The 46,999-nt window shown below is 47.9% G+C and carries 43 protein-coding genes; 16 read left to right on the top strand and 27 right to left on the bottom strand.

What is annotated here, in order from left to right; all coding sequences use genetic code 11:
• From ACWIP2_RS07035 to ACWIP2_RS07015, 5 genes are all read right to left on the bottom strand, one after another.
• The coding region (locus tag ACWIP2_RS07035) for a succinate dehydrogenase/fumarate reductase iron-sulfur subunit (protein ID WP_448519206.1) at positions 1–593 on the bottom strand (593 nt) is incomplete at its 3' end.
• A 40-nt stretch (positions 594–633) separates the two neighbouring features.
• The gene (locus ACWIP2_RS07030) at positions 634–2,550 is read right to left on the bottom strand and encodes a fumarate reductase/succinate dehydrogenase flavoprotein subunit (RefSeq protein ID WP_448519205.1); all 1,917 of its coding nucleotides are present in this window, start codon (positions 2,548–2,550) and stop codon (positions 634–636) included.
• 101 nt (positions 2,551–2,651) lie between these two features.
• On the bottom strand, positions 2,652–3,332 hold the full coding sequence (locus ACWIP2_RS07025; protein WP_448519204.1) for a succinate dehydrogenase cytochrome b subunit: 681 nt from the start codon (positions 3,330–3,332) through the stop codon (positions 2,652–2,654).
• A 121-nt stretch (positions 3,333–3,453) separates the two neighbouring features.
• Positions 3,454–4,821, bottom strand: a complete 1,368-nt coding sequence (locus tag ACWIP2_RS07020; RefSeq protein ID WP_448519203.1) for a lipopolysaccharide biosynthesis protein — start codon at positions 4,819–4,821, stop codon at positions 3,454–3,456.
• A 44-nt stretch (positions 4,822–4,865) separates the two neighbouring features.
• Positions 4,866–5,120, bottom strand: coding sequence for a hypothetical protein (locus tag ACWIP2_RS07015; RefSeq protein WP_448519202.1), 255 nt, complete (start codon positions 5,118–5,120; stop codon positions 4,866–4,868).
• Positions 5,121–5,241: 121 nt separating this feature from the next.
• Between ACWIP2_RS07015 and ACWIP2_RS07010 the strand changes: the two genes are divergently transcribed.
• On the top strand, positions 5,242–6,924 hold the full coding sequence (locus ACWIP2_RS07010) for an amidase (protein ID WP_448519201.1): 1,683 nt from the start codon (positions 5,242–5,244) through the stop codon (positions 6,922–6,924).
• A 12-nt stretch (positions 6,925–6,936) separates the two neighbouring features.
• Here ACWIP2_RS07010 and ACWIP2_RS07005 read toward each other — a convergent pair whose 3' ends face one another.
• Genes ACWIP2_RS07005 through ACWIP2_RS06995 form a run of 3 tightly spaced genes read right to left on the bottom strand, consistent with a single transcriptional unit; the run spans position 6,937 to position 9,395 of the window.
• A complete protein-coding gene (locus ACWIP2_RS07005) occupies positions 6,937–7,710 on the bottom strand; it encodes an enoyl-CoA hydratase/isomerase family protein (protein WP_448519200.1) in 774 nt (257 codons plus the stop codon).
• Positions 7,711–7,743: 33 nt separating this feature from the next.
• Positions 7,744–8,124: a nuclease A inhibitor family protein gene (locus ACWIP2_RS07000; RefSeq protein ID WP_448519199.1), complete on the bottom strand. Its 381-nt coding sequence runs from the start codon at positions 8,122–8,124 to the stop codon at positions 7,744–7,746.
• A gap of 2 nt (positions 8,125–8,126) precedes the next feature.
• Positions 8,127–9,395: a serine hydrolase gene (locus tag ACWIP2_RS06995; protein ID WP_448519198.1), complete on the bottom strand. Its 1,269-nt coding sequence runs from the start codon at positions 9,393–9,395 to the stop codon at positions 8,127–8,129.
• Between the two features lie 60 nt (positions 9,396–9,455).
• Between ACWIP2_RS06995 and nagB the strand changes: the two genes are divergently transcribed.
• From nagB to ACWIP2_RS06965, 6 genes are all read left to right on the top strand, one after another.
• Entirely contained in the window at positions 9,456–11,387 is a 1,932-nt protein-coding gene (gene nagB, locus ACWIP2_RS06990) for a glucosamine-6-phosphate deaminase (RefSeq protein ID WP_448519197.1), read from the top strand.
• Positions 11,388–11,481: 94 nt separating this feature from the next.
• Positions 11,482–11,793, top strand: coding sequence for a 50S ribosomal protein L21 (gene rplU, locus ACWIP2_RS06985; protein ID WP_448519196.1), 312 nt, complete (start codon positions 11,482–11,484; stop codon positions 11,791–11,793).
• Between the two features lie 20 nt (positions 11,794–11,813).
• On the top strand, positions 11,814–12,074 hold the full coding sequence (rpmA, locus tag ACWIP2_RS06980) for a 50S ribosomal protein L27 (RefSeq protein WP_448519195.1): 261 nt from the start codon (positions 11,814–11,816) through the stop codon (positions 12,072–12,074).
• Between the two features lie 245 nt (positions 12,075–12,319).
• The gene (locus ACWIP2_RS06975) at positions 12,320–13,981 is read left to right on the top strand and encodes a choice-of-anchor Q domain-containing protein (protein WP_448519194.1); all 1,662 of its coding nucleotides are present in this window, start codon (positions 12,320–12,322) and stop codon (positions 13,979–13,981) included.
• A gap of 255 nt (positions 13,982–14,236) precedes the next feature.
• Positions 14,237–15,775, top strand: coding sequence for an OmpA family protein (locus ACWIP2_RS06970; RefSeq protein ID WP_448519193.1), 1,539 nt, complete (start codon positions 14,237–14,239; stop codon positions 15,773–15,775).
• Between the two features lie 59 nt (positions 15,776–15,834).
• A complete protein-coding gene (locus tag ACWIP2_RS06965) occupies positions 15,835–16,773 on the top strand; it encodes a DnaJ C-terminal domain-containing protein (protein WP_448519192.1) in 939 nt (312 codons plus the stop codon).
• Between the two features lie 5 nt (positions 16,774–16,778).
• On the opposite strand, the gene ACWIP2_RS06960 is transcribed toward ACWIP2_RS06965, so the two are convergent.
• The 3 genes from ACWIP2_RS06960 to ACWIP2_RS06950 all read right to left on the bottom strand — a co-directional run bounded on the left by ACWIP2_RS06960 (position 16,779) and on the right by ACWIP2_RS06950 (position 20,130).
• The gene (locus ACWIP2_RS06960) at positions 16,779–18,320 is read right to left on the bottom strand and encodes an ABC transporter substrate-binding protein (RefSeq protein WP_448519191.1); all 1,542 of its coding nucleotides are present in this window, start codon (positions 18,318–18,320) and stop codon (positions 16,779–16,781) included.
• A gap of 74 nt (positions 18,321–18,394) precedes the next feature.
• On the bottom strand, positions 18,395–18,802 hold the full coding sequence (locus ACWIP2_RS06955; protein WP_448519190.1) for a hypothetical protein: 408 nt from the start codon (positions 18,800–18,802) through the stop codon (positions 18,395–18,397).
• A gap of 74 nt (positions 18,803–18,876) precedes the next feature.
• Complete coding sequence (locus tag ACWIP2_RS06950; protein WP_448519189.1) at positions 18,877–20,130, bottom strand: ABC transporter permease; 1,254 nt, start codon at positions 20,128–20,130, stop codon at positions 18,877–18,879.
• Positions 20,131–20,653: 523 nt separating this feature from the next.
• Between ACWIP2_RS06950 and ACWIP2_RS06945 the strand changes: the two genes are divergently transcribed.
• Entirely contained in the window at positions 20,654–22,090 is a 1,437-nt protein-coding gene (locus ACWIP2_RS06945; protein ID WP_448519188.1) for a PorP/SprF family type IX secretion system membrane protein, read from the top strand.
• 7 nt (positions 22,091–22,097) lie between these two features.
• Here ACWIP2_RS06945 and ACWIP2_RS06940 read toward each other — a convergent pair whose 3' ends face one another.
• The 3 genes from ACWIP2_RS06940 to ACWIP2_RS06930 are packed head-to-tail and all read right to left on the bottom strand — an operon-like array spanning position 22,098 to position 24,783.
• Complete coding sequence (locus ACWIP2_RS06940) at positions 22,098–22,550, bottom strand: YybH family protein (protein WP_448519187.1); 453 nt, start codon at positions 22,548–22,550, stop codon at positions 22,098–22,100.
• Positions 22,551–22,561: 11 nt separating this feature from the next.
• Positions 22,562–23,428 (bottom strand): nucleoside phosphorylase, encoded by an 867-nt coding sequence (locus ACWIP2_RS06935; protein WP_448519186.1) that lies wholly within the window; start codon positions 23,426–23,428, stop codon positions 22,562–22,564.
• 20 nt (positions 23,429–23,448) lie between these two features.
• Entirely contained in the window at positions 23,449–24,783 is a 1,335-nt protein-coding gene (locus tag ACWIP2_RS06930) for a tetratricopeptide repeat protein (protein ID WP_448519185.1), read from the bottom strand.
• A 155-nt stretch (positions 24,784–24,938) separates the two neighbouring features.
• On the opposite strand from ACWIP2_RS06930, the gene ACWIP2_RS06925 reads away from it, so the two are divergent.
• From ACWIP2_RS06925 to acs, 3 genes are all read left to right on the top strand, one after another.
• On the top strand, positions 24,939–25,073 hold the full coding sequence (locus tag ACWIP2_RS06925) for a hypothetical protein (RefSeq protein WP_448519184.1): 135 nt from the start codon (positions 24,939–24,941) through the stop codon (positions 25,071–25,073).
• 12 nt (positions 25,074–25,085) lie between these two features.
• Entirely contained in the window at positions 25,086–25,697 is a 612-nt protein-coding gene (locus tag ACWIP2_RS06920; RefSeq protein WP_448519183.1) for a SprT-like domain-containing protein, read from the top strand.
• Positions 25,698–25,817: 120 nt separating this feature from the next.
• The gene (gene acs, locus ACWIP2_RS06915) at positions 25,818–27,728 is read left to right on the top strand and encodes an acetate--CoA ligase (protein ID WP_448519182.1); all 1,911 of its coding nucleotides are present in this window, start codon (positions 25,818–25,820) and stop codon (positions 27,726–27,728) included.
• Positions 27,729–27,806: 78 nt separating this feature from the next.
• Here acs and ACWIP2_RS06910 read toward each other — a convergent pair whose 3' ends face one another.
• From ACWIP2_RS06910 to ACWIP2_RS06855, 12 genes are all read right to left on the bottom strand, one after another.
• Positions 27,807–28,946 (bottom strand): PQQ-dependent sugar dehydrogenase, encoded by a 1,140-nt coding sequence (locus ACWIP2_RS06910; RefSeq protein WP_448519181.1) that lies wholly within the window; start codon positions 28,944–28,946, stop codon positions 27,807–27,809.
• A gap of 45 nt (positions 28,947–28,991) precedes the next feature.
• Complete coding sequence (locus ACWIP2_RS06905; RefSeq protein ID WP_448519180.1) at positions 28,992–29,537, bottom strand: cyclic nucleotide-binding domain-containing protein; 546 nt, start codon at positions 29,535–29,537, stop codon at positions 28,992–28,994.
• Positions 29,538–29,561: 24 nt separating this feature from the next.
• Entirely contained in the window at positions 29,562–32,582 is a 3,021-nt protein-coding gene (locus ACWIP2_RS06900; RefSeq protein WP_448519179.1) for an AAA family ATPase, read from the bottom strand.
• Positions 32,579–33,730 (bottom strand): exonuclease SbcCD subunit D, encoded by a 1,152-nt coding sequence (locus ACWIP2_RS06895; RefSeq protein WP_448519178.1) that lies wholly within the window; start codon positions 33,728–33,730, stop codon positions 32,579–32,581. The genes ACWIP2_RS06900 and ACWIP2_RS06895 overlap by 4 nt, the downstream gene beginning before the upstream one ends.
• 59 nt (positions 33,731–33,789) lie before the next feature.
• Positions 33,790–34,461, bottom strand: a complete 672-nt coding sequence (gene ccsA / locus ACWIP2_RS06890; RefSeq protein WP_448519177.1) for a cytochrome c biogenesis protein CcsA — start codon at positions 34,459–34,461, stop codon at positions 33,790–33,792.
• 72 nt (positions 34,462–34,533) lie between these two features.
• Entirely contained in the window at positions 34,534–34,983 is a 450-nt protein-coding gene (tnpA, locus tag ACWIP2_RS06885; RefSeq protein ID WP_448519176.1) for an IS200/IS605 family transposase, read from the bottom strand.
• Between the two features lie 111 nt (positions 34,984–35,094).
• Positions 35,095–35,496, bottom strand: a complete 402-nt coding sequence (locus ACWIP2_RS06880) for a hypothetical protein (RefSeq protein WP_448519175.1) — start codon at positions 35,494–35,496, stop codon at positions 35,095–35,097.
• 55 nt (positions 35,497–35,551) lie between these two features.
• On the bottom strand, positions 35,552–37,750 hold the full coding sequence (locus tag ACWIP2_RS06875; protein ID WP_448519174.1) for a T9SS type A sorting domain-containing protein: 2,199 nt from the start codon (positions 37,748–37,750) through the stop codon (positions 35,552–35,554).
• A gap of 87 nt (positions 37,751–37,837) precedes the next feature.
• Positions 37,838–38,329 carry a hypothetical protein gene (locus ACWIP2_RS06870; RefSeq protein ID WP_448519173.1) on the bottom strand — a complete coding sequence of 164 codons (492 nt, stop codon included), beginning with the start codon at positions 38,327–38,329 and terminating at the stop codon, positions 37,838–37,840.
• Between the two features lie 43 nt (positions 38,330–38,372).
• Positions 38,373–38,858, bottom strand: coding sequence for a hypothetical protein (locus ACWIP2_RS06865; RefSeq protein WP_448519172.1), 486 nt, complete (start codon positions 38,856–38,858; stop codon positions 38,373–38,375).
• Positions 38,859–38,974: 116 nt separating this feature from the next.
• Entirely contained in the window at positions 38,975–40,018 is a 1,044-nt protein-coding gene (locus ACWIP2_RS06860) for an RluA family pseudouridine synthase (RefSeq protein WP_448519171.1), read from the bottom strand.
• Complete coding sequence (locus tag ACWIP2_RS06855) at positions 40,015–41,184, bottom strand: 5-(carboxyamino)imidazole ribonucleotide synthase (RefSeq protein ID WP_448519170.1); 1,170 nt, start codon at positions 41,182–41,184, stop codon at positions 40,015–40,017. The genes ACWIP2_RS06860 and ACWIP2_RS06855 overlap by 4 nt, the downstream gene beginning before the upstream one ends.
• A gap of 67 nt (positions 41,185–41,251) precedes the next feature.
• On the opposite strand from ACWIP2_RS06855, the gene ACWIP2_RS06850 reads away from it, so the two are divergent.
• Together ACWIP2_RS06850 and ACWIP2_RS06845 are read left to right on the top strand one after the other, a co-directional pair.
• Positions 41,252–41,869 carry a thymidine kinase gene (locus ACWIP2_RS06850; RefSeq protein WP_448519169.1) on the top strand — a complete coding sequence of 206 codons (618 nt, stop codon included), beginning with the start codon at positions 41,252–41,254 and terminating at the stop codon, positions 41,867–41,869.
• Positions 41,870–42,020: 151 nt separating this feature from the next.
• Entirely contained in the window at positions 42,021–43,391 is a 1,371-nt protein-coding gene (locus ACWIP2_RS06845) for an ammonium transporter (RefSeq protein WP_448519168.1), read from the top strand.
• A 4-nt stretch (positions 43,392–43,395) separates the two neighbouring features.
• On the opposite strand, the gene ACWIP2_RS06840 is transcribed toward ACWIP2_RS06845, so the two are convergent.
• Positions 43,396–43,596: a hypothetical protein gene (locus ACWIP2_RS06840; RefSeq protein ID WP_448519167.1), complete on the bottom strand. Its 201-nt coding sequence runs from the start codon at positions 43,594–43,596 to the stop codon at positions 43,396–43,398.
• 114 nt (positions 43,597–43,710) lie between these two features.
• Between ACWIP2_RS06840 and ACWIP2_RS06835 the strand changes: the two genes are divergently transcribed.
• The 3 genes from ACWIP2_RS06835 to ACWIP2_RS06825 all read left to right on the top strand — a co-directional run.
• Positions 43,711–43,920 carry a Sec-independent protein translocase subunit TatA/TatB gene (locus ACWIP2_RS06835; protein WP_448519166.1) on the top strand — a complete coding sequence of 70 codons (210 nt, stop codon included), beginning with the start codon at positions 43,711–43,713 and terminating at the stop codon, positions 43,918–43,920.
• Positions 43,921–44,003: 83 nt separating this feature from the next.
• Entirely contained in the window at positions 44,004–45,434 is a 1,431-nt protein-coding gene (gene gatA, locus ACWIP2_RS06830; RefSeq protein WP_448519165.1) for an Asp-tRNA(Asn)/Glu-tRNA(Gln) amidotransferase subunit GatA, read from the top strand.
• Between the two features lie 23 nt (positions 45,435–45,457).
• Positions 45,458–46,999: transglycosylase SLT domain-containing protein (locus tag ACWIP2_RS06825; protein ID WP_448519164.1), on the top strand; the 1,542-nt coding region annotated here is incomplete at its 3' end.

Raw genomic sequence — 46,999 nt, 5'->3', positions numbered from 1 at the left:
CGGTCGAAGCGCTCAGCCTGACCTTGAGGCAGCGAGTTGAGATGCGCCAGTTTTGCCGAGGTGAAGAGCATCGCCGAGCCGTTGGGACACGCCGCCACACACGCGCCGCAGCCGATACAGGCTGCCGCATCCATGGAGCGGTCCGCCTGTTCTTTGGGCACCGGAATGACATTCGCGTCGGGAGCCTGTCCCGTGTTGACTGAAATATAGCCGCCCGCCTGCACGATGCGGTCAAAGGCAGAACGATCGACAATCAAGTCTTTCATCACCGGGAAGGCTTTGGCGCGCCATGGCTCGACGGTGATGCTGTCACCGTCCTTGAATTCGCGCATGTGGAGCTGGCAGGTCGTGATCGCTGCTTTGGGGCCGTGTGCGATGCCGTTGATAACCAGACCGCACATGCCGCAGATGCCTTCGCGACAGTCGTGGTCAAAGGCGATCGGGTCTTCTCCCTTGAGCAATAGCTCCTCGTTCAACACATCAATCATTTCCAGAAAAGACATTTCGGGTGAAATATCTTTGACTGCATAAGTTTTGAGTTCGCCCTTACTGTTGGCGTTTTTTTGTCGCCAGATTTTGAGTGTCAGGTTCATATCTTGAGCGTCTTTGGTTCATGAATAAAAACAAGGATTTTTACTTGTAGCTACGTTGCGTCAGTTTTACATTCTCGAAGATCAGTTCTTCTTTGTGTAAGACAGGCTGCTCTTTGGGGCCTTTGTATTCCCATGCAGCTACATAGGCAAATTTTTCATCGTTGCGCAGTGCTTCGCCGTCCGGAGTCTGGTACTCCTCGCGGAAATGTCCGCCGCAACTCTCTTCGCGATTCAGCGCATCGTCCACCATCAGCTCGCCAAGTTCCATGAAGTCGGCAACACGGTTTGCTTTTTCAAGCGTAATGTTCAACTCTTCGTTGCTGCCGCCTACGCGTACGTTTTGCCAGTATTCCTCGCGCAACTCTCGGATCTTCTGCTTTGCGCCTTTTAGACCTTCGGCGTTGCGCGACATACCGCAATAGTCCCACATAATTTTACCAAGTTCTTTGTGGTACTGATCAACGGTTTTCTTACCGTTGATGTTGAGCAGTGTATCTATCTGATGCTTAACACTCTGCTCGGCTTCAGTAAATGCGGGATGATCAGTATCAATTTTATCATTCCAGCCAATGTTTGCCAGATAGTCGCCAAGTGTGTACGGGATGATAAAGTAGCCGTCTGCCAGCCCCTGCATCAAGGCAGATGCACCGAGACGGTTTGCACCGTGATCAGAAAAGTTTGCCTCGCCCAGTGCATACAAACCCGGAATGGTTGTCATCAGGTTGTAATCTACCCAGAGGCCACCCATTGTGTAGTGCACGGCAGGGTAGATGCGCATGGGGGTTTTATACGGATTTTCACCTGTAATTTTTTCGTACATATCGAACAGGTTGCCGTATTTGGCGCGGATTGTCGCCTCCCCGTCGCGCTTGATTGCATCTGCAAAATCCAGATAAACTGCTAGCTTAGACGCGCCTACGCCGCGACCTTCATCGCAAACATACTTGGCATTGCGGCTTGCTACGTCGCGCGGTACGAGGTTGCCAAATGAAGGATATTTACGTTCTAAGAAATAGTCGCGCTCATCTTCCGGAATGTCTGATGCCGGTCTTGTATCACCTGCCTGTTTAGGAACCCAAACGCGTCCATCATTGCGCAGTGATTCAGACATCAGCGTTAGTTTAGACTGGTGATCACCTGTAACAGGGATGCAGGTAGGGTGAATTTGTGTAAAGCAAGGATTGCCGAACAGCGCACCTTTTTTGTGCGCACGCCATACTGCGGTTGCATTGCTTCCCATAGCGTTGGTAGAAAGGAAGAATACGTTGCCGTAACCACCTGTACAGAGCAAAACAGCATGAGCCGAGTGGCGCTCAATTTTGCCTGTGATCAAGTTGCGGGTGATGATGCCGCGTGCTTTGCCTTCGTGTACTACCAGATCCAGCATTTCGGTACGCGGATACATTTTTATCTTCCCGGCAGCTATCTGGCGGCTCATAGCGCTGTAAGCGCCGAGCAGGAGTTGCTGTCCGGTTTGACCGCGGGCATAGAAAGTACGCGACACCTGCGCGCCACCAAACGAGCGGTTAGCCAGCAAGCCGCCATACTCACGGGCAAAAGGCACGCCTTGCGCTACGCATTGGTCAATAATATTTACACTCACTTCAGCCAAGCGATAAACGTTTGCCTCGCGTGCGCGATAGTCGCCACCTTTGATCGTGTCATAAAACAAGCGATAAACACTATCGCCGTCGTTCTGATAGTTTTTGGCAGCGTTGATACCGCCCTGTGCAGCGATACTGTGCGCACGACGCGGACTGTCCTGAAAGCAAAAAGCTTTTATGTTGTAGCCCAATTCTGCCAACGAAGCCGCCGCAGAAGCACCTGCTAAACCTGTACCGACAACGATAATGTCGTACTTGCGCTTATTGGCAGGATTGACCAATTTCAAGTTGAACTTGTGCTTGTTCCACTTTTCGGCTAAAGGGCCTTCCGGTATTTTGGCATCTAATTTCATAATCGGCTGTGGATTTGTATTGTATGAATAATTTGTGAATCAAATTTGTTTGAAAGCAGGCTAAAAAGCCACGATAAAAATGCTGCGTCTGAGGCAAGGAATTACATTGCGCGTAGGTACATCAGTACCGGAATAGCTGCGTAGCCGAGCGGAATCAGAATAGAGAAAGCCAGACCGATTGTCTGAATGAGAGGCGTATATTTCACATGATTCAAACCTAAGGTCTGAAATGCGCTTTGGAAACCGTGCGACAAATGAAAGGCGATAAAGCCCATGCTAAACACGTATAATGCAACAATTATCGGGTTTTTGAAAGATTTGCTTACAACCAGATATAAATCTTTCATCTGCATCCCATCAATGCCTATCATAGGCATATCGCCGAATTTAGCCTGCCACCAAAACTGGCTCAGGTGTCCGACGATGAAAAGCAGAATGAAAGTACCCAAAAAGCCCATGTTGCGCGAAGCCCATGAAGCGTTGTTGCCGGCAACGATAGCATACTGCACCGGGCGCGCTTTTTTATTTTTCATCGTCAGTACTACAGACTGGATGATGTGTAATAAAATAAAGGCAAAGTTGCCAATAGAGATCACCCTGATTAGCGGATTTTCGGACATGAATTTGGCGTAAATGTTGAAAGATTTGCCGCCGTCGTTAGCAAGCAGCTGCAGGTTGCCCAACAGGTGAACTACTAAAAATAGACATAAAAACAAGCCGGTAAGTGCTACAATAACTTTGCGGCCAATGGTGCTGGTAAGAGTCTTGGTAAACCAGTTCATAGGAAAAGCGGGTTTATGCTTGAAAGATGATCTGAATAACGATTGAATTTCCTCAAAGCTAATCGCAAATGCTTTTTAAAGCAATTTACCACACAGATAAGATAACAAAAAACACATAAAATCAGGCATAAAAAGCGATGTAGAGTGTGTAGGCGATGCCGATTACCAGCGGCGGTATAAATAATTTTTGCTCAAAATGCCAGAATTGTAAGCCCCAGAAGCGATAGCTATGATAGGCGCAGTAGGCGTTGTAGAATAGGATACAACTAATGATTGTGGCGAGTGGCTGGGCCAAAATGCCTGTGTAGGGTGCCAGCAAAAAGGCAACTGTAACGAAAATTGCACCTGTAACGCTGCTGACAATGTGCCAGACGATGCGGTTGCTGATCGTAAAAAAATGCAGGTGCATCGCCCCATGCCTTTGCAAGAGTCCACCCATACCCAGCAACGCCCACAGCAGCGGATCGGGAAACTGTACGTTGCTACCGATGAACTCCAGCACCTGCCTGCCGACCAGTCCCGCAGCGATCCACGGGAGCAGATAGGCCCAATAGGCCCGCTGCATTCCTTGCCGGGCTACTCCCATCAATACGCCAATTTCTTTAGCAGCAAACAGCGAAGCCAGCCGCGGCAGTTTACTGTAGAACGGGGCAAGCGAAAAGTCGGTAATCATTTGCAGGATACGCACAGCTGTTGTAAAGGATGCGCTTTGTGCGGCAGGTACAGTGCGGGCAAACAGCAGTACCGAGATTTGTGCCGTTCCGAAAGCAAAGAGTATACCCAGCCCCGAACGCCAAGCAACCTGCCATACTTCTGTGAATAATTCTTTTGCAAAAGGCATTTTCTGTTGTGTGTACGCTCGGCCCAGATGGTGTGCTAACCAGCGGTTGCGCCATACGCCAACCAGTACCCAGAGTTGATTGGTGGCAATAAGTCCCAGTACGCCGCCCTCTGCAAGCAGCACTGCGAGGTTGGTCAATGCTGCGCCAATACCTGTCAGAATCTCCCAGCGCCGCAGCGCGGGGATATGGTTCAGCCCTTCCAGAAATGCCTTGTAGCGGTTGCCTTGCAAGTAGATCAGCGATGCGAACAGTACCACAGCCCAAGCCTGCCAGCCTGCCTGCGGGCGGTTCAGTGCTTCGATGAAAGGGCGAAGGTAGTATGTACCTGCCGGCAGCAACAAAGCGAAAGCAGCGATGCCCAGCCATGCGTAAATACCGCGCATGGTGTTGTACAGTCGCACGATCCGCTCCTCGTCGTTGTAGCCCCGTGCAATGGCAATCAGTCGGGAAAAGGTAGGTGTAAAACCTAAGTCAATAGCCGTTTGCAGGCTGACAATAAAAAGCAGAATATTCCAAAGGCTTACTTCAGCAGCATCTAAGCGACGCAGTGCAAGCGGAAGCACCAGCACGGAAAGCGCCCGTGCAGCAAAACTACCCCATGTGGTCAGGGTGGGCGAGTTCCAAAGAAATAGCAGGAAACGTTTCACTAATAGTTATTCAGCCTGCAAATAAAAATCAAGGCAGGCGAATTTCAGCGAACGCGCTCTTTTGTTTGCGAAGGATCAGGCGCTCCCGGAGGCAGAATATACACGCCGGGAGGCAGGTCTAACTTGGGAAAGTCCTTGGGCCACGAGCCTTCTCCATCGTCGCCGTTATTAGTATCGCGATCGGATTTGCGGAAGCGATTTGGATAGGCGGCCGAGCGTGCACCTCTGTGCAGCATAGCAAACAAAACTGCATAGGTGCTTAAAAACAGCAAAATTTTAATAGCGATCAACATTGTCATGGCACAAAAAAATCAGGCAGTAACAGAATATTGCAGGTTACCCAAAATTAACAAATGATTGTCAGAATCAGTTGTTTCGCAAAAAGTTTTTGTTATCTTTTAACATTTTGATTCGCAATACATGAAAGTAAAATCTTACGCAATTCTGCGCAGTAAAATAGCGCTGCTGCTGACTGCTATTTTTTGTCTTTCGCTGGGTGCTTTTATAGGCAGACAGTGGCGGGCAGATGTAGCCCTAATCACCCCTGCAGTTGTAGCAGAAGCCGCAAAAATTATCGGTCTGGATTTTACCCAAGTCGAGCGCGACTCTATGATTGATGAACTGGTGCGGGCCAGAGAAAACTATGCGCGCATGAGAACCGTCCCGCTGCCCAATCAGGTAGTTTCGGCGCTGGATTTTAACCCACTGCCGGTTGGTTTTAGCATGGAAACCAAGCAGTTGCCTTTTAAAACGTCGCCGCAGGGCAAAGTAACGCTGCCTGCCAATCGCGAGGAGTTGGCGTTCTATTCAGTAACCCAACTGGCAGAACTTATCCGCACGCGCCAAATTACATCGGAAGAATTGACCCAATTTTTTATTGAAAGACTGAAAAAGTACGATGAAAAATTGTTCTGTGTCGTAACGCTTACCGAAGAGCGGGCATTGGCAGAGGCGCGTCAGGCCGATGCAGAGATCAGGGCGGGGCGCTACAAAGGTATCCTGCACGGCATTCCTTACGGCGCAAAGGACTTACTGGCTGCCAAAGGGTATCCGACTACTTGGGGATCGCCTATTTACCGAAATCGGGTGATTGATACAGACGCTGCTGTTGTGCGCCGCTTGCGCGAGGCAGGCGCTGTATTGGCTGCTAAACTTTCCGTTGGCGAATTTGCATGGGGCGATGTATGGTTTGGAGGCATGACGCGCAACCCTTGGAATATGAATCAAGGTTCAAGCGGCTCTTCGGCAGGTTCGGCCGCGGCAGTGGCGGCGGGGTTGCTGCCTTTCGCTATCGGTACGGAAACACTTGGGTCTATTGTTTCGCCTTCAACGGTCTGCGGCACAACTGGCTTGCGCCCGACCTACGGCAGGGTAAGCCGCGAGGGTTGCATGGCGCTTTCATGGTCAATGGATAAAATCGGCCCAATTGCTCGCACGGTGGAAGACTGCGCTGTCGTATTCAATGCCATCTATGGGCCCGACGGTAAAGATCAACACGTGCGCAATTTCCCTTTCAACTACGACGGCACGCAGAGTATCAAAGGCTTGCGCATCGGTTATGTAAAGGCAGATTTTGAACGCAATTATCCCTTCAAACAAAACGATTCGCTTGCGCTGGCAAAATTGCGCGAAATGGGGGTAGAACTGATTCCGATAGAGTTGCCGTTGCTGCCCATCCGCGAGTTGGGGCTGATCATCAGTTGCGAAGGCGGAGCGGCATTCGATGAACTGACCCGCACCAACATGGACGACCAGATGGTGCGTCAGGTAAAAAACGCTTGGCCAAACGTATTCCGTGCCGGCAGGTTCATTCCGGCGGTGGAGTACATCCAAGCCAACCGCATCCGCACGCTGCTTATTGAAGAAATGGCGGAAAAACTGAAAAATATTGATGTGTATGTAGCGCCTTCATGGGCAGGCAGCAACCTAACACTGACCAACCTGACGGGGCATCCGGCGGTGGTTGTTCCCAATGGTTTCCACAACGGTACGCCAACAAGCATTACCTTTACAGGCAAACTTTATGGCGAAGGCGCTTTGCTGCGATTTGCCAAAGCCTATCAAGACGCTACAGATTTTCACAAAAAGCATCCTTCGCTGTAAAAACGCGAGCGCTTACCACGAAAGCGGCTCTTTGTTGAGAAACGAAGCAATGCCTCGTTTGCAATCAGGGGTTGCGCGGGCAGTTGCATTTTGCGCTGCGGCATAGGCAAGCGCATCTTCTAAGGTCATGGCAGGCACATCGGCAATCATTTGTTTGGTGGCTGTCATGGCTTCTGCCGAGTTGCTGGTGCAGAGATGCAGCGCCAATTCCTCTACGCGCTGTTGCAGATTTTCAGGCGCAACAATTTCGTTGACAAATCCAAACTGCATGGCTTTTTCGGCGCTGATGAGGTCGCCGGAGAGGAGCAGTTCCTTAGCGCGCCCTTCACCGATTTTGCGCAGCAGAAATACCATGACAATAGCAGGAATGAAGCCGATTTTTACCTCTGTATAGCCAAATTTTGCATTGGGGACGCTGACTACCCAGTCGCAGACAGTAACCAGCCCGCAGCCGCCTGCAATGGCATGGCCCTGTACCTGTGCAATCACTACTTTGGGCAGGCGATAGATTTGCAGGTACAAGTCTTTCAGGTAGGTAGAATCTTCGAGGTTTTCTTCATAAGAAAGTCCCTGCAATCTTTGCAGATAGTCCAAATCCGCACCGGCGCAAAATACCTTGCCTGTTGCACGAAGCACAACCACTTTGACAGTATCATCAGCAGCGGCAGATGCAAAAGCCTCTTTCAGTTCACTGACTAACTGACGGCTGAATGCATTGCGCTTTTCAGGGCGGTTGAGCGTGATATAGGCAATGCGCCCTTCGGTATGATAAATCAGAGATTCCATAGCAAATTGTTTAAGGTCGGGCAAAAGTACAGCCTATGTCTCTACCACTGAGGTACTGATGGCGACAATTCCTTCGGGGCTGTTGCCGATGATCCAAACTTGCTTTCGGCCGCCTTCGATGCTTTTATAGACGCGCAAACCGTCTAAATGCCGCAAAATACCATCTTGAAAGGCTGCAAACCGTGCCACAATGGCTTTGTCTTCGGCGCTGTGCCATTCCTGAACGGTGGCGGCGTAGCCCAGAACGTCGGCGAGGCTGACTTCTTCCATACCCTCCGGACATTCGGGGAAGGCAGTAAGCGCTGCAATCTCAAAGGGCGCTTCCGACTCGCTCAGCAGCAGCAGCCCATTAGACAGGCGACGCAGTTCCCTGATAGTTGCACTTTCAGGGGCTTGATTGTCAATTGGTAACATACTTAGTAAGTGAATTTAAATTTGCTCAGATCGGGTTTATGCTGGCGTTTGCGTTTTAGTTCATATTCGTAAATCACGCGCCCCAGATTTGCCATGAAAGGGAAACCAATGCTTTCGTATTCGTACTTGTCGTCATTGAAAATGCCATTTTCATTGACATGGATGACAGCGCTCAGCATAAACTCCACGCCATTGTCAAAGTCCACGATATAGGCATTGTCCAATAGGTAGCCGTAAGCATCGCCTACTTTGTTAAAAATGCGGATGTTTTTTGGGATGGGCTGTTTAGTGTCGCCGTACATGAAGAATTTGCAGTAGCCGTCGTAGTTGCAGCAAGTATCCGTGTAGGCAGGGTAGCCGCCACTCTCTTTAGGATACATGCTCATGTGTTTGTAGATGAAACGGTAGTCGTCTTTGGTGAGATTGAAGCGCTGCACAGGCGGTACGCTTTCGGGCAGCATGAGGCTTCGCAGGATGCCGTGCATGGCAGAAAGCGGATAGTAGTTTTTATCGCCAAAGTCCATCGGCTTTTCGATCAGTTCTCCTGCGGGATTATTGCGGAAGCTCATATAGCCTTTGCCTTTGAGCGTAGTGGTTAGCGTATTAGGATAGATTTTTTCGTTTTTCACTAAGGGCTGTTGGTAGATGATTTGATCGCCCTGATAAAAAGTGATTGGGTTCGTGTAGCGGGCGGTTTCTTCTGTATCGCCAACAGAAAGGCGATGGATAATGCGCACATTGAAGCCCTTGCTACGCAGCGATTCGTTCAGTTCTTCCTGTCCAATAAACTCATAGAGGCGATTGTAGGCATCATTATCGCTGACGAGCAATATTTTTTTGATATAATGGCCAATCGAAGGCAGCCCGTTAGGCGAGGTTTCATCCTTAGCAACCGCTGTTTGCCGTGTAAAGGCGCTGTCTATGCGCAAAGGTGTGTCGCGGTTGAGTCCTTTAATATTCAAACGATTGATTTTTTCTAAAGCAACAAGCGCGGCAGGCAGTTTAACGGTGCTTGCCGGGTAAAAATATTGGCTATCGTCCAATCGGTAGGTATAGTCTGTTAGGATCGGGCGATTTTTTTTATCGCGATCTATTTGTGTGTAGATGATCTGCACCTCATACTTGGCAGGGTCGTTTAGGACAGTACTAAAAAGATCGCGGCGACTTTCCAGCAATTCTGCTATAAATTTGTCCTGTTGCGCATACACAGATAAGGCGCTGCTCATCACAAATATCACAGGGAAAACAAAGTTGATGCTTATGCTTTTCATAGGCGCTTTAATTAGCTTTACAAACATAAATTTTTTTGAGCGACAAATCATCACAAACTCATGGGACAGTATCGGACAACAGCCGAATTAGATCAACTCAGGAAATTTGAAAAAATACCTGTAGAGATCTATCCGGATGCGGTAGAAGCATCGAAAGCAGTGGCACAGGAGATTGCTGCACTAATCAAAATCAAGCAAAAAAAAGGTGAAATAGCAGTGTTGGGGCTTGCAACAGGCTCTACACCTACCAAAGTTTATGGCGAGTTGGTGCGGATGCACCGCGAAGAAGGCTTGAGTTTTTCCAATGTAATTACTTTCAATCTGGACGAGTATTATCCGATGCAGCCTGATTCGCTCCAGAGCTACGTCCGCTTTATGAACGAATACTTGTTCGATCATGTAGATATTCCGCGCCAGAACATTCACATTCCCGATGGTACGATTCCTATTGAGCAGGTAGATGCTTTTTGCCATGAATACGATCGGAAAATTGCAGCTGCGGGTGGCATTGATATTCAACTGCTGGGTATCGGTCGGACGGGGCATATCGGCTTCAACGAGCCCGGTTCGTCAAAAGAGTCTGTAACCCGTCTGATTACTTTGGATCGCCTGACGCGCATTGATGCTGCCAGCGACTTTTTTGGGGAGGAAAATGTGCCGCGACGTGCCATTACGATGGGGGTGGGTACTATCCTAAAAGCTCGTAAGATCATCCTCATGGCATGGGGCGAAGGCAAAGCCAAAATGATCCGCAGCACGGTAGAAGGCAATATGACCGAGATGATCCCTGCAACGTTTCTGCAATCTCATCCCAACAGCGTAGTTGTGCTGGACGATGCCTCCTCGGCGGAACTGACGCGCATCAAAACGCCGTGGCTGATCGGGCCTTGCCGCTGGAACAATCCACAACTGACCCGCCGCGCTGTGGTGTGGCTCTGCCAGCAGGTAAACAAGCCAATTTTGAAGCTGACCGACAACGATTACACCGAGCACGGCATGAGCGAACTTGTAACCGAATACGGGCCGGCCTATAATATCAACATTCAGGTATTCAATCAGTTGCAGCACACCATTACAGGCTGGCCCGGCGGCAAACCCAATGCAGACGACAGCAACCGCCCCGAGCGCGCCAAGCCTTTCCCCAAGCGAGTGGTAATTTTTAGCCCTCACCCCGACGACGACGTGATTTCGATGGGAGGAACACTGCTCCGCCTCGTAGATCAGGGACACGACGTACACGTGGCTTACCAGACTTCAGGCAATATTGCCGTTTTTGATGACGATGCGATCCGCTTCGCCGATTTTGTGAACGACATTAGCAAGTCTATAAACTTGCAGGGCGATGCCGTCAAGAATTGGTTCAATACCATCGTCGAGTTTATTCGCAACAAACAGCCCGGTCAGGTGGATATTCCTGAGGTTCAGATGATTAAAGGCATGATTCGCCGCGGCGAAGCCAAAGCAGCCTGCCGCTACTGCGGAGTGCCGGACAGCAACATGCACTTTTTGGACTTGCCGTTCTACGAAACAGGGCGCGTGAAGAAAAATCCGATTGGAGAGGTAGATATTCAGATTACGATGGATTTGCTCCAATCTATCAAGCCACATCAAATTTATGCTGCAGGCGATCTTTCCGATCCGCATGGTACGCATCGCGTATGTTTGCAAGCTGTACTTGAAGCCTGCGAGCGCCTCAAAAACGAGAAGTGGATGAAGGATTGTTACATATGGCTGTATCGCGGTGCATGGCAGGAATGGGACATTGACCAGATCGAAATGGCAGTGCCCATCAGTCCGCAGGAGCTACTGCGCAAGCGTCGCGCAATTTTCAAGCATCAATCACAGAAAGACCGCCCGTTGTTTCCCGGTTCAGATGCCCGCGAGTTCTGGCAACGCGCCGAAGACCGCAACCGCGCAACCGCCGAAATGTATGACAAACTTGGGCTAGCAGAGTATGAGGCAATCGAAGCCTTTGTCCGCCATCAACTGTAACAACGAAGGCTCAAAACTTTTGCAGGGCATTTTGGCAGTTCGGAATAATTAAGCTAATTTTGCCCCACTTTTTCCATTTATCAAAACGAATAAGATGTACGCAATTGTAGAAATCGCCGGACAACAGTTCAAGGTAGAAAAAGACCGTTTCATCTACACGCATCGTTTGGAAGCAGCTGAGGGCGATACCCTCACTTTCGACCGCGTATTGTTAGTAGATAATGACGGCACCGTAAACGTTGGAACTCCGACAGTATCGGGTGCGAAAGTAACAGGTAAAGTGCTTGCCCATGTCAAAGGCGAGAAAGTAGTGGTTTTCAAGAAGAAGCGCCGCAAAACTTACGTGAAGCGCAACGGACACCGTCAGCAGTTTACCAAAGTACTCATCGAAGAAATCAACGCATAAGTTTAAACTCTTATACGACTATGGCACACAAGAAAGGGGTAGGTAGCTCCAAAAACGGTCGCGAATCGGAAAGCAAGCGTCTCGGCGTTAAAATTTTCGGAGGCCAGCAGGCAATCGCAGGCAACATCATCGTTCGCCAGCGCGGCACTAAGCATCATCCGGGTAAGAACGTGGGTATTGGAAGAGACCACACCCTGTTTGCCCTTGTAGATGGCCTTGTAAGATTTAAGCGCAGCAAAGACCGTTCTTTTGTATCGGTTGAGCCTGTAACACAGGGCTAATTTTCTCGCTGAAAAATTGAGTAGTCAGGCTGTCCATTGCGGACAGCCTTTTTTGCGCAAGCGCTTGTCATGTGAAAATTATTTTAACCAATCGGTAGTCTTAAACTGTGTGTGGCAGTCTGGCTATTGACTGACCTAAGTGCTGCATGGCTTGTCGCACCCTGTCATTTTTTACCCGTAACTGAGCGGCAAAAATAAATCAAGTTTCTTTTCGTTGTAGTTGAGCATTAATCCTGTAAGTCAGTATGAGTCGCAACAAAACGGCAGTTATCAGCTTCTTATTTATCAGTTGGATGTGTGTTTCCTGTAACTTTTTGGTTAAAGATGAAGAAAAAGTTGCTCCAAGCACAGCGCAAAACCCATTACAAGCTTGGCAAAGCAAATACGCTTTTGAAAAAGCGAGCGATTTTGCGGTCGTTTTTCCCGAAGCGATTGGCCCGACAACCATCGTAGGCAACGGTACGCCCCAAAGCGTAACCCGTCAAGCCTTGCAAGAAGCGCTTGACAAAGGCGGGCGCATAGAAATTAACAGCGGCGGCGCGCCGGTTACGGTTTATGTAGATAGAACGCTTCGCGTAAGCAAGCACGGAACAGTCATTGACGGCAAAGGATTGCTTACCTTAGACGCGCGAGGCGAAAGACGGATTATGTACTCGGTTGGCGCTCATACGCCCGGCACAGGAGGCCCCAACAACCGCACTTTCCGTTGGGGGATTCAAGGCATCGTATTCAGAAACGGGCGCACCACTGGCGGCCCGCTGAGTCAGGCGGCGCCCAGCAGCAATAACGATGGCAGCGGCAACGGCGGACAAGCGGGCAGCGGCGCGGCTATCTGGATTGGCTTATGGAATCAATGTACTATCCGCGCCTGTCAATTTATTGATAATCAAACCCGATTAAGCCCTGCCAACGAAGAAACCGGCGGCGCGGTTTACGCGCGCGGCGGCTCAAGTTCTGAACTGACGATTGCAGACTCTTATTTTGAAAACAACCGAGCTACAATAGGCGGCGCTATTAACAGTTTGCTAACGAATTTGAGAGTGGTGCGCTGCGGCTTTTTCGGCAATCGTTCCAGCAATCATGGCGGGGCGATATACACCGACGGCGGCGCATCGGACGGCAACCCGCCCGTTAATACAAGCGGATTTGTAACTCTCGAGGCATGCGTATTTGAAAATAATTTTAGCCCTACGCAAGGTGGCGGAGCTTTCCTTTATGTTTATGGTGGAAAAATTAACGTTATGGAATGCATTTTTGAAAAAAATACTTGTGGAACAGCTAACGGAGGATTAGGCGGCGGCCTGCGCGTGGGTAACGGCGATAGCCAAATACGACGCTGCGCTTTTATTGACAACAGAGCGCTTGGACAAGGGGCAGGTTTGTGGAGCGGCAGCGGCGCCAATTTTACAACCCTTGTGGAAAACTGCACTTTCTTTGGTAACGTGGCTGAAAATCAGGGATTAGGAGGAGCGATGGCAATTAATTCCCAAAAATGCTCTCTGATGAATTGCACACTATTCAATAATCGGGCGCATCAGGGCGCGGGAGTTTTTGGAGGCGCAGAGTTTGTTTTCCAAAACTCTCTTTTTGTTGATAATATCGCCACTAATCCTTGGGGAACACACTACAACATCCAAAGCAATCTTAATCATATTTCCAGAGGCGGCAACTTACAGTGGCTCACGCAGAACGTAGGCAACCAACGCACAAGTATTCGCAACACTGATGCGGAAAATCCCCTCTTAGAGCCTACGCTCGACCGCCAAAGCGGATTTACGCCTATCATTAAATTACAGTCTGCAAGTCCGGCGCGCGGCAAAGGCATTACGGGCAATAACGCGCCGGATGTAGATCAGCATCTCAAACGGCGCGTTGGTCGCAACGATGCAGGCGCGTTTCAACTTTAAAATTAGGCGGCGGTTTGGCGCGAAAGCGGCAAAGATGTATTGTATTCTAAGCAATTGATAGTCAGGTAAAAAAGCCTTGTAGGTTGCGCAAATCTGCAAGGTTTTTTCATGATCCATTTCATCAGTTTGGCGCGCTGCTCTACATTAGGCAGGAAATTTGTTAAAATTTGCGTAAAATGCGTTTCGCGCCCCTGAATAATTTAACCTTCAACACAAAAGCGCGTTTTTATCTATCATAAACTCAATTGCACTGCGATGAGCAAAAAACATTTTATTCCACTGCTTCTATTGGCAACTTTGTTTACATTTTGGGTATGCAATAGCCGAGCGCAGGAATTTCAGTTGGAACGCACCCTGCAAGGTCATGAAGGGCAGGTGCAAAACATCCGTTTCAGCCCTAATGGAAAAATGCTTGCCAGCGGCGGATCTGACGGACAAATCATCATTTGGGACGTTGCCACAGGTAGAATCCTGCGCAAAATGAAAGGACATGCCAAAACAGTTTACGAAGTAACTTTTAATAAAGACGGCAAGCTATTGGCAAGCGCCGGCGAAGAAGGAACGGCTTGTGTATGGGAGGTAGCCACCGGAAAAAACATTGGCTGCTTTCAAAACAAACCTTTTCCTACCTTTTCGGGTATTTTTAAGCAGGACTTGGTATCGGTTTCTTTTGTAGTGTTTTCACCCAACAGCCGCTATATCTATTTCAGCGGTGACAACGGCTACATCATGAAAGCCGATCTCAAAATGGCGATTTCGGGTCAAGTACAGCCCGCCGAAGTGATTCATTCCACCAACGAACCCAGCGGCAGGTGGTATAGCACCGTGACAGGCGGCACCGTTTCGCAAGATGAGAAGTACCTTGTAGTAACGGTGGGCAATTTGGTCAAATTTATAGACCTTAATAATGGCATTATGGCGCGTTATTTTCGCTATGATGGTAATTATCTTAACGATGTAGTAAATGGCCCCTTCCCTAATAGCATCGCCACTTGGAGTTACGATGGCAAAGTTACTTTATGGAATGCTACCAATGGGCGTATTCTAAACAGTTATCAGGTAACTGACCCTGAAAATTACAGCGGTGCATCTTTCAGTCGCGATGGTAAGCTAATGGCTACGTCTGCTTACGGTTCTTCTGTGCGCATATGGGATTTGAGCAACGGCAAACTCATCGCTACTTTGGGCGGGCATCGGCAGATAGTGCGTATGTCGCGTTTCAGCCCTACCGACGAACTGATTGCATCGGGCAGTTACGACGGGACTATCAAACTCTGGCGACTCAAAAAGCCCGAACCCGAAGAGCCTGTCGTAGCCCACATCCCCGAGCAGCCAAAACCTGAACCTACACGCCCGGTACCTCAGCCCAACCGTTCGCCGGAAAACAGCAACAACAACAATACGGGTAAAGAGAGCAGCATTGTATTCAAAGACGAGAAGGTGGAGGTGGGTAAAACGATCCAGTTGTCTAATGTTTTGTTTGAGCAAAGCAGTTTCATGTTGCGCCGAGAGTCTTATTCCGAATTGGACAAGTTAGTTGAATTTCTGAAAGAAAATCCAAATATTTCAATTGAGTTGCGCGGACATACAGACAACGTAGGCGATCCGCAAAAAAACCAAACACTTTCCGAACGACGCGTAGCAGCAGTAAAAAATTACATCACACAGCGCGGGATTAAGGAAGACCGCATAGCAACGGCAGCTTTTGGCGGCTCTATGCCAATTGCCGACAATGGTACTGAAGCCGGACGACAGAAAAATCGCCGCGTAGAAATGAAAATCCTCAAATTGTAGCGAACCCAAAGCACAAAGGCTTCGTTAATACAAGGAAGCCTATTTTTTTAACCAACAACATGGAATACAAAGACTACTACAAGATACTGGGCGTATCTAAAAACGCTACAGCAGACGAGATAAAGAAGGCATATCGCAAATTGGCCAAGCAATATCACCCCGATAAAAACCCGGGCGATAAGGTTGCAGAAGCTAAATTCAAAGAGATAACCGAAGCCAACGAGGTACTGAGCGACCCTGAAAAGCGCAAATACTACGATCAATTAGGAGCAGACTGGGCGAAATACAGCCAGTACGGCGGAAACCCTGAAGACTTCATGGGCAGACAAACATATAGGGGCGGACGTTCGTGGCGGCAGGAGGAAGGCGGTGGATTTAATTTCGGCGATATTTTCGGCGAAAGTGGCTTTTCTGATTTCTTTCGGCAGTTTTTTGGCGGGGCAGAAGAAGCACAAACCTCATCCCGCAGGGCTACAGGTATGCGCGGTCAAGACTATGAAACAGAAATAGAAATCTCTTTGGAAGATGCGGTCAATGGTGTAACCCGCATCTTATCGGTAATGGATAAAAAGTTGCGCCTCAAGATCAAGCCCGGGGTAGCCGACGGGCAAACGCTCAAACTGACCGGACACGGCGGCGAAAGTACCGTTCCTGGTGGTACTAAAGGCGATTTGTTTGTGAAGATCAAGATAAAGCCACACAAACTCTTCGAGCGCAAGGGAAACGATCTATACTACACCCTGCCTGTTAATAGCTTTGCAGCCATTATTGGTGAAAAGGTGAATATCAATGTGTTGGGAACAGAAGTGGCATTTCCTATCCCAAAAAACAGCGACAGCGGTAAGGTTTTCCGTCTGAAAGGCAAAGGAATGCCTGTTTACGACAACCCCGAGCAACGCGGCGACCTGTATGTAACCCTACAGATACACTCGCCGAAGAATATCAGCGAAGAAGACAGGGCTATTATCAGCCGCCTTGCGGAAAAATACAAATCCTAAAGTACTTAGCGCGGCGGCGGAAATACCTGCTCGAAAATGCCATTATTGAATGTACAAATGGCAACACGGGCATTTTCCCTGCCGTTGCGGAAGTCGAAGCCGGGCATCATTAGCCCTTCATAGACAGGCTCGTTGCTGAGGTGCTGCTGGAAGTTGCTGCCGTATTTATGCAGCATTTTTCCGAAGAAATACAAACTTTCGTAGCCAATATAGGCAAACTTGGAAGGCACCATATTGGTGCGCTCTACAATTAGCTTATCAAATCGGGCTTTGGCAGCTGTTTCGCGTATGAAATCAGGTACGATAAAATACACCTGTGCAAGTTGCAGTTGATCATAGCTAAGCAGATCGTAGTTGAGCCAGTCGTGCGTGGTGATCGTTGGCAGCGAGCGTTTGGACGATAGCACGGCACTTACAACACTGACAGCAACTGCGGGCTGGCGGGCGCATACAAAGATATGTGTTGAGTCGGTGCGGGAGGCGTTTTGTAGGTCTCCGACAATGCGCTGAAAGTTGGTTTTGGGATTGATGGAGCGAATGACCTGCACGCGCCCGTTGTTTTTTTCGTGTGCTTGCTTGTAGGTATAAGCCATTAGGGAGTCCTCTGCATTATTGCCGTAATAGATGATAGCTGTTCTGCCGGGCAGTTGTTGAGCGGTAAATAAGGCGGCTTGTTGGGCAAGCATCGCAGCGCCCGGCTCGGCGAGCAGTATTCTTGGGTCTTTTTGCAACTCTACACCTGTCCCAAACGGATTGACAATACTTATCTGATGCCGTGCTGCATAGTCAGACATTGGTTCTGCATTATTGGCATACAGCGGGCCTATGAGCAAATCCAGACCTTTTTGCTCGTTCAATTTGCGCCTGATGGTAACGTTGCTGCGCTCGGTATCAAAAGGATGTAGCTCAATATCAATACCTTCACCGGCCAGATCTTCCTGTGCCAGTTTCATGCCTTCGTACATATCGTACACAAACTGAAAGCGCCTGCCGGGCTTGGTAGCATCTGTTTCGCTGAGCATGAAAGGAAGCATCACTGCCGCATGGTAGCGTTTTTTAGTTCCGGCAACAGGCGTAGAAGTATTGGGTGCGGTTTTATCTGCTATTTTTTGTGTGTATATTGCTTTAGCTTGTTCAAAGGTTTTACGCATCTGATTGTCTTTCAGTGCGTTGCCTATGGAGTTGGCAGTATTTAAATCATTGGCAGCAAGACTTGCCAGCGCTGCGAGCAAGCGCGCCTCTTCGGCTTGTTCCCAGTAGGGATAGCGGTTCAGCAGATTAGTGAGTGCTTCGCGGCAGCGCAGAAAATCACCTGTGTGATAGTTTGCCAGTGCGTACAGATACGTACCGTGCTTATAGTAAGGATTTTGAGATACATCTTTCAGCACGTTGGTTAATGCGTCTTTTGCACCTTCGTAGTTTTTATCCTCGATCAGCTTTTTACCCAGTTGGAAGCTGTTGGTAAATTCCTGTAAGGACTGTGTGAGTGCGACATAGGGCAGGCACATTAGGTATCCTATGATACAGTAGCGGAATAGTTTTGCCATTCGTAACAGATTTCCCGGTAAAAATATGTGGCAAATATAGGTAGCTTCTGTCAATATGCTGATATACAGTCTGCTTAGCGGAGTAGCCAAGCTCGAGCTTTATCTAAGTCATCGAAAAAGCGTTGCTGCAACAAATCGGGTGTAATTGCTTCTTCAGCATCGGATACCATCAACTCTAAACTGATTTGGGTGAAAAAATCTTGTGCAACCAGAAAAGCTAACTTGTGAACGCCTGCTGCTACACATTGCGGGTAAATATTCTCATTAAGCCACTCCTGTGTTGCTACAGGAATGGTATAATTAGCATTTCTGCTGTCTATCAGCGAGAGTAAAGGCTTGTATCTTTCGCAGGCGTGGCGGTATGCCATCGCAACTTGCCGATATTCCTCATCAGACATGTATGCTGTTGTGTTCCATACACTGGTAAGCATTCGATTGGCTTCGTCGTACTGGAAACTGATGTACTTTTCGTGCGTATCCATAATATGCAGTAGTTTATAGGTTGATGTGTGATGCAAATGCTATTTGTAAAAAAATATTGACCAGATCCGGGTTATTATTTAGATCGAATGGCTTCAACAGGGCTCATGCGCGCCGCAACAATTGCAGGAGCTATGCCTGCGATAATGCCGATGACAGATGCCAGTATCAAGCCAAGCACAATGCGACCTATGCTGAGGCTGATTTCAAAACTTTCGGTAGAGAAGAAACTCAGCATCGAAACCAGTAATAGCCCTGCAATACCTCCGATGATACACAGCAGCATCGCTTCATAGAGGAATTGGAAGAGGATAAAAAAGTTTTTTGCCCCCAGCGATTTTTGAATACCGATCAGGTTTGTACGCTCTTTGACAGATACAAACATGATATTGGCAATGCCAAATCCGCCAACCAGCATGGAGAAAATACTAATGAACCAGCCCGCAGAGGTCATTACGGCGATGATACCATCCAAGAGCGCGGCAAAGGCTTCGGGGCGATTAAGCGCAAAGTTATCATCTTCGCGGGGCTTCAGCCCGCGATAGGCGCGGAGCAGCCCGCGAGCTTCGTTTTCCAAAAGTACCAAACCTACGTCGTCATCATAGCCCTTCAGCATGATTTGCGGGCGTATGCCCTTACGTCCTAAGTTGAACATTTTCGTCATAGCTGTGTATGGTATCATACATACATTGTCCGTGCTGGGCGTGTTAAGCAAGGTACTACCTTGTCGTTTCAGGATGCCGATAACGCTAAACTTATTACCTCTGATGATGATCTGTTGCCCGATCGGGTCGGCTTCGCCAAACAATTCTTTGGCAATAGTGTACCCCAATATAACGACATTGCGCCCTCGTTCATTTTCCTGTGGATTAAAGTAGCGCCCTTGATCAATATCTACTTTGCTTGCTAGATTATACTGCTGCGAAACGCCAAGTATATTTACGCCGCTTAGACTGCTGTTCTTGAATTTGACAATATTATTGCTGCGCACAGCAAAAACGGCTACGGCAGATGCCTCGGAGAGATTGCGTTCCAAAAATTTAAACTCGTTGTAAGTCGGATTCGGGCGTTGGAAATATTTCCACCAAGGGTAGTCTCTGTCAGTAAAATTCCATGGAAATACATCTACATAAATTACCTTATCGCCCATGAAAGCCAGACTTTGGCGGATACCTTTTTCTAATGCATCTACCATCGTCAGTACGCCGATGATGGCAAAAATACCTATAGTTATGCCCAGCAGCGAGAGTATCGTGCGGAGCAGGTTCTCGCGCAGTGCGCCCAAGGCAAAAAGGAAACTTTCGAAAACGAGTTTGATGGTCAGCCACATAAGACAAAGCTACGAATCCTTAGCCATTTCTTCACGGATAAAATCACTTTTTCCGCTGCGTTTTTCCATGAGTTTGATCTGTTTAACGACAATATGGTGGGAAATCAACCTTGCCCCTTTTTTCTGCTTCGTAGGAGATACTGAACCTGTTTTACATAAAACACACCCTAAGAAGCGTGTTACAGGGTGATGATGATTGACCCATCATGCAATTCTTTATACGAAAAAAAGCCGTTAATACTGACTAATTTGCAGTAAAATTGTATATTTTGTTAATTGAATGCGTTAAGAATGACAGTTGTAAGTTTTTGTGTCTCACCACATAACGTTGCATCTTGAACAAGCTACCTTAAAGTGCCGCCTACTTTATCAGTAGGCAGTAAAGGTATGATAATCAGTGTATTGCAAGATAAGCTACAAAGTAAAATTAAATTTATCTAATAAAATATTGCATCTAAGCAATATTATTTTAGTAGCTTCGTTGTAAATAAAATAGTTAAGTGCAAACAAATGTTTTTTTGAAATGCAAAAGTCAGGATTTTTATTCCGATGCTTGTTAGCGATACTGATTCCCTTGCAGCTTTACGCACAAGAGACAGCGCTGTTTTCTCTCTATCAGCAAAACAGGTATTTTTATAATCCATCGTTTGTTGGTTTCGACGGCAACATTATGCACTTTATGTATAGAAATCAGTGGTCGGGGGTGCAGGGTGCTCCTGAAAACATAATGTTCACTTACCAAAACGCCTTTAGCCCTAGTATGGGTATTGGAGGAAGAGTGTACCGCGATAATGCAGGCGTACTCAGCCGTACAGGTGCGCAAATGAGCTATGCTTATGGGGTGGACTTTAGCAGATACAGCCGACTGACCTTTGGCATGTCCATCGGCGCTATGCTGAACAACGTTCGCTGGGACAACCTCGAGGGCAGCGATGCGATAGATCCTGCCTTGTACCGAATCAATAATACGGCAGTAGTAGATGGCGCTTTCGGTTTCAATTTTGCGCTGCACAATCTTAATATCGGTTTTGCCTTTCCGCAACTTTTTAATCGCAATATTCGCGAAGGCACCGGCAGCGACTTTGTCCGCTATGCCAATCATTCGGTAGCAACTGTCTCTTATCGCATTCCTGTGGCGGCGGGAAAATTTGTTCTTACACCGCTTGTGCTCTACCGAATCGGGGGCGCTTACCTCAACAATGCGGGGCAATTTGACCTGAATCTCAAAGCCGAATGGAATAACCAACTTTGGGCAGGTATTTTACACCGCACTAACTATGGCAGTGCGCTTAGCGCCGGTGTTAATATAGGCGGCTTATCCTTTGGTTATGCCTATGAGTTTTCCAACCAATTTGCCGGAGCTGTAACCAACGGTTCGCATGAACTGATCGTCGGGTATCGCTTTGGGTCTAACCCCATCCATCGCACAACAGCATGGAATCGCATAGCACCTGCGGACACCCGCGTATTTGAGGTTCAAAAACGACAGGAAAACGCAGTACAGGAAGATGCCCCGTTGGCCATAGCAGAACCAACACAAGAAACTGAGGAAGCGGTTATGCCTGCCCAAGAAGCAATAGCAACGCATGCACTGCCCGCAGGCTGGCAAAAAAATCAAAAATTTATTTTACGCGGGCTTAAATTTAAAAAAGGATCGGATGTGATTCAGTCCGGATCGTTTAAAGAATTAGATGCGCTCGCCGATATTCTGCGCCAATATACTTCGGTCAAAATAGAAGTAGCAGGGCATACCGATAATACCGGTGATCCACGAATGAACCTCGAACTTTCTCAAGCAAGAGCTAATGCAGTAAAAGCATATCTGGAAAAATCGGGGATTGCTGCCGAGCGAGTTCGCGCTGTGGGCTACGGCGATCAGCGCCCAATTGCGAGCAACGATCAGGAGCTGGAAGGCCGCGAACTCAACCGCCGTGTAGAAATTGAGGTATTGGAAAACTAACAACTGCCTAACTGGTATGGTCGGCTACGATCAGCCACCTGCCTTTAACTTTGCGCCAAGTGAGGGTAAAGTAGCCACCCAGAGTTTCCTCGCTGCCGTCCTTTGCGGTGCGCTTTAGTTCCCACCTGCCGATCATTTGGTACACTCCTGCTGCAAGCCGTTCATTTTCAATGACTTCAAATTGAAGCCTGCCCATTCCCTCTTTGCCCGGATAATTTTTCCTGTAACGCTCGTAGAGCGGTTGCCAGCCATATTGCACACCGCTTTTGCTGACAAATTTCAGTTGTTCCGAACGAAGGTAGTAAGACATGAAACCGTCTAAGTCTGCATTGTTCCATGCCCTAGCTTGTGCCTGCAAAGACGCGCGTATCACTGCATCGTCTTTATCTGACTGCGCGCCTGCCCTACTTATGAATAGCGAGGTCAGCAGGAGAGCGCCAATGATTGTGTAGAAATTCATCTTACCTGAGCTTATAGGTTCGAGGCAGCAATTTTTTCCAGTGTAAAGCGGATCAGATTATCTACAGTCGTTTCGGGATTTTCGTCGAAGCGCTGTAGCGCACGGTTTGCCAAGATGCCGTTCAGCGATACGGCCCGATGCCCAAGCAGCCTTGCAAAGGCATAGTAAGCAGCCGTTTCCATTTCAAAATTGGTGAGCCGCTCGTGCTCCATTCGGAAACTGACACAGGCATCGAGGAATCCTGTGAGCTTTTGCGGTGCTCTTAGTTGCCTGCCTTGCGGTGCATAGAACCCCGGTGCGGTGAGTGTAATACCCTGCTCGCTACCTGCTGTAAAAAGTCCGACCAAGCCCGCATCGGCACTTACACAGTACGGTACAAACGGCAATCGGGTTGCCCGCTGCAAAGCGCTACAGAATTCAAGTTCTTTTGCCGACTGCGGCAGTGCATAAAAACTCATCAGATTATCTAAACCCACCGCAGCTGTTGATACCAAACGACTGCCCGTCGGGATATCCGCCTGTAGCGATCCCGAAGTACCGATGCGGATAATATTCAGTACAGTATTCGTAGGTTTTAACTCGCGGGTGTCCAGATTGATATTGACAAGCGCATCTAACTCTGTCAGCAGGATCTCGACATTGTCTGTTCCGATGCCCGAAGAGATGACCGTCAGGCGCTTGTTGGCTATGTAGCCCGTATGCGTTACAAACTCGCGCTTTTTGGTCTGAAAATCAATGCGATCAAAATATCGGCTTATTTTAGGCACGCGTTCAGGGTCACCTACGACAATGATCGTTTGGGCGATGTGTTCGGGGCGCAGATGCAAGTGATAAATGCTTCTATCAGCATTTAAGATGAGTTCAGAAGCTGTAAACATGGCTGCAAAGTAAGCAAAGTTTACTCATCCTCCTCTTCATCGTCTGCCGATGCATCGTTGCCTCGCCGCAATGCTTTGAGCTCAATCTTAGCAGCTTCGGCGAAAGCAGACCCATTGAGCCGCCTGAAAAAGCCTACAGCAACCTGCGGCTGCTTATCCTCTTTGTACATTAGTCCCAGAGCAAAAAACATCATGGCTTTAGTATCGGCAGGCAGGTTAGGTGCTTTAGAAATTTTATCCATTTCAAAAATTGCCATGCTTTGGTTGCCGCTTTTATATTGGGCAATAGATTTGTAAAAAATAAACGGAATATTGCGCGGATTGGTACGGAGGCACTCTTCGGCAGCGGCAGCAGCGGCAGCATATTCTCCTGCCTTAAATTGGTTACGGCACAGATTGCAGTGCATCTTGGATTTCTTTTCAGGATTCTTTTCTTTATTAATAGAGTCCATCTCTGCTCTGATGCGCTTCACTACTTCCGTTCTTGGTTCGTTGATTTCCCGCAGCAGGTCGTTAGCTTCCTTGTAGTTCGGGCGGATCTTGATTGCCTGACTTAGCAACTCGTTGGCTTTCTGGTATTCATAAACCTTAGCATAGGCATCGGCTGCTTTGAAAAAATACTCTGCCGAAAGTTCGTACACGCGTGGCTTGAAGTTGCCGAAATCTGCCTTCTTCAGAGCCTCCATAGCGTTGGGATAGTCCTCCAGCCTGTGATAGGCCAGTCCTAATTCGTAGTAAAACTTGGCAGCATCTTTTTGCGACATCTTTGCCACTACAGGCATGAATGCCGTTAATACATCAATAGTTTTTTGGTATTGCTTCTGCTGATTGAAAGTTTTGGCTTCAAAATAGTTGATCTCTTGATGATCGGGTTGCAGTTGCTTAGCTTTACTTAAGAGCATCAGACTTTTATCGTATTGCTTAACTCTGTTGTAGGCAATTGATCCGGCAATAGCAGCAGCTATTTTCTTAGCAGGATCTTGATAGTACTCGAAAGCAAGTGCATACTGATCGCCGGCTTTCTCGAACTGTTTCATCGCATTCAGGATGCGCCCCGAAAGGTCGTAGGATTTTACAAAATCTTTCTTGACCTCGTTAGCTTTTTTGAGTGCTTCCAATGCTTTGACGGGATTTTTCATTGCCCACCAGCATTCACCCATTCCATACCAGTAATCCGGCACATCCGGCTCTAATTGAACCGCTTTGTTATACTGCTGCAAAGCAGCATCGTATCGCTTGTTTGTGCGTAACCTTTCAGCATCTCCAAAGTTTTGCAGACCGGCACCCCGCTGCGCAAAACAGATGCTGACGAGCGTACCGGTCAAAAAAAATACCATAAAAATAAATTGCTTCATATGATAAGGGTTGTTCAAGGGAGGTACAAAATAATCAATGAAAGTTAAGTCAATTACTTGTTTTTGCTGCATTTCTTTTATTTTTCCCAAAATCGTGCCTGTTGGTAGTCGTACAAAATTTTGTAACTTTATCTCAACTATTTACTCGACTAAAAATGCACAACTTACTTATCATTGGTTTTATCCTGATCGGTCTGAGTGCCGCTTCTTGTACCCAATCTTCCTGTTCGATCAACCGAAAAGGATATAAAAAGAAGTGGAACAGCTATAACCGCATCCAGTATCAATAACAAGACTTGTGCATGACACGCTCTGAACTGGCACAACGCATAAGCAGGCATATTCCTAGCGGTGCAGTTGAACAGGTAGTGAGTTGGATTGCAGCCCATCAGATCCTGTTGATTATCTCTCGCAAGCGTAAATCTTTGCTGGGAAGCTATCATGCACCTACAGCCAAGCGCCCACAGCATTGTATCCGCATCAATGGAGATTTGAACTGCTATGCTTTCCTACTGACGTTTACCCACGAACTGGCGCATTTGGTTACCTATGTACGCTACGGATGCAGCGTTGCTCCGCACGGCGAGGAATGGAAAGCGGCTTTTCGCGAACTCATGGCAGGTTTTCTGCAAAAGGAGATTTTCCCGCCGCAGTTGGCAGAGATAATTACCAACTACCTCAAAGATCCACAGGCCTCCAGTACGCGCAATCATGCGCTATACAAAGCACTCAATAGCTATAATAAACAAAGAGGAGAATATCTGGAAAATGTCCCTATGGGCGGGGTTTTTAACTTGGCAGACGGCAGGCGCTTTCGCAAATTAGCCATGCTCCGTACCTACTGTCGCTGCGAAGAGATCAATACAGGCGTTCAATACCGCATCCATAGGTTGATGGAAGTAGAACTGTCCTAAATTTGACCGATCAGGCAAGTAAATTTTGTGAAAAACTTGCAAAACTTTTGCTAACTTACCGCACAGGCGAATCAGCAGCTACCTTATATTTTTTTCAGTTCCTTAATATATCAAACGAAAATGAAACGCATTTCAAACTTCGAAGAGTATCTAAAGCAGTACCGCGCAAGCGTAGATTCTCCTGAACAGTTCTGGGCAGAAGTTGCCCAAAGTTTCCATTGGCGCAAACCTTGGGACAAAGTATTGGAATGGAGCTTCGACGACTACCACGTCCAATGGTTCATCGGCGGCAAATTGAACATCTGCGAAAATGCCTTAGACCGTCACCTGCCCGAACGCGCTAACCAAACAGCTATCATTTGGGAAGCCAACGATCCGACACAGCCCCCCGTTTGCCTGAGCTATCAGGAACTTTACGAACAAGTCTGCCGCTTTGCTAATGTATTGAAAGCCAATGGAGTACAAAAAGGCGATCGGGTGTGTATCTACATGCCAATGATCCCCGAAGTAGCAATAGCGATGCTTGCATGTGCAAGGGTGGGTGCTGTCCACTCGGTAGTATTTGCAGGCTTTTCGGCGCAGTCGCTCGCCGACCGTATTTTAGATGCAGATTGTAAAGTCGTTATCACCTCAGACATAGGTGAGCGCGGCGCTAAACAAATCAGCATCAAGGAAATTGTGGACGAAGCGATGGCCAAGTGTCCAAATGTGAAGCGTTGTATTGTATTTAAAAAAGGTACACAAGACATTCCTATGACCCCAGACCGCGACGTGTGGTGGCAGGATGAAATAAGCAAAGTAGATGCGCACTGTCCTGCCGAGGAAATGGATGCGGAAGACATGTTGTTTATTCTTTATACTTCGGGCAGCACAGGCAAACCCAAAGGTATTGTACACACCTGCGGAGGCTACATGGTCTATACCGCTTACACCTTCCAAAACGTGTTCCAATACCGCGAGGGAGAAGTTTACTGGTGTACTGCTGACGTGGGCTGGATTACGGGGCACTCTTACATTGTTTACGGGCCGCTGCTTTCGGGTGCTACTACGCTGATGTTTGAAGGTATCCCTACCTATCCGGATGCGGGGCGTTTCTGGCAAGTGTGTGAAAAACACAATGTTAATATTTTCTACACTGCGCCAACAGCTATTCGTTCACTGATGAGTTTCGGCGAAGCTATTCCAAGCCAATACAATCTGGATTCGCTACGCGTCATCGGCTCGGTAGGCGAACCTATCAACGAAGAGGCATGGCACTGGTACCACGACTACGTAGGTAAAAGCCGCTGCCCGATTGTAGATACCTGGTGGCAAACCGAAACAGGCGGCATGATGATTTCGCCGCTGGCAGGAATAACCGTTCAAAAACCTACTTTTGCCACGTTACCGCTGCCGGGTGTTCAACCCTTGTTGGTGGACGACAAAGGCAACGAAATTCACGGCAACCCTGCCGAAGGCAACCTGTGCATCCGTTTTCCATGGCCGAGCATGTTGCGCACCACCTACGGCGACCATGAACGCTGCAAACAAACCTATTTCAACACCTACAAAGGCCTATATTTTACGGGAGACGGTTGCCGACGCGATGAAGACGGCTATTACCGCATTACCGGACGCGTGGATGATGTGATCAATGTTTCGGGACACCGCATTGGTACTGCCGAAGTAGAGAATGCAATCAATGAGCATCCGTTTGTGGTGGAAAGCGCAGTGGTCGGTTATCCGCACGACATCAAAGGGCAGGGCATTTATGCTTTTATCATATGTTCAGATACGCCACCTGATATGGAACTGTTCCGCATGGCGGTAAACCGCGAAGTTACGCGCGTCATCGGACCGATTGCCAAACCCGATATTATCCAGGTAGTGGACGGGCTGCCCAAAACACGCTCAGGCAAGATTATGCGCCGCATTCTGCGCAAAATCGCCGAAGGGGACACCTCTAATCTGGGCGATACTTCTACGTTGTTAGATCCCAGCGTGGTTGAAAGAATTAAACACGGAGCAGTACAGCTTCGGGAAAATGCGTAGTCATTGACAAAATAAGGCTGTCCAAAAATCGGAATAGCACACGGATTTTAGACAGCCTTACATCATTGCAAAACAAAATTAGTTGCTGTCGTAGCGCAGGCGGAACAGCATACCCGGCCCTTCAGAAAGGACATAGATATAGCCATCGGGGCCTTGTCCTATCCAACGGATACGCGCCATGCCTTCAACCAGTTTTTCTTCATTTACAACTTTTTGCTCTTTCATTTCTAAACGAGCGATATGCCGCATCGCTAATGCACCTATAAGGATATTATTTTGCCAACTCTCGGGGTACTTATCTGAATTAACCATCGCCATACCGCAGGGAGCGATGGATGGCACCCAGTATTTAACAGGCTGCTCCATTCCCTCTTTGGCAGTGAGATTACTGATAGGCGTACCGTTGTAGTTTACGCCATAGGTAATGACAGGCCAGCCGTAGTTTTTACCTTTTTCTACGATATTCAGCTCGTCGCCGCCCTTTGCTCCGTGTTCATGCGCCCAAAGTGTCCGGGTGGCTTTATCGTAAATCATGCCTTGTACGTTGCGATGCCCGTAAGACCATATTTCGGGCAGCGCATTGGCAGTACCTACAAACGGATTATCAGCAGGAACGCGCCCATCGTCGTGCAGGCGGATAATCGTACCGTTGTGCGAACTTAGCTTTTGGGCTTCGTCTTGTCTGCCACGGTCGCCCATGCTCATAAAGACAAAATTATTTTCGTCAAAAGCAATGCGCGAGCCAAAGTGAAAGCCTTCTCTACCGGCAGGTTGCGCCTGAAAAAGCAGTTGCACATCAGACAGTTTGTTGCCCGACAGTTTGGCGCGATAGAGTGCCGTATGTCCGCCGTCATCAACTTTGCGCGACATAGAAAAATAAATCAGTTGGTTGTTTGCAAAATCCGGGTGCAGTTGTACATCCAGCAGCCCGCCCTGACCGTTTGCAAAAACTTCGGTTTGGGGAAAGCCCTCCAGCGGCGTAAGGGCTTTGGTTTGCGGATTCCAGCGGTACAGAATGCCGGAGCGCTCGGTAAATAGCATATCGCCATCGGGTAGAAAAGCACCGCCCCAAGGGTTTTTGAGTTTGGTAATCAGGGTATCTACTTTTATTTGCGTTTGCGGGTTGCTTACACCAACTATTGACTGCCCTTGACGGCAAGAAGCAAGTAAATTGAGCAGACACGTAAACAGCGTCAGTGAAAAACGAATTGTCATCATAGATTTATTATTAGCATGTGATTGATAGCAAACAAACCCATTTTATCAACGTTTGTTTCCTTCTCGTTTGGCACTAATGTACGCCTCGCCCAAATTGAAAAAACCGAAGTTGTTCCGATAGGCTTTGATGATTTGACGTACATAGCGGTCATAGTAGGCAGCAAAAGCAAGAGACATTTTAGCCTTGATTGCGGCTTCTTCCTCAAAAATTTCCAGAATATTGACCTGTGCCAATACCCACAGCTCGCATACTTCCGAAGCAGCAATGGCGTTAAAATTGCGCCGTGCGCCTTCTAAAATGGCATTATCGCCAAAAGTGTCGCCTTTGGCGAGCGTAATCAATTCTTCAAAATTATCTTCTACATCCAGATTGAGTTTCACTTCACCTGATTTGATAATGTACAGCGCCTGACTGGGGTCGCCGCGAAAAAATATTGCCTCATTTTGCAAATAGTGTCGTGGATGTAAGTGTGGAACGAAGAGCGCCAACTCGTCATCGGTCAAGTCGCGGAACAAATCGCTGCGGCGCAAAAAGCGGAACATGACTTTTTCACGTGGCGAATACGATTTCCGGTCAAAAAAGCGAAACATGCGGAAAACTATCAATTATTTGTTTCATGTTTGCACAATTTTACTGCCTTTTCGTTCTTTTTTCACCTCAATTTTGGCAGGAATACGCTCTTTGAGTTCGCTCACGTGCGAAATGATGCCTACTAAGCGTTGGCTGCCTTCCAATTCAGAAAGGGTGCGAATAGCTAAGTCCAACGTTTCGCTATCCAGCGTGCCGAAACCTTCGTCTATGAACATGGACTCCAGCCCGATGCCGCCGCTTTGCGAGGTGATGACATCGGTCAGCCCCAGAGCCAGCGCCAGCGAGGTAAAGAAAGTTTCGCCGCCGGAAAGATTTTCCACAGGGCGCGTAGTGCCGGTGTGGTGGTCGTAGATGACCATTTTCAGCCCGTCTATTTCTGCGCGTTTTTGAGCGGTTATATCGTTGTGCAGTTCGTATCTGCCATTGGAAAGCTGGTTGAGCCGCAGGTTGGCAGCCTGCAATACTTGCTCAAAATAAAATTGCAACACGAACTGATGCAATTTCATCTTATCGCTATTTTTTCCTTCCGCCAATTCGCTGAGTTTTTGCAGCGGGCGGAGTTTTTCTTCGTGTTCGCTAATTTTTTGTCCTAACTCTGTCAGCTGCCGCATAACTTTTTCTAACTGACTGATTTGCTCGGCAATCGTTCCCGATTCTTTTTGGGCTTTGCTGAGCGATTCGGCGGCTGTTTGTGCCTTTTGCGTCAAGGCGGTTAAGTCAGGGGCTTGCTGCCCGGCAATTTTTTGCTGTGCCTGCTCAAAAGCTCCTTTCAATTGGTTTGCTTTTTCCTCCCATTGCTCAATCGCCTTTTGCAATGCCTCAAATCGCGTTTCGGAAAACTGCTGTACTTTTTCATGCGCATCCTTAGCATCGGTAAAACCTTTGGCAACGCTTTCCTGCTCAACTTCGGCAAGCATTTGCCTACGACGCTCCGTCATTTCTGCTATCTGTGCTTGCAACTGCTTCAATTCGCCCTCGCAGCGGCTTTTCTCTGCGTGCAAAGTTTCCCACTCGTTTTGTATGCGGTTTTGCTCCTGCTCCCATGCGGCGTATTCTTTTTGCAGCGCAGTAATTTGCTTACGAGCAGCGGCAGCATCGGGAATTTCAGCAGGTAATTGGCTAATTAACAGATTTTTACGACTTTCTTTTCCGCTGAGTTCGGTTTGTAAGTCAAGCAAATTACCAGCAGTTTTTTGGGCGGTTTCTTGCAGTTGTTTGTCTTGTTTAGCTAAGTCTTGCAATGTTTGTTGCGCTTTTTCTAATAAATCTTGCGCGTTTTGGGCTTGTTGCAATTGTTTTTCGGTCAGTTGTATCTGTTCGCGCAGCTGGGTTTCATCCCATGCATCGCTTTTTAAATTTTGTTCCAGCGTTTGGCAAATGCCCTTTTGCTTTTCACAGGCTATTTGTGCGGCATTGTATTTTTCCCGAAAATTGTCCGCTTGTTTTTCCGCCTGTTCTTTTTGTTGGGCTAATTTTTTCAACTGTTCATAGGAAATAATTTTATCGGTGAGCGGGGCAGGGGCAGGGTGTTCTAACGAACCGCATACGGGACAAGGCGCGCCATCGGTCAGGGTTTGCGCCAACAGCGCGGCCTGACTGCTTCTCCACACTTGCTCTGCCTCATCGTATTTCTGACGGGCAATCAGCGCATCTTTCCGCTTTGCCTCGTATGCAATGAAATCGGCGCTTGCTTGCCGCTCCAATTGCGATAGCAAGTCTTTTTCCTTTTGCAGATGCGCCCAATCATCGGCTTGCTTTTTCAGGTCTGTCAACTGGCGTTCTAGCAACGGAATATCTGCCGCTAAGGATTGATAGGCTTTAATTGCTGCCTGTAAAGCATTTTGTCGCTGTAAAACTTGGGTTAATTGTTCCTTCGTTTGCCGCTCTTGGTCTTGCTCTCGCGCGAGCTTTTTCCGCAAATCCTCCGCTTGCTTAATCAGTTTGGTAAGGTTCTCAAAATCAGGTAATTTTTCGGTAAGTCGTTGCACCTCATTGCGGGCTTTTTCGGCTTGGCTTTTCAGGCTTTCATGTGCCTGTTTGGCTGCTGTGAGCTTGTTAAGTTTTTCCTGCACCGAAGCAAGCGCCGTTTCAGTTGTATTTTTGGCTGCTTCTGCTTTTTTCAGACTTGTTTTTAGGTCGGTTAAAATCTTGAATTTAGGCGCAAGGCTGCGGACTTTTTCTGCCTTTGCTCGCGCTGCTTTTTGCTGCTTGTAATCGTCTTCTGTAGATTCGTGCCTGTTGTATTCTTCTTGCCGCTTGCGAAACTCCTCAAAATCAGCAGCCAGATTTTTTGCTTGTTGCAGCGCTGCCTGTGCCGCATCGTTTTCCTTTTGCAACCCGTCAAGCCGCTGTTCTAAGGCTTCTTTTTTTTGCTTCAACTCATCAAAATAACTTGCTATGGTCGCGCCTTGGGGTAATTTGATGCTTGAAAGTATCGCATGGAAATTACTTTGCAAATTTTCCAGACTAATGTGTAGGAGTTTTACCTGATTTTTCAACGATTCTTGCAACTTATCAAAACGCTTAGTGCGGAAAATAGTTCCCAGAATTGCCTCTTTGGTTGCTCCATTTGCCCGCAAAAACTTCTGAAATTCGCCTTGTGGTAATACGACGACTTGCAGAAACTGATCTTTACTAATCTGTAATAAGTCTTTGATTACACTTTGAACTTTTCTAGTTCCGGTAGCAATCTTTTCTAGCTTCTGTACGTTGGCATCTATTGAAAATAAAATGTGCTCAGGGTCGCTATCCCGTTGTTTAAATTTATAAGAGGCTAAAAAATATCTACCACGATACGCAAATGCAAAATTAATCAGTGTATGAATTTGGGGCGGTGCAAAATCTGAACGCATGTTTTTATGATTGCGATCGCCCGTTGAACTACCAAACAACGCACAGCTCATCGCATCAAAGATGGTGGTTTTGCCTGCGCCTGTCGGGCCGTGCAGCAAAAAGAGATTGCCGCCCGAAAACTTGCTGAAATCTATGCGCTGACGCTCAATGTAAGGGCCAAATGCCTGTATTTCAAGAAAATGCGGTCTCATGCTTCGGATTGAATTTCGCGGATGATTTGGGTAATAATTTTTTCATGCGTAGCGTCTAACTGCGGCAAATAGCGCAAAAAAAACTCTTTGGCAATTTCTGTATCGTTCATTTGGGCGATTTGCTCGGTAGAAAGTCGGCTTTCCGATGTGTTGCGGTAGGCGTTGGGTTGCCGCAATTCCAGCGCATAGGCATATTGTCGCTGCACAATTTCCATTGCGTTGATAACAGGCTCTTCGTTGAGCAGCGTTATTTCCAGCAGGTCATCGGGGTTTACTTTTGCCTGATTATCAGCTAATTGAAATACGCCTTCGCGCACGTAGCCTTTGACGCGGCGGATGTCCTGCCGATGCGCAATCGGAATTTTTTCGGTTTGCACACTGCCATCTTCTTTCAGTTCTACCATCAAAAATGCCTTTTGGTGGTCGGCTTCGGAAAAGGAGTATTTGAGCAGCGAGCCGGAATAGCGCACACGCCCCTCCAAAAATGACTGCGGACGGTGCAAATGCCCCTGCGCGGTGTAGTGGAAAGGTGCAAACACAGCTTCGGGGACTACGGAAGCCCCGCCAACGCTCAGCAGCGCCCGCTCCGATTCGCAGCCTTCGCCGCCGCTGATAAAGGCATGACCAATCGCCACGTGCCGCGCGTTGGGCTGCATCGCGCTTGTGATATTTTTTACCACATGGCGCATTACTGCCTCGTGGCTGTCAAAAAAAGCGTTACTTTCTTCGGGTAGGCGAAAGTCCGTCGGTTCGGTATAGGGTATCGGGTGGAAATACACCTCGCCGTGTGCGTCGCGCAGCACTACGGGTTGGCTGATGCCCGGCTTACCGAAAATATGCAAGCCCTGCCGCTGCAAAATGCCATTGAAATAGTCCACGCGTTCGGGGCTGTCGTGATTGCCTGCAATAGCGACAACGGGTACTTTCAGCCCTAGCACAATATCTGACATGACCTCGTCAAACAATTCTACTGCACGGGCAGGCGGAATAGCGCGGTCGTAAATGTCCCCCGCAATGAGCAGCACATCGGGCTTTTCGCTGCGGATGAGTTCGGTAAGCTGTTGCAAGGCATGACGTTGTGCTTCCAGCAGGTCTATGTTTTTTAAGGATTTGCCTAAGTGCCAGTCGGCTGTGTGTAGAATGCGCATAAAAAAGGCGTAAAAGGTTTTAACCACTCTACGCCAAATTTAATCCGAAAAAGTTGTTTTTATAGTAGCGATTTCTCAATTTTTTTAGCTTCTATTTGTCGCAGGCGCACACGCAGCGAAGTAATCCAAACCCCGAGCAGCGTCCAGCCAATTACGGCAGGATAGAATACGAGGCGCAGTTTGGCATCTAAATCATAGGCGTTAAAGCCCGGATTGCCACCCGAACCCGGGTGCAGCGAATCGGTCAGGCGCGGCAAAATCCAAATGAGTGGAATATATGCTGCAAATGCAAAAATATTGTACACCGCGCTGATGCGTCCGCGCTGTTGCGGGTCTGTAAAAGAACCGCGCAGCAAGCCGTAAGCCATGTAAATAAGCATCGCAATAGCTGAACCGTTTTGTTTGGGGTCGCCGTGCCACGGGTCGCCCCAAGTGTATTTTGCCCAGAACATGCCCGTCAGTAGCCCTAAAATGCCGAATATAATAGCTGAATAGGCAGATTCAGCGGCCCAATGGTCGTATTTTTCCAACGGATTGCGCAGGTATTTGATGGAATACACCAGCGAAACAATCAGCAAAATCATCATCCCAAACCACATTGGCACGTGAAAGTAGAGGTTGCGGATGGTTTCATTGAGAATATTCAAACGCGGCACATCCAGCAACAGCCCGCCGAGCAGGGTGTAGAACAGCAAGGCAATAGTTAGTATTTTCCACCAGGCTAATTTCATAGTCGTATTGGAGGCTGTAATGTTGCAAATTTACGCCTTTGGAGAGGTATTACCGCGCACATCGCCCATGAATTAATTCGTGGGCGATAGTTCATCATTTAAACCATACAATTTTAAAAACGCATCATATTCCTGCTGAAATGTTTTGCTTGCATGATGTTGTTTTTGGTTTTTAATGTATCTGAATACCTTTTCAACAACCGACTCGGATACGGAATAAGCAGCATATCCTGTTTGCAAGGCAAATTTTTCATCAATCAAGTTGTTTTGATTGATAAAATGAGAACTACTGCCTTTTATCTGTTTAATCACCTCTGCAATTGACTTTTTCGGGCTTAGCAAAAACAAACAATGGATATGGTCAGGCATTCCGTTGATGACTCTAACCGGACAGCCCATCTCGCGCAATTCTTCTGAAATGAACTGATAAACCTTTTGTTCTACATGTGGGTGGATTAAAGGCACGCATTCTTTGGTTGCCCATATCGCATGAATCCATATTTTATTGTAGGAATGTGGCATGTCCATATATATTTAGGGGCTATGGGATTTATTTGCTGCATCATTGGAAATAATGACTGCCGGACTGCCAGACGTTGTTTAGTCGCCCTGAATATATTTCATCATCATTAATTAATAATTGTCCCAGTGATCGTCTTCGCTCCTGTCCCAGTCAACTGCTAAAACAGGTTTAGATATTTCATATGCAGCATGGACAGCAGCTATATCCTGCAAATTGGCATACAACATATCCACTGTATCAAAAAAATCCATTGATACAGTTTTAAAATCGTGAAAATCAGAATCTTCCATCACATATATCATGGCTCTGATTTTGGAGAAAACAGGCATCAACGGGCTGATTGCAACAAGTTCATCTGCTGCCTGTGTCGGGGTCAAATCTTTATGATAAAAAAATGAACCTCTCAACTGAATCGTAATATCTCTGAGCTTAGTAATTGCGAATTGCTCGTACTTTTCCCGGATTGTTTCAGCAATATTAAACCCTGATAAAATCCCAAGGGATTCTAACATACTACCTGTATATGACGGCTGATAAACCATACCGCTAAAATACAAATTTTCCCGCTCACTCTCCCAACAACAGCTTTTCTACGGCGGTTTTGCCGGCGGCGGTTGTGAATTTTACGAGGTACAGGCTGCGGGCGGGTGGCAGTTGGAGCGTATGTTCACCTGCGGAGAGGCTGAGTTGTGCCCATGTGCGCCCTGATATGTCCGTGATGCTGACGGCAGCGCTTTCGGCGAGTTGCAGGCGCACCTTGCCCTGTGGTGCGGGATTGGGGCTGAGGCTGTACCAATTGCGCGGCAAAAGGTTTTCAGCAGGCAGCGAAGTAGGTACATCTTCCTGAAAGCGAAGTAGTTGCAAACCGCCTCCAGCCATGCCCAGTATGAGGTGATTCCCAAAAACGGCAGGCAGCACTTCTCTGCCAAAGTTTTTTCCCTCTAAGCGATTGGTCAGGCGATTGAAGAGCAGGTTGCGCACCGGCTGCGGGTTGCCGTTCAGGAAGTTGCTGTAAAAAAGCAGTTCGCCGCTGCGGTTGGAAGCTAATAAATCCAGTCTGCCATCGCCGTTGAGGTCGGCTACGGCAATGCTCAGCCCCAAGCCTTGCGGATTGTTGGTGATGCCTGCCACGCTGCTGCTCCGCAAGGCGAAACTGAGATTGCCCGTGTTTTCGTAGCGCTCCAATGCGCCCTGAAATTTGGCAACTAACAAATCAGCATCGCCGTCGGCATCGGTATCGGCAAAAAGCAACTCATCACCAATGGATAATGTATTGATAGTCAAGTCGGTAGCAGCATTCAGGTTGAACTGTACGGGTTCGTTGCGCCGCGCCGTATTGAGGATGTAGGCGAATCGCCCGCGATTGTCGCTGTTGCGCTGCGCGGAAAATACCAGATCCATTGCTCCATCGCCGTTGAGGTCGGCAACTGTAATTTTCAGTTGGCGAAAGTTCGCGGCGGCAAATCCTGCAAAGTCATCGTTTGCCAGCCTTAAAACAGGGTGCTCGTTGGTTCCTGTATTTTCAAAGTAGTAAATGCGGCTCACAATACGCTCAAACTGCGTAGGGTTAGCGTCGCTGCGCTGCCCGATGGTACTTACGAGCAGGTCGAGGTCGCCGTCGCCGTCCACATCCAGCACCGCAGGGCGGGCAGTTTCGCCCAACTCCACCATATCGGCTTGCAGGAAATTGCGCTGCCTGAACCTGAAATCTGGACGCTGCGCTGTGCCTTCGTTTTTGTAAAACCATGCCGAGCGGGTGAAATCCAGTGCGGGTGCGCTAATTGGCTCGTTGATAAACACATTGGGTGCTGCCAGCAAGTCGGGAATGCCGTCAAAGTCCACATCTTCGTAATAAGCAGCCGGAAAAACTTGAAAATTAGCAGGATCTTGCGCAGGGAAGCGATTCTGAAAGCTGTTGAAATCGGCATTGGCAGGTGTTCCGACATTGATCATTGCCACCAGATTGGTACAGGTTACGTCGCCGAGGATGAGATCTTTCACATTATCGCCGTTCAAATCTATGGTCAGCATTGTTGAACCGGCGTGTTCCACTGCCTCAGCTCTGCAAAAATTATTGCCAAACAGAAATTCATCGCAGTCGGAACACTCTTCAATATTGCCCCAGCGCAGGGTAGCTCTTTCAAAAACGAGGCTGTCGGAATGCCCGAAGCGCTCGCGGCTCATGTTGCGGTTCCATTCTATGTTAAACCCGCTGGCAGGAATAAAATTCAGAATGTCCAAATCCCCATCGTTGTCAATGTCGGCAATCGCGGGGATGTCGGTCAGGTCTATGCGCAGGTTGAGATTTGCACCCGCAATCCCGCGTACCTGTAAAGGATCGCGCATGGTCTGGAATTGTAGCCTGCCGCCGGGTGCAGTTATGTTGCGCAGTACGCGGATGCCAAAGTTGGTCGTTGTGAAAATGTCTTTGCGCCCGTCGCCGTCGTAATCTACAAGCAAGCACCAGGCGTTCAGGTCGGCAGGAAACAGCGACTCGTACTCGGGCGCATACTGCCAGCGGTTGTTGTTATTGAGAAAGGTGCTGACTTTATTTGTCGTTCGATCAAAGATGAACAGATCGTTGCGCCCGTCGCCGTTGAGGTCTATGGTAGAAAACTGCGGTGAATTGAAGCCCCCTGCCCAAGCCAGCGGTAAGTTGCGCCCCCCTATTTGCACAGGGATAGAATCAGAGAAAACGAAAGCAGGATTTTGGGCAGTTGCTGAAAAACCCAACAGCAATACAAACAGAGAGAGGATTAGTTTCATGTGGTACTTGACAAGTTCGCAAAATAAAACATCCCGAAGACTTTTTCGGTTTTCGGGATGTCTGATAAAATGCAGTTTGCAAATCTTTTACTGCACTACTTTAGGTGCAATCGGTTGCTTCTTGTAGAAATTCGTAGCCTCGTCTTTAGTCATTTCGTACAAGGCGCTGTCGCCTAATTGACGGAAATATAAGCCACTGATGCGGAAGTTGCCCCAGATGGTGTCTTTGCCTTTGATCTGGTACAGAGTAGTATCCCATACAACAGCTACATCTACCAACACATCGCCGAAGCGTTCTTCTTTCATTTTTGTAGGTACGTAAGCCATGTAATCGCTCAATGGCAGCACTTCGCGGGTTGGATCGCCAATGGTAAGTTTAACTATTTGACGAATGTTGTTGTCAAAACGTTCAAACTTGCCCGAGTCGCCGCCCATAAGCTTCAGCTCATTCGAAACTTTGGCCATGATAGAGTCCACACGCGTCCAGTCGGCTTTTAGTTCATACTTTTTCTCTTGCTTACCACCACCGCAGGCATAGGCAAAAAGTGCAATAATGGATAAGATGGCAATCTTTCTCATAGTTGTAATCAAGGGTTTAAATAGGTTTATATGGTGAAAAAGATTATTGCAAAAGTTTGGCTTGTTTGATGAAGAATTCGCCCTGCTTCACCCATCGGTAGCGCTCCACACCTTTTTTGGCGCGCACTTCAGCAGCAATCAGTTTAAATTCTCCCATTGTCGTATCGTTTACTTTGATGTTCGGATCCCACTGCAACTTGAAATCTACGTTCAGCGAATCACCCTTGAGGCGATCCTGCATCAGCACACCCAAAACGGTCATATCTTCGCCTACAGGATAGGCAACTGTATCATAAGCCAGCGGAAAAGTAATGATCGGATATTCGCTTGAATCCATTACCTCAAATCCGGCTTTGCCCTGTTTGATTACCAAATCGGTAATCAGCCCATCTATCAGCAGGGACAGGCGCTTGTGATTGGTCAGTTCTGCCTTTACTTTGGCTTTCATTTCAGCGCGTTGTTTTTCTTCAGAACTGCCGCAAGCCCATGTAAGCATAGCTACCACTATTAACAGATAGATTTTTTTCATTGTGAAAAAAGTGTTTAGGTTGAATTTTTTGTCCAATACCAGTCGCCGTTTTGAAACAGCCGCGCAAAGTTAGAGTGTTGCTTACTGAGCAACAAGTGTTTAACAATATTCAACAATTAATTGTAGGTAACGTAGTGTTTCCACTTGTCTAAAACGGCGCGGAAATCAGCAGGCAGTTCGGAGTCAAACTGCATCAGTTGCTTGCTGACGGGGTGCTCGAAGCCCAGCGACTTGGCGTGCAGCGCCTGACGCGGCATCAGACTGAAGCAGTTTTCCACAAAGGCGCGGTATTTGGCAAACGGCGTGCCTTTCAGGATCTGGTCGCCGCCGTAGGTCGCATCGTTGAAGAGTGGATGCCCTATGTGCTTCATGTGCGCCCTAATTTGGTGGGTGCGCCCAGTTTCCAAGCGGCACTTGACCAGCGATACGTAGCGGAGCGATTGAATCACTTCGTAGTGTGTGATGGCGTGCCGACCGTATGCTGCCATGTCGCCTTCGTACACCATCGTCATGCGGCGGTCTTTGGGGTTTCTGCCCAGCGGCGCATTGATCGTCCCTTTGGGTGCTTTGGGTTCGCCCCAAACGAGGGCGTAATAGGTGCGCTCGATCGTATGGTGAAAAAACTGACGCGCCAGACTCATCATCGCCGTTTCGGTTTTGGCAATTACCATTAGCCCGCTGGTGTCTTTATCAATGCGGTGCACCAGTCCCGGGCGACCTTCATTGCCCTGCATTTCAGGCAGTTGCTGAAAGTGGTAAACTAAGGCGTTGACTAATGTGCCTTCCCAGTTGTTATAGCCCGGATGCACGACCATGCCCGGCTCTTTGTTTAATACAAGCAGGTGTTCGTCTTCAAAAACAATATTGAGCGGAATATTTTCAGGCTTCAAATCTCCACTGCGCGGTGGTTCAGGTAGCGAAACCGTGATCACATCAAGCGGATGAACCTTGTAGTTAGGTTTAATCGGCTGCTCGTTGACCAAAATAAAGCCATTGTGGATAGCATCCTGAATCTTGCTGCGTGAGGCGTTCGGCAATCGGTCGCACAGAAACTTGTCTATGCGCAACAGCGACTGTCCTTTATCTACTACGATACGGTGGTGCTCAAAAAGCGCATCATCGTCCTGTTCGGCACTGAAATCATTTATTTCCTCACTCATCGAATCACTTTTGTTGTTGCAACTGACGGACGTTCGCTAACGACCTTTAGCCTTTGCTTGACCAATGCTACTTTCTTAGACAGTTCGTCTGTATTTTCGGCAAGGATGGTAACATGTCCCATTTTTCGGAAAGGTTTGGTAATCGTTTTGCCGTACAGGTGGACGTATATCCCCGAAATGCCAAGGACTTTTTCCATGCCTTTATAGACTACCTCGCCGGAGTGTCCTTCCTCACCCAGCAAATTGACCATCGCTGCCGGACAGCGTGCGTCAGTATTGCCCAGCGGCAAATTGAATATGGCACGCAGCAGTTGCTGGTATTGCGAGGTGTAGTTCGCCTCGATTGTGTGGTGTCCGCTGTTGTGCGGACGCGGCGCAACTTCATTAACCAAAATATCGCCGTCTTTAGTCAGAAACATTTCTACGGCCAGCAGCCCAACGAAGCCCATTGTCTTCACTACCTTTTCGGCAATTTGCTGTGCTTTTTTAGCGATTTTATCGGGAATATCGGCTGGTGCGAAGAGGTATTCCACCAGATTATGCTCAGGATGAAAAACCATTTCCACTACAGGAAAAGATTCCATTTGCCCCGAATGATTGCGGGCAACTATCACCGCCAGTTCTTTTTCAAAATCAATCTGCTTTTCGAGCACACCCGGCGCATCAAGCGCTTGGTCTATATCGGCAATAGTAGTGATCTTCCGCACCCCGCGTCCGTCATAGCCTTCTTTGCCAAGTTTATGGAAAGCTGGCAGCATATCTGCATGGATGCGAACATCTATGCGCCGTTCTGTCAGCACAAAGGGCGCTGTAGGAATGCCGTGCGCCTTGTAAAACTGCTTCTGCTGCCGTTTGTCTTGAATCAGGCTGATCAGTTTAGGGTCAGGGTAGATCGTTTTGCCTTGTATTTGTAGGGTTTCCAATGCCTTTGTATTGACATTTTCTATTTCAATGGTGATGATATCTACGTCCTGACCAAAATTGACAACCGTGTGGTAGTCCGTTAGTGTACCGCAGACAAATTCAGAAGCGAGGAAACGGCAAGGTGCATCGGGCATTGGATCCAGAACCTTCACATACACATCCCAGTCAGCAGCCGCCTGAATCAGCATTTTGCCTAACTGCCCTCCTCCTAAAATACCTAACCTAATTTGCTTGAACGCCATGATTAAAAAACAAAGTGCAAAGTTCTGCATTTTTCCTTACTTTACGCTCTGTTTATGCCCTTTTCACATGTTTATTGAGCCTTATCATCCCAATAAAACTCCACACGGCTGGATTGAAGTCATTTGCGGTTCTATGTTTTCCGGTAAAACAGAGGAACTGATTCGCCGCGTCAATCGGGCGTTGATTGCCCGCCAGAAAGTAGCCATCTTCAAGCCTGCGCTCGACATCCGCTATAACGAAGTAAAAGTTGTTTCGCACGACAAAACCGAGATTCACTCCAACCCCGTACAGACAGCAAAAGAAATACTGCTTATTGGCAGGGACTGCGACGTGATTGCAATAGACGAGGCTCAGTTTTTTGACGAAGGGCTGGTAGAAGTATGCGAAACACTGGCGCGGAAAGGCAAACGCATCATCATTTCGGGCTTAGATATGGATTTCGAGGGCAAACCTTTTGGCGTAATGGCGCCGATGATGGCGATTGCAGAATTTGTTACTAAGGTACATGCCATCTGCGTGCGCTGCGGAGGAATGGCTTCGTTTTCGTATCGCCTGAATGCCTCTCGCGAGCGGCTGCTACTCGGCGAACAGGATGTTTATGAGCCTCGCTGCCGCAGTTGCTTCCTCAAAGGACAAGCCGCAACCGAAAGACAGAGCAGACGCGACGATCGTATTTCAAGTTAAAAATCCACTTTTACTATCAATTTTCTATTAAAAAGCCCTTTTTCATGCCCGATCTCTAACAAAAACCGCTTTTTTTTGAAAAATCAGCCTCAAAATTTGACTTTTATTTCCAAACTTGTAATTTTGGAACGATAGCAAAATTCAAAGTCTTATGATGAAAAAGTGGACTATTCCTTTTGTATTGTTAGTGCTGGTTTCTTTGTGGGGATTGGTGCCTACAGTAACGCCCGAACCTAATCCTGAACAACCAATTAACGCGGGCGATACAGCATGGATGCTTGCAGCTGCAGGGCTGGTTCTGCTGATGACCCCCGGTCTGGCATTCTTCTACGGCGGTATGGTTCGTTTCAAAAACGTAGTTTCTACCATGTTGCAGAGTTTTATTGCATTGGGCGTAGTCAGTGTTTTGTGGGTCGTGGTAGGCTTCAGCCTCGCCTTCGGTGATTCTTTTGGCGGGATTATTGGCGACCCGACAACCTTTCTGATGTTCAACAACGTAGGTTTGGCAACTCATCCCGAACTTGCTCCTACGATTCCGCTGGCGCTTTTTGCGCTATTTCAACTCAAATTTGCCATCATTACGCCCGCATTGATTACAGGTGGTTTTGCCGAACGCATTCGCTTTTCGTCTTTCATCTTATTTATTGCCATGTTCTGCCTGTTTATCTATGCACCGCTGGCTCACTGGACGTGGCATCCGGAAGGTTTCCTGCGCAAGTGGGGTGTGCTTGACTTTGCAGGCGGTACGGTTGTGCATATCTCTGCCGGATTTGCTGCCCTTGCCGGAGCGATGGTACTCGGTCGGCGCAAAGATTACGGCGCAGAACACTCACCCTATAACATTCCATTTATCCTGCTCGGTACAGGTTTGCTTTGGTTCGGTTGGTTTGGCTTCAATGCAGGCTCGGCGCTGGGCGCTAATGAGCTGGCTACTTCAGCCTTTATGAATACGAACACCGCCTCAGCCGCAGCGATGCTCGCATGGGTATTTTTCGATGGTATCACGGGTAAAAAACCTTCTGCATTAGGGGCTTGTATTGGTGCAGTGGTCGGGCTGGTAGCTATTACACCTGCCGCAGGTTTTGTTACAGTCGGGCAGAGTTTGTTCATCGGAACTATTGCCGCTATTATCAGCAACTTGGCAGTACGCATCAAAACTCGCTCAGCGCTGGATGACACGCTGGACGTGTTCCCCTGCCACGGTTTGGGAGGCATCGTCGGTATGATTGCTACAGGTATTTTCGCCAAAGATGTAGGTTTGTTCTACGGTCAGACGGAAACTTTCCTCTACCATCTGATTGGCTTGGCTATTGTTTCAGTGTTTACTTTTGGCGGCTCTTTGCTGCTTTACAAGCTGACTGCCCTGCTGATTCCCATGCGTGTCAATTCTGAATTTGAAAGCGAAGGGCTTGATTTGTCGCAGCACAGCGAAAAAGCCAATGATGTGGAAAACATTTTCGGAAGCGTTATGCAGAAAAACGGAAAACCTACCAAGGAATTATACGGAGAAGAAGTGCTGTAAACACTTATTTGACCTCCTCATAATCCACATACTCGCCGTCGGTAAAGTTCCGACGGCTTTTTTTATGGGTAGGATTGCGGCGAATAACTATCTCGTCTTCAGGTTTGAAAATCCGGCGGAGATGCCCTATTGCGCGGATAATACTGCTAGAGAAACGGACAAGTACGTACAGGAACAAAAACAGCAACAGCAATGTTTTCAGCATAGCACGGAGACGAAATAGTTGTACAAAGTTAGCGCAGCCCTCTGACTTCGCGAACTGATTTTCTCATTTTTAGCTCTGAAATACGTATATTTGCCCATCTTTTCCTGTAAAGCTATGTTGCAAAGCATTTTATTATTTCTCGGAAGTATTGGCGGCCCGGAGCTGTTGCTGATTCTGTTTGTAGTTCTGTTATTTTTCGGTGCTAAAAAACTGCCTGAATTAGCGCGTGGGTTGGGCAGAGGTATCCGCGAGTTCAAGGATGCCACCCGCGAAATCAAAGACGAAATCGAACAACAGGGCGTAAAAGAACAGCCCAAGCAATAAACTCTTATTTGTTTGCATCATTCCTGACAGGTTTCTAAAATCTGTTGGGTGTTGTTATTGCTCAAACCTAAACTTTTACAAATTTGTACCGCTCTTTTGCCGATATCCGCGCAGCCTTATCAAAAGGTCAAATCACGGTAGCTTCCCTAACGAAAAATTACTTGGATACAGTTGCCCGGAAAAACGGACAACTCAATGCCTTTTTACAAACCTACGATGTGGAGGCGCTTCAAAAGGCAGCAATCATTGACCAGAAAATAGCTGCCGGCGCTGCCGGAAGGCTTGCCGGCATGGTTATCGGATTGAAAGATGTGATTTGCTATCAAGACCATCTTTTGCAGGCATCCAGCCGTATTTTAGATGGTTTTCATTCGCAGTTTTCGGCCACCGTTGTAGAGCGGCTGCTGGCTGAAGATGCCATTATCCTCGGCAGGCAAAACTGCGATGAGTTTGCTATGGGTTCTTCGAGCGAAAACTCTGCTTTTGGATCTGTACGCAACGCTGCGGACATCAGCCGCGTACCCGGCGGCTCTTCGGGTGGCTCGGCAGTTGCTGTGCAGGCACATATGTGTACTGCATCGCTCGGTACAGACACGGGCGGCTCGGTACGGCAACCTGCTTCTTTCTGCGGCTTAGTGGGCGTCAAACCTACCTATGGACGGCTTTCGCGGCACGGACTGCTCGCCTACGCCTCTTCCTTTGACTGTATTGGCACGCTGACGCATACGGTAGAAGACGCGGCACTGCTACTGGAGGTGATGGCAGGGCCCGACAATTTCGACAGCACCGCTTCTACCCAACCTGTACCGCCCTACAGCGCACAAGTGCAAGAGCAACCCAGATGCGGCAAAATCGCCTATATCCGCGAAACTGTAGAGAGCGACGGCGTAAGCCCCGAAGTCAAAACACACATCCTACGAGCGATTGAAACGCTGCGCAGTGAAGGTTTTACTGTAGAATCTGTGGACTTTCCACTGCTGGAGTATATCCTACCGACTTATTACATCCTGACGACGGCGGAGGCAAGCACCAACTTAGCGCGTTATGACGGCGTGCGCTATGGCTACCGAAGCCCCAACGCTACCGATTTGGAGAGCATGTACAAATTGACCCGTTCGGAGGCTTTCGGCAAGGAAGTGCAGCGCCGTATTTTGCTTGGTACTTTTGTTTTAAGCGCCAGCTACTACGATGCCTATTTTACCAAAGCGCAGCGCGTTCGCCGCCTGATCATGGAAAAAACAAAAGAAATTCTTACCCAATACGACTTTATCTTATCGCCTACCTCCCCTACAACAGCATTTAAAGTAGGTGAACTGAGCGACAATCCGCTGCAAATGTACTTGGCAGATATTTTCTCTGTGCAGGCAAATGTGGCAGGTATTCCCGCTGTTTCCATCCCTTGCGGCAATGACAGCGAAGGTATGTCGGTCGGCTTGCAAATCATGGGCAATTTTTTCGAGGAGGCGAAAATGCTGTCGTTTGCTCGCTTTTTAATGGAAAAATGTGCAACTTAACACCCGCTTAACCTGTAATGCGTATGTCAGATTACTCACAACCTGCCTCGTTTTGGTGCAAAGCGTTTCTGATGTTGCTGTTGATGGCACCCTTTCTAAATTTCCCCTCTTTTGCTCAAAATGTTGATAGTCAGGAAGATAAAAAACGCATGGATCGTTTGAAACGCATGTCTGACTCACTTTCCATTGTTCAAAATTACGATATTGCTCTGGGGTTATTTCAGGATTTTATGAACCTCATTTACCCGATAGAAATTACAGGAGTCAATCAGGAAAAGGACATTGAAGAGGCAATTGCCTCGATAGACAAAGATTTGATTTTCAAACCTATACCCAATGTGGTTCACTATGAGGACGAAGATGTGGTGTATGACTACGTACCTCGTCCTGATCATCTGCTCGTGGCGCAGCGTTTTTCCTGCCTCGAATCAGCAATGCCTCTGACCCTCAACGAACGGGTACACGAGTTTATTGACTTCTTTACTGTTCGCCGCCGCGAGTACACCATGCGTATGCTGGCAAAGAAAAATATCTATTTCCCTGTATTTGAGAAATATTTGCAGCAGTACGGGCTTCCCGATGAGCTGAAATACCTTGCTATTATTGAGTCTGCACTAAACCCTAAAGCTATCTCTAAGGCAGGCGCAGGAGGACTTTGGCAGTTTATGCCCACTACTGGGCGTATGTACGGACTGAAGCAAAATGCCTTCATAGACGAGCGTTTCGACCCGGAAAAATCTACGGAAGCTGCCTGCAAATACCTCAAATCGCTCTATAATTTCTTCGGACAAGACTGGGAGCTGGCGCTTGCAGCCTACAATTGCGGCCCGGGCAACATCCAAAAAGCTATCCGCAAAGCAGGTGGCAAACGCAATTTCTGGGATATTTATAATTTCCTGCCCAAAGAAACCCGCGCCTATGTGCCCATTTTCACCGCTGTTGTTTATGCAATGAACTATGCTGAAGAGCACAATCTGGTACAAGACCAGCCTTATTTTGCTATTGAGCACGACGTAATCAGCATCAATAGCTACGTTTCCCTACGCAATATTGCCGAAAAACTGAACGTTTGTCTCGAAGACCTTGAAGAACTTAATCCTGAATTGAAGCGCGGTATCGTACCCGGAACATCGGCGTGGGCATACCCCTTGCGAATCCCTGCCGATCGCATGGACTATTTTGCCGATAATTACGATGCGATCGTGAAGCCATGGCGGACTAATACACAAGTGCGCTACGTAGCCGAACTAACGCGCCCTGCCAAAAAAGCGAGCGTCGCTACACACAAAATCCAAAATGGCGAGTCGCTGAGTACAATCGCGCAGAAATATGGAGTGTCTGTCGCAAACCTGAGAAAGTGGAACAATCTCAGCTCGGACAACATTCAGGCGGGCAGAATACTCAAAGTAACAGGAGCCGGTACAGGCGAGCGCAAGCCTACACAGGCAACTTCGTCTACAACGGTCATTGCCTCCAACAAGCTGCTACCTGCTGAAAAATCACAGCAGGCAGTTGCCAAAAACACAACAGCACCTGCTACTGTAAAAGCCGCTGCACCCGCAGCA

It is taken from the genome of Rhodoflexus sp. (assembly GCF_053489755.1).
Note: the sequence above shows the minus strand (reverse complement) of the source record. Positions and strands in the feature narration are given on the sequence as shown.

Coding starts and splice junctions, on each gene's coding strand:
- ACWIP2_RS07030 (WP_448519205.1), bottom strand. CDS start 2,550: ATGAAATTAGATGCCAAAATACCGGAAGGCCCTTTAGCCGAAAAGTGG.
- ACWIP2_RS07025 (WP_448519204.1), bottom strand. CDS start 3,332: ATGAACTGGTTTACCAAGACTCTTACCAGCACCATTGGCCGCAAAGTT.
- ACWIP2_RS07015 (WP_448519202.1), bottom strand. CDS start 5,120: ATGACAATGTTGATCGCTATTAAAATTTTGCTGTTTTTAAGCACCTAT.
- ACWIP2_RS07010 (WP_448519201.1), top strand. CDS start 5,242: ATGAAAGTAAAATCTTACGCAATTCTGCGCAGTAAAATAGCGCTGCTG.
- ACWIP2_RS07005 (WP_448519200.1), bottom strand. CDS start 7,710: ATGGAATCTCTGATTTATCATACCGAAGGGCGCATTGCCTATATCACG.
- ACWIP2_RS07000 (WP_448519199.1), bottom strand. CDS start 8,124: ATGTTACCAATTGACAATCAAGCCCCTGAAAGTGCAACTATCAGGGAA.
- ACWIP2_RS06995 (WP_448519198.1), bottom strand. CDS start 9,395: ATGAAAAGCATAAGCATCAACTTTGTTTTCCCTGTGATATTTGTGATG.
- nagB (WP_448519197.1), top strand. CDS start 9,456: ATGGGACAGTATCGGACAACAGCCGAATTAGATCAACTCAGGAAATTT.
- rplU (WP_448519196.1), top strand. CDS start 11,482: ATGTACGCAATTGTAGAAATCGCCGGACAACAGTTCAAGGTAGAAAAA.
- rpmA (WP_448519195.1), top strand. CDS start 11,814: ATGGCACACAAGAAAGGGGTAGGTAGCTCCAAAAACGGTCGCGAATCG.
- ACWIP2_RS06975 (WP_448519194.1), top strand. CDS start 12,320: ATGAGTCGCAACAAAACGGCAGTTATCAGCTTCTTATTTATCAGTTGG.
- ACWIP2_RS06970 (WP_448519193.1), top strand. CDS start 14,237: ATGAGCAAAAAACATTTTATTCCACTGCTTCTATTGGCAACTTTGTTT.
- ACWIP2_RS06965 (WP_448519192.1), top strand. CDS start 15,835: ATGGAATACAAAGACTACTACAAGATACTGGGCGTATCTAAAAACGCT.
- ACWIP2_RS06960 (WP_448519191.1), bottom strand. CDS start 18,320: ATGGCAAAACTATTCCGCTACTGTATCATAGGATACCTAATGTGCCTG.
- ACWIP2_RS06955 (WP_448519190.1), bottom strand. CDS start 18,802: ATGGATACGCACGAAAAGTACATCAGTTTCCAGTACGACGAAGCCAAT.
- ACWIP2_RS06950 (WP_448519189.1), bottom strand. CDS start 20,130: ATGTGGCTGACCATCAAACTCGTTTTCGAAAGTTTCCTTTTTGCCTTG.
- ACWIP2_RS06945 (WP_448519188.1), top strand. CDS start 20,654: ATGCAAAAGTCAGGATTTTTATTCCGATGCTTGTTAGCGATACTGATT.
- ACWIP2_RS06940 (WP_448519187.1), bottom strand. CDS start 22,550: ATGAATTTCTACACAATCATTGGCGCTCTCCTGCTGACCTCGCTATTC.
- ACWIP2_RS06935 (WP_448519186.1), bottom strand. CDS start 23,428: ATGTTTACAGCTTCTGAACTCATCTTAAATGCTGATAGAAGCATTTAT.
- ACWIP2_RS06930 (WP_448519185.1), bottom strand. CDS start 24,783: ATGAAGCAATTTATTTTTATGGTATTTTTTTTGACCGGTACGCTCGTC.
- ACWIP2_RS06925 (WP_448519184.1), top strand. CDS start 24,939: ATGCACAACTTACTTATCATTGGTTTTATCCTGATCGGTCTGAGTGCC.
- ACWIP2_RS06920 (WP_448519183.1), top strand. CDS start 25,086: ATGACACGCTCTGAACTGGCACAACGCATAAGCAGGCATATTCCTAGC.
- acs (WP_448519182.1), top strand. CDS start 25,818: ATGAAACGCATTTCAAACTTCGAAGAGTATCTAAAGCAGTACCGCGCA.
- ACWIP2_RS06910 (WP_448519181.1), bottom strand. CDS start 28,946: ATGATGACAATTCGTTTTTCACTGACGCTGTTTACGTGTCTGCTCAAT.
- ACWIP2_RS06905 (WP_448519180.1), bottom strand. CDS start 29,537: ATGTTTCGCTTTTTTGACCGGAAATCGTATTCGCCACGTGAAAAAGTC.
- ACWIP2_RS06900 (WP_448519179.1), bottom strand. CDS start 32,582: ATGAGACCGCATTTTCTTGAAATACAGGCATTTGGCCCTTACATTGAG.
- ACWIP2_RS06895 (WP_448519178.1), bottom strand. CDS start 33,730: ATGCGCATTCTACACACAGCCGACTGGCACTTAGGCAAATCCTTAAAA.
- ccsA (WP_448519177.1), bottom strand. CDS start 34,461: ATGAAATTAGCCTGGTGGAAAATACTAACTATTGCCTTGCTGTTCTAC.
- tnpA (WP_448519176.1), bottom strand. CDS start 34,983: ATGCCACATTCCTACAATAAAATATGGATTCATGCGATATGGGCAACC.
- ACWIP2_RS06880 (WP_448519175.1), bottom strand. CDS start 35,496: ATGTTAGAATCCCTTGGGATTTTATCAGGGTTTAATATTGCTGAAACA.
- ACWIP2_RS06875 (WP_448519174.1), bottom strand. CDS start 37,750: ATGAAACTAATCCTCTCTCTGTTTGTATTGCTGTTGGGTTTTTCAGCA.
- ACWIP2_RS06870 (WP_448519173.1), bottom strand. CDS start 38,329: ATGAGAAAGATTGCCATCTTATCCATTATTGCACTTTTTGCCTATGCC.
- ACWIP2_RS06865 (WP_448519172.1), bottom strand. CDS start 38,858: ATGAAAAAAATCTATCTGTTAATAGTGGTAGCTATGCTTACATGGGCT.
- ACWIP2_RS06860 (WP_448519171.1), bottom strand. CDS start 40,018: ATGAGTGAGGAAATAAATGATTTCAGTGCCGAACAGGACGATGATGCG.
- ACWIP2_RS06855 (WP_448519170.1), bottom strand. CDS start 41,184: ATGGCGTTCAAGCAAATTAGGTTAGGTATTTTAGGAGGAGGGCAGTTA.
- ACWIP2_RS06850 (WP_448519169.1), top strand. CDS start 41,252: ATGTTTATTGAGCCTTATCATCCCAATAAAACTCCACACGGCTGGATT.
- ACWIP2_RS06845 (WP_448519168.1), top strand. CDS start 42,021: ATGATGAAAAAGTGGACTATTCCTTTTGTATTGTTAGTGCTGGTTTCT.
- ACWIP2_RS06840 (WP_448519167.1), bottom strand. CDS start 43,596: ATGCTGAAAACATTGCTGTTGCTGTTTTTGTTCCTGTACGTACTTGTC.
- ACWIP2_RS06835 (WP_448519166.1), top strand. CDS start 43,711: ATGTTGCAAAGCATTTTATTATTTCTCGGAAGTATTGGCGGCCCGGAG.